Origin of the sequence: Prochlorococcus marinus str. MIT 9201, from assembly GCF_000759955.1 — a bacterium.
Lineage (GTDB): Bacteria > Cyanobacteriota > Cyanobacteriia > PCC-6307 > Cyanobiaceae > Prochlorococcus_A > Prochlorococcus_A marinus_G.
The window spans coordinates 1-57,671 of the sequence record NZ_JNAL01000015.1; the positions used below are offsets into that span (position 1 = coordinate 1).

62 protein-coding genes (1 of these 62 running past the window's edge) are annotated in these 57,671 nt (G+C 32.6%); 33 read left to right on the top strand and 29 right to left on the bottom strand.

Annotated elements, in window-relative coordinates; all coding sequences use genetic code 11:
- The 3 genes from EU95_RS0109070 to EU95_RS03065 all read right to left on the bottom strand — a co-directional run.
- On the bottom strand, positions 1-851 hold an 851-nt coding region (locus tag EU95_RS0109070; protein WP_032522569.1), incomplete at its 3' end, for a CobW family GTP-binding protein.
- Positions 852-891: 40 nt separating this feature from the next.
- Positions 892-1,182, bottom strand: a complete 291-nt coding sequence (locus EU95_RS03070; RefSeq protein ID WP_032522478.1) for a 4a-hydroxytetrahydrobiopterin dehydratase — start codon at positions 1,180-1,182, stop codon at positions 892-894.
- Positions 1,183-1,218: 36 nt separating this feature from the next.
- Complete coding sequence (locus EU95_RS03065; protein ID WP_032522479.1) at positions 1,219-1,674, bottom strand: secondary thiamine-phosphate synthase enzyme YjbQ; 456 nt, start codon at positions 1,672-1,674, stop codon at positions 1,219-1,221.
- Positions 1,675-1,782: 108 nt separating this feature from the next.
- Here EU95_RS03065 and EU95_RS03060 point away from each other — a divergent pair, with 108 nt between their 5' ends.
- The gene (locus EU95_RS03060) at positions 1,783-3,288 is read left to right on the top strand and encodes a carboxypeptidase M32 (RefSeq protein ID WP_032522480.1); all 1,506 of its coding nucleotides are present in this window, start codon (positions 1,783-1,785) and stop codon (positions 3,286-3,288) included.
- A 63-nt stretch (positions 3,289-3,351) separates the two neighbouring features.
- Entirely contained in the window at positions 3,352-3,939 is a 588-nt protein-coding gene (locus EU95_RS03055; RefSeq protein ID WP_032522481.1) for an inorganic diphosphatase, read from the top strand.
- Between the two features lie 7 nt (positions 3,940-3,946).
- On the opposite strand, the gene hemC is transcribed toward EU95_RS03055, so the two are convergent.
- Together hemC and rpoD are read right to left on the bottom strand one after the other, a co-directional pair.
- A complete protein-coding gene (hemC, locus tag EU95_RS03050; RefSeq protein ID WP_032522482.1) occupies positions 3,947-4,897 on the bottom strand; it encodes a hydroxymethylbilane synthase in 951 nt (316 codons plus the stop codon).
- A gap of 97 nt (positions 4,898-4,994) precedes the next feature.
- Entirely contained in the window at positions 4,995-6,176 is a 1,182-nt protein-coding gene (rpoD, locus tag EU95_RS03045; protein WP_032522483.1) for an RNA polymerase sigma factor RpoD, read from the bottom strand.
- Between the two features lie 325 nt (positions 6,177-6,501).
- Between rpoD and priA the strand changes: the two genes are divergently transcribed.
- On the top strand, positions 6,502-8,778 hold the full coding sequence (gene priA, locus EU95_RS03040; protein WP_032522484.1) for a replication restart helicase PriA: 2,277 nt from the start codon (positions 6,502-6,504) through the stop codon (positions 8,776-8,778).
- Here priA and EU95_RS03035 read toward each other — a convergent pair whose 3' ends face one another.
- From EU95_RS03035 to EU95_RS03025, 3 genes are all read right to left on the bottom strand, one after another.
- Positions 8,779-9,888 carry a DUF3153 domain-containing protein gene (locus EU95_RS03035; RefSeq protein WP_032522485.1) on the bottom strand — a complete coding sequence of 370 codons (1,110 nt, stop codon included), beginning with the start codon at positions 9,886-9,888 and terminating at the stop codon, positions 8,779-8,781.
- Positions 9,889-9,891: 3 nt separating this feature from the next.
- Positions 9,892-10,743, bottom strand: a complete 852-nt coding sequence (gene argB, locus EU95_RS03030) for an acetylglutamate kinase (RefSeq protein ID WP_032522486.1) — start codon at positions 10,741-10,743, stop codon at positions 9,892-9,894.
- Between the two features lie 64 nt (positions 10,744-10,807).
- Positions 10,808-11,338: a DUF2854 domain-containing protein gene (locus EU95_RS03025; RefSeq protein ID WP_032522487.1), complete on the bottom strand. Its 531-nt coding sequence runs from the start codon at positions 11,336-11,338 to the stop codon at positions 10,808-10,810.
- 42 nt (positions 11,339-11,380) lie between these two features.
- On the opposite strand from EU95_RS03025, the gene EU95_RS03020 reads away from it, so the two are divergent.
- Positions 11,381-11,563, top strand: a complete 183-nt coding sequence (locus EU95_RS03020) for a hypothetical protein (protein ID WP_032522488.1) — start codon at positions 11,381-11,383, stop codon at positions 11,561-11,563.
- Between the two features lies 1 nt (position 11,564).
- Here EU95_RS03020 and EU95_RS03015 read toward each other — a convergent pair whose 3' ends face one another.
- Complete coding sequence (locus EU95_RS03015) at positions 11,565-11,990, bottom strand: single-stranded DNA-binding protein (RefSeq protein ID WP_032522489.1); 426 nt, start codon at positions 11,988-11,990, stop codon at positions 11,565-11,567.
- Between the two features lie 28 nt (positions 11,991-12,018).
- On the opposite strand from EU95_RS03015, the gene cobK reads away from it, so the two are divergent.
- Complete coding sequence (gene cobK, locus EU95_RS03010) at positions 12,019-12,825, top strand: precorrin-6A reductase (RefSeq protein WP_052046866.1); 807 nt, start codon at positions 12,019-12,021, stop codon at positions 12,823-12,825.
- A 2-nt stretch (positions 12,826-12,827) separates the two neighbouring features.
- Positions 12,828-13,133: a divalent cation tolerance protein CutA gene (gene cutA / locus EU95_RS03005; RefSeq protein ID WP_032522491.1), complete on the top strand. Its 306-nt coding sequence runs from the start codon at positions 12,828-12,830 to the stop codon at positions 13,131-13,133.
- Here the strand turns inward: cutA and EU95_RS03000 are convergent, their stop codons facing one another.
- The 4 genes from EU95_RS03000 to EU95_RS02985 all read right to left on the bottom strand — a co-directional run bounded on the left by EU95_RS03000 (position 13,134) and on the right by EU95_RS02985 (position 17,817).
- Positions 13,134-14,144 (bottom strand): adenosine kinase, encoded by a 1,011-nt coding sequence (locus EU95_RS03000; RefSeq protein ID WP_032522492.1) that lies wholly within the window; start codon positions 14,142-14,144, stop codon positions 13,134-13,136.
- Positions 14,145-14,159: 15 nt separating this feature from the next.
- Positions 14,160-15,470 carry an adenylosuccinate synthase gene (locus EU95_RS02995; RefSeq protein WP_032522493.1) on the bottom strand — a complete coding sequence of 437 codons (1,311 nt, stop codon included), beginning with the start codon at positions 15,468-15,470 and terminating at the stop codon, positions 14,160-14,162.
- Between the two features lie 81 nt (positions 15,471-15,551).
- Positions 15,552-15,989, bottom strand: a complete 438-nt coding sequence (psb27, locus tag EU95_RS02990) for a photosystem II protein Psb27 (protein WP_032522494.1) — start codon at positions 15,987-15,989, stop codon at positions 15,552-15,554.
- 25 nt (positions 15,990-16,014) lie between these two features.
- Positions 16,015-17,817, bottom strand: coding sequence for a proline--tRNA ligase (locus EU95_RS02985; protein WP_032522495.1), 1,803 nt, complete (start codon positions 17,815-17,817; stop codon positions 16,015-16,017).
- Positions 17,818-17,991: 174 nt separating this feature from the next.
- Between EU95_RS02985 and EU95_RS02980 the strand changes: the two genes are divergently transcribed.
- The 5 genes from EU95_RS02980 (at position 17,992) to lepB (ending at position 20,280) form a co-directional block, all read left to right on the top strand.
- A complete protein-coding gene (locus tag EU95_RS02980; protein ID WP_032522496.1) occupies positions 17,992-18,342 on the top strand; it encodes a hypothetical protein in 351 nt (116 codons plus the stop codon).
- A 96-nt stretch (positions 18,343-18,438) separates the two neighbouring features.
- A complete protein-coding gene (locus tag EU95_RS02975; RefSeq protein ID WP_032522497.1) occupies positions 18,439-18,693 on the top strand; it encodes a hypothetical protein in 255 nt (84 codons plus the stop codon).
- Positions 18,683-19,237 (top strand): inorganic diphosphatase, encoded by a 555-nt coding sequence (locus EU95_RS02970; RefSeq protein ID WP_032522498.1) that lies wholly within the window; start codon positions 18,683-18,685, stop codon positions 19,235-19,237. Before EU95_RS02975 ends, EU95_RS02970 begins: the two co-directional genes overlap by 11 nt.
- The gene (locus tag EU95_RS02965; RefSeq protein ID WP_032522499.1) at positions 19,234-19,596 is read left to right on the top strand and encodes a Spx/MgsR family RNA polymerase-binding regulatory protein; all 363 of its coding nucleotides are present in this window, start codon (positions 19,234-19,236) and stop codon (positions 19,594-19,596) included. Before EU95_RS02970 ends, EU95_RS02965 begins: the two co-directional genes overlap by 4 nt.
- 24 nt (positions 19,597-19,620) lie before the next feature.
- The gene (gene lepB / locus EU95_RS02960; protein ID WP_032522500.1) at positions 19,621-20,280 is read left to right on the top strand and encodes a signal peptidase I; all 660 of its coding nucleotides are present in this window, start codon (positions 19,621-19,623) and stop codon (positions 20,278-20,280) included.
- Between the two features lie 54 nt (positions 20,281-20,334).
- Here the strand turns inward: lepB and EU95_RS02955 are convergent, their stop codons facing one another.
- Positions 20,335-21,663: a histidine phosphatase family protein gene (locus EU95_RS02955; protein ID WP_032522501.1), complete on the bottom strand. Its 1,329-nt coding sequence runs from the start codon at positions 21,661-21,663 to the stop codon at positions 20,335-20,337.
- Positions 21,664-21,779: 116 nt separating this feature from the next.
- Here EU95_RS02955 and EU95_RS02950 point away from each other — a divergent pair, with 116 nt between their 5' ends.
- From EU95_RS02950 to tal, 4 genes are all read left to right on the top strand, one after another.
- Complete coding sequence (locus tag EU95_RS02950) at positions 21,780-23,141, top strand: CPBP family intramembrane glutamic endopeptidase (protein ID WP_032522502.1); 1,362 nt, start codon at positions 21,780-21,782, stop codon at positions 23,139-23,141.
- A gap of 84 nt (positions 23,142-23,225) precedes the next feature.
- Positions 23,226-23,654: a hypothetical protein gene (locus EU95_RS02945; RefSeq protein ID WP_032522503.1), complete on the top strand. Its 429-nt coding sequence runs from the start codon at positions 23,226-23,228 to the stop codon at positions 23,652-23,654.
- The gene (locus EU95_RS02940; RefSeq protein WP_032522504.1) at positions 23,654-25,405 is read left to right on the top strand and encodes a peptidoglycan D,D-transpeptidase FtsI family protein; all 1,752 of its coding nucleotides are present in this window, start codon (positions 23,654-23,656) and stop codon (positions 25,403-25,405) included. Before EU95_RS02945 ends, EU95_RS02940 begins: the two co-directional genes overlap by 1 nt.
- 88 nt (positions 25,406-25,493) lie before the next feature.
- Positions 25,494-26,495, top strand: coding sequence for a transaldolase (tal, locus tag EU95_RS02935; RefSeq protein WP_032522505.1), 1,002 nt, complete (start codon positions 25,494-25,496; stop codon positions 26,493-26,495).
- Between the two features lie 24 nt (positions 26,496-26,519).
- Here tal and EU95_RS02930 read toward each other — a convergent pair whose 3' ends face one another.
- The 5 genes from EU95_RS02930 to EU95_RS02910 form a co-directional block, all read right to left on the bottom strand.
- Positions 26,520-27,653, bottom strand: a complete 1,134-nt coding sequence (locus tag EU95_RS02930) for an NAD(P)/FAD-dependent oxidoreductase (protein WP_032522506.1) — start codon at positions 27,651-27,653, stop codon at positions 26,520-26,522.
- Positions 27,650-28,198, bottom strand: coding sequence for a ribosome recycling factor (gene frr, locus EU95_RS02925; RefSeq protein WP_032522507.1), 549 nt, complete (start codon positions 28,196-28,198; stop codon positions 27,650-27,652). The genes EU95_RS02930 and frr overlap by 4 nt, the downstream gene beginning before the upstream one ends.
- 22 nt (positions 28,199-28,220) lie before the next feature.
- Positions 28,221-28,925: a UMP kinase gene (pyrH, locus tag EU95_RS02920; protein ID WP_032522508.1), complete on the bottom strand. Its 705-nt coding sequence runs from the start codon at positions 28,923-28,925 to the stop codon at positions 28,221-28,223.
- A gap of 125 nt (positions 28,926-29,050) precedes the next feature.
- A complete protein-coding gene (gene cobO, locus EU95_RS02915) occupies positions 29,051-29,743 on the bottom strand; it encodes a cob(I)yrinic acid a,c-diamide adenosyltransferase (RefSeq protein ID WP_032522509.1) in 693 nt (230 codons plus the stop codon).
- A gap of 33 nt (positions 29,744-29,776) precedes the next feature.
- Entirely contained in the window at positions 29,777-30,946 is a 1,170-nt protein-coding gene (locus EU95_RS02910) for a site-specific integrase (protein ID WP_032522510.1), read from the bottom strand.
- A 65-nt stretch (positions 30,947-31,011) separates the two neighbouring features.
- On the opposite strand from EU95_RS02910, the gene hemH reads away from it, so the two are divergent.
- From hemH to EU95_RS02895, 3 genes are all read left to right on the top strand, one after another.
- Positions 31,012-32,187, top strand: a complete 1,176-nt coding sequence (gene hemH, locus EU95_RS02905) for a ferrochelatase (RefSeq protein ID WP_032522511.1) — start codon at positions 31,012-31,014, stop codon at positions 32,185-32,187.
- A gap of 136 nt (positions 32,188-32,323) precedes the next feature.
- Positions 32,324-34,087 (top strand): biosynthetic-type acetolactate synthase large subunit, encoded by a 1,764-nt coding sequence (gene ilvB, locus EU95_RS02900; protein ID WP_032522512.1) that lies wholly within the window; start codon positions 32,324-32,326, stop codon positions 34,085-34,087.
- A gap of 68 nt (positions 34,088-34,155) precedes the next feature.
- Positions 34,156-34,506 (top strand): hypothetical protein, encoded by a 351-nt coding sequence (locus EU95_RS02895; protein WP_032522513.1) that lies wholly within the window; start codon positions 34,156-34,158, stop codon positions 34,504-34,506.
- A 6-nt stretch (positions 34,507-34,512) separates the two neighbouring features.
- Here EU95_RS02895 and pgeF read toward each other — a convergent pair whose 3' ends face one another.
- From pgeF to EU95_RS02880, 3 genes are read right to left on the bottom strand one after another with little or no spacing between them, the layout of a single operon-like run.
- Positions 34,513-35,295 carry a peptidoglycan editing factor PgeF gene (gene pgeF / locus EU95_RS09465; RefSeq protein WP_342665523.1) on the bottom strand — a complete coding sequence of 261 codons (783 nt, stop codon included), beginning with the start codon at positions 35,293-35,295 and terminating at the stop codon, positions 34,513-34,515.
- Between the two features lie 22 nt (positions 35,296-35,317).
- Positions 35,318-36,223: a Tab2 family RNA-binding protein gene (locus EU95_RS02885; RefSeq protein WP_032522514.1), complete on the bottom strand. Its 906-nt coding sequence runs from the start codon at positions 36,221-36,223 to the stop codon at positions 35,318-35,320.
- On the bottom strand, positions 36,220-37,422 hold the full coding sequence (locus EU95_RS02880; RefSeq protein WP_032522515.1) for a S1 RNA-binding domain-containing protein: 1,203 nt from the start codon (positions 37,420-37,422) through the stop codon (positions 36,220-36,222). The genes EU95_RS02885 and EU95_RS02880 overlap by 4 nt, the downstream gene beginning before the upstream one ends.
- Before the next feature lie 66 nt (positions 37,423-37,488).
- Here EU95_RS02880 and EU95_RS02875 point away from each other — a divergent pair, with 66 nt between their 5' ends.
- The 6 genes from EU95_RS02875 to folE all read left to right on the top strand — a co-directional run bounded on the left by EU95_RS02875 (position 37,489) and on the right by folE (position 42,884).
- A complete protein-coding gene (locus EU95_RS02875; RefSeq protein ID WP_032522516.1) occupies positions 37,489-38,283 on the top strand; it encodes a creatininase family protein in 795 nt (264 codons plus the stop codon).
- A gap of 111 nt (positions 38,284-38,394) precedes the next feature.
- A complete protein-coding gene (locus EU95_RS02870; RefSeq protein ID WP_032522571.1) occupies positions 38,395-39,126 on the top strand; it encodes an aldehyde oxygenase (deformylating) in 732 nt (243 codons plus the stop codon).
- Between the two features lie 108 nt (positions 39,127-39,234).
- Positions 39,235-40,275: a long-chain acyl-[acyl-carrier-protein] reductase gene (locus tag EU95_RS02865; protein ID WP_032522517.1), complete on the top strand. Its 1,041-nt coding sequence runs from the start codon at positions 39,235-39,237 to the stop codon at positions 40,273-40,275.
- 3 nt (positions 40,276-40,278) lie between these two features.
- Positions 40,279-41,286, top strand: a complete 1,008-nt coding sequence (locus tag EU95_RS02860; protein ID WP_032522518.1) for an acetyl-CoA carboxylase carboxyltransferase subunit alpha — start codon at positions 40,279-40,281, stop codon at positions 41,284-41,286.
- On the top strand, positions 41,261-41,995 hold the full coding sequence (locus EU95_RS02855) for an SDR family oxidoreductase (RefSeq protein WP_032522519.1): 735 nt from the start codon (positions 41,261-41,263) through the stop codon (positions 41,993-41,995). Before EU95_RS02860 ends, EU95_RS02855 begins: the two co-directional genes overlap by 26 nt.
- 142 nt (positions 41,996-42,137) lie before the next feature.
- A complete protein-coding gene (gene folE, locus EU95_RS02850; RefSeq protein WP_032522520.1) occupies positions 42,138-42,884 on the top strand; it encodes a GTP cyclohydrolase I in 747 nt (248 codons plus the stop codon).
- A 36-nt stretch (positions 42,885-42,920) separates the two neighbouring features.
- On the opposite strand, the gene EU95_RS02845 is transcribed toward folE, so the two are convergent.
- A complete protein-coding gene (locus EU95_RS02845; protein ID WP_032522572.1) occupies positions 42,921-43,574 on the bottom strand; it encodes a phosphoribosylanthranilate isomerase in 654 nt (217 codons plus the stop codon).
- A gap of 55 nt (positions 43,575-43,629) precedes the next feature.
- Here EU95_RS02845 and EU95_RS02840 point away from each other — a divergent pair, with 55 nt between their 5' ends.
- Positions 43,630-44,853, top strand: coding sequence for a site-2 protease family protein (locus EU95_RS02840; protein ID WP_032522521.1), 1,224 nt, complete (start codon positions 43,630-43,632; stop codon positions 44,851-44,853).
- A 9-nt stretch (positions 44,854-44,862) separates the two neighbouring features.
- Here the strand turns inward: EU95_RS02840 and EU95_RS02835 are convergent, their stop codons facing one another.
- On the bottom strand, positions 44,863-45,606 hold the full coding sequence (locus EU95_RS02835) for a lipoyl protein ligase domain-containing protein (protein ID WP_032522522.1): 744 nt from the start codon (positions 45,604-45,606) through the stop codon (positions 44,863-44,865).
- A gap of 101 nt (positions 45,607-45,707) precedes the next feature.
- On the opposite strand from EU95_RS02835, the gene psaM reads away from it, so the two are divergent.
- The 3 genes from psaM to EU95_RS02820 all read left to right on the top strand — a co-directional run bounded on the left by psaM (position 45,708) and on the right by EU95_RS02820 (position 47,301).
- A complete protein-coding gene (psaM, locus tag EU95_RS02830) occupies positions 45,708-45,812 on the top strand; it encodes a photosystem I reaction center subunit XII (RefSeq protein ID WP_025887817.1) in 105 nt (34 codons plus the stop codon).
- Positions 45,813-45,896: 84 nt separating this feature from the next.
- The gene (locus EU95_RS02825) at positions 45,897-46,244 is read left to right on the top strand and encodes a hypothetical protein (protein WP_032522523.1); all 348 of its coding nucleotides are present in this window, start codon (positions 45,897-45,899) and stop codon (positions 46,242-46,244) included.
- 52 nt (positions 46,245-46,296) lie between these two features.
- A complete protein-coding gene (locus tag EU95_RS02820; protein WP_032522573.1) occupies positions 46,297-47,301 on the top strand; it encodes an SDR family NAD(P)-dependent oxidoreductase in 1,005 nt (334 codons plus the stop codon).
- Positions 47,302-47,307: 6 nt separating this feature from the next.
- Here EU95_RS02820 and bchL read toward each other — a convergent pair whose 3' ends face one another.
- The 4 genes from bchL to EU95_RS02800 all read right to left on the bottom strand — a co-directional run bounded on the left by bchL (position 47,308) and on the right by EU95_RS02800 (position 51,746).
- Positions 47,308-48,195 carry a ferredoxin:protochlorophyllide reductase (ATP-dependent) iron-sulfur ATP-binding protein gene (gene bchL, locus EU95_RS02815; protein WP_032522524.1) on the bottom strand — a complete coding sequence of 296 codons (888 nt, stop codon included), beginning with the start codon at positions 48,193-48,195 and terminating at the stop codon, positions 47,308-47,310.
- A gap of 189 nt (positions 48,196-48,384) precedes the next feature.
- Entirely contained in the window at positions 48,385-49,956 is a 1,572-nt protein-coding gene (locus EU95_RS02810) for a ferredoxin:protochlorophyllide reductase (ATP-dependent) subunit B (RefSeq protein WP_032522525.1), read from the bottom strand.
- Positions 49,957-49,962: 6 nt separating this feature from the next.
- Entirely contained in the window at positions 49,963-51,219 is a 1,257-nt protein-coding gene (locus EU95_RS02805; protein ID WP_032522526.1) for a ferredoxin:protochlorophyllide reductase (ATP-dependent) subunit N, read from the bottom strand.
- A 158-nt stretch (positions 51,220-51,377) separates the two neighbouring features.
- Positions 51,378-51,746 carry a hypothetical protein gene (locus EU95_RS02800; RefSeq protein ID WP_032522527.1) on the bottom strand — a complete coding sequence of 123 codons (369 nt, stop codon included), beginning with the start codon at positions 51,744-51,746 and terminating at the stop codon, positions 51,378-51,380.
- Positions 51,747-51,843: 97 nt separating this feature from the next.
- On the opposite strand from EU95_RS02800, the gene EU95_RS0109075 reads away from it, so the two are divergent.
- A complete protein-coding gene (locus tag EU95_RS0109075) occupies positions 51,844-52,611 on the top strand; it encodes a microcompartment protein (protein ID WP_032522528.1) in 768 nt (255 codons plus the stop codon).
- A gap of 9 nt (positions 52,612-52,620) precedes the next feature.
- Here the strand turns inward: EU95_RS0109075 and rdgB are convergent, their stop codons facing one another.
- The gene (gene rdgB / locus EU95_RS02795) at positions 52,621-53,205 is read right to left on the bottom strand and encodes an RdgB/HAM1 family non-canonical purine NTP pyrophosphatase (RefSeq protein WP_032522529.1); all 585 of its coding nucleotides are present in this window, start codon (positions 53,203-53,205) and stop codon (positions 52,621-52,623) included.
- Positions 53,206-53,534: 329 nt separating this feature from the next.
- On the opposite strand from rdgB, the gene EU95_RS02790 reads away from it, so the two are divergent.
- From EU95_RS02790 to EU95_RS02775, 4 genes are all read left to right on the top strand, one after another.
- Positions 53,535-53,846, top strand: coding sequence for a BMC domain-containing protein (locus EU95_RS02790; RefSeq protein WP_002807869.1), 312 nt, complete (start codon positions 53,535-53,537; stop codon positions 53,844-53,846).
- Between the two features lie 69 nt (positions 53,847-53,915).
- Positions 53,916-55,331, top strand: coding sequence for a form I ribulose bisphosphate carboxylase large subunit (locus EU95_RS02785; protein WP_025914366.1), 1,416 nt, complete (start codon positions 53,916-53,918; stop codon positions 55,329-55,331).
- 89 nt (positions 55,332-55,420) lie between these two features.
- Entirely contained in the window at positions 55,421-55,762 is a 342-nt protein-coding gene (locus EU95_RS02780) for a ribulose bisphosphate carboxylase small subunit (protein WP_032522530.1), read from the top strand.
- An 86-nt stretch (positions 55,763-55,848) separates the two neighbouring features.
- On the top strand, positions 55,849-57,671 hold the 5' portion of the coding sequence (locus EU95_RS02775; protein WP_158462211.1) for a CsoS2 family carboxysome shell protein. 463 nt of this gene lie beyond the right edge of the window; 1,823 of the gene's 2,286 nt are visible here — the first part of the coding sequence; it begins with the start codon at positions 55,849-55,851; its stop codon lies off the right edge, out of view.

The window sequence follows — 57,671 nt, forward strand, 5'->3', positions numbered from 1 at the left end:
AATGTCTCAAAAGAAACGGATGTAAATCCTTCGATATTATTGCTCGAATCATGCGAATGAGAAGAATGATCGTGTGAATGAGAAGAATGATCGTGTGAATGAGAAGAATGATCGTGTGAATGAGAAGAATGATCGTGTGAATGAGAAGAATGATCGTGTGAATGAGAAGAATGATCGTGTGAATGAGAAGAATGATCGTGTGATTTTTTTTCTGTAATTTTATTCTTGTCGAATTGAAAAGTATCTGTCTCAAATAGACCTACACTCATTATTGTTTGTAATCCAACTTCACTATTGATTGATCTTAAGATCCTTGGTTCTTTTTTTATTTTATAAATAAACTTTTCTATTTTATTTAATTGCTCTTCACTCACTAAATCACATTTGTTTAGAAGGAGTATATCTCCGTATAAAATTTGAGAATAGGCAATACTTGTGTTAGTAATTTCAAAGTCAAAATTTTCTCCATCAATAACAGTTATTATTGAATCTAATCTTACTTTTTCTCTTAGATCACCAGCCGCAAAAGTCATTGCTACTGGTAATGGATCTGCTAACCCAGTTGTCTCAACAATTAAATAGTCTAATTTTTCAGCTCTTTCTAAAACTTTGGAAACTGTATTTAATAATTCGCCATTGATAGAACAACATATACATCCATTATTTAATTCGATCATATCTTCTGAGGCTTCTATTATTAAGTCATTATCTATTCCAATCTCTCCAAATTCGTTAACTAAAACAGCTGTTTTAATACCAACTTGATTTTTTAAAATATGATTTAGAAGTGTAGTTTTTCCAGAACCTAAAAATCCACTAATAATAGTAACTGGTAATAATTTCTTTAACATTTTGATAAATTTTTAAATGAATTAATCTAATTTTGTAATCTTATTGATGACAAATTTTATTGATTTCAGAAGCTAATGTTTGATCCAGATTTGTAATACCTCCCAAATCATGAGTATTAAATTTAATTATTACTTTTGTATAAACATTTTCCCAGTAAGGATGATGATTATATTTTTCACAGATTAAAGCGACCTTTGTCATAAAAGCGAAGGCTTCAATAAAACTAGAAAAATTAAATTCTCTTTTGATTTGTTTAGTTTTAATTTCCCAACCAGGTATTTTGACAACTAATTCATTCAATTCTTCATCTCTTAAAAGATAAGGTTCCATGAAATAATAAATCTGCTTTTTTACATTATAAATATTTTACTTTTTCTCACCAATTATATGTAAATTTATAATTCTTTCCTTTTGATCAAATCTATGCTCCCATAAATAAACTGCTTGCCATGTGCCAAGCATAATCTTCCCCTCTCTAAAACTCAAAGATAAAGAAGTATTTGTTAAGGATGTTTTAATATGTGCCGGCATATCGTCGGCCCCCTCTTGATAATGTTTATAAAATATTTCTTCTCTATCTTTTGATAAAGTTATGTAAGAATCATAGGGAACTATAGATTGCATATATTTTTTTAGGTCCTCCAGTACATTTGGATCTGCGTTCTCATTAATAGTTAAACTGCAACTGGTATGAAGTGAAGTTAAATTTAAAATGCCGGAATGAAGATTATTTTTTTCAATATATAAATTTAAATCATATGTGATGTCAATGAAACCCTGACCATGGGTTATGAATTTTAATTTTGAAAATATTTGTTCCATATAGTTAAAACTTAATTAATTAATATCCTATTGTGGACAAAAGTTGTATGTTTTTAAGCAGACATTAATTTGTTAATCTTAAAATAAATCTAATCTAAATTTAAATTTTTGACTGAAACTCAATGGAATAAGCTGGGTGCTTATCTTAAAGAAACTCAAATATTAGGTTCAATACAAAATTCACTTTATTGGGATCAGAATACTGGGATGCCTAAGAAAGGTGCTTCTTGGAGATCTGAACAACTTACGTATATTGCAAAATTATTGCATAAAAGAAACTCTTCAGAAGAATTTTCTGATCTAATACAATCTGCAAAAAATGAAATATTAGACATTGAACTCAATTCCAATAACCCACTTTTTATAAGAGATAAAGAGAGAAATATTAATCTTTTATTGAAGGAATTTAATAGAGAAAGAAATTTAGACCCTAAATTAGTTGAGTCTTTGGCAAAGGCAAAATCTAAAGGGTATGAAAGCTGGCAAGAAGCTAAAAAAAAATCAGATTTTAAAATTTTTCTTCCATTCTTTAAAGAATTAGTCAAATTGAGGATTGAAGAGGCAAAACAAATATCTGATCAATATTCACTCTGGGAGACATTAGCCCAACCCTTTGAGCCTGAACTAACTTTGAAATGGTTGAATAAAATGTTTCAACCCTTGAAAGAAACCATTCCAGACTTCGTTAGAAGAATTAATAAGTCAAAAAAAAATTATTGGGATTTAAGTACAGAATCTCAACAAAATTTATGTTCTAAATTACTTGATGAGTTTGGGAGAGATAAAGATCGCGTTGTAGTTGGTAAATCTCCACATCCTTTCTCCATTACATTAGGGCCTAATGACTTTAGGATTACCACAAGAATTGTTGAAGGTGAACCATTATCAAGTTTTTTAGCAACTGCGCATGAGTGGGGGCATTCAATTTATGAGCAGGGTTTGCCATCTCAAAGTCATCAATGGTTTGCTTGGCCTTTAGGTCAAGCAACTTCTATGGGGATTCATGAAAGTCAATCTTTATTTTGGGAAAATAGAATTGTTAAATCCAAATCTTTTTCAAAAAGATTTTTCAAAAAATTTGTTTCGGCTGGATGTTCGCTAAAAAATCCTATAGAACTCTGGAAATCTTTTAATCATTTGGAAGCAGGATTAAATAGGGTTGAAGCAGATGAATTGACTTATGGTTTACACATATTAATAAGAACTGAACTTGAAATAGATTTAATTGAAGGAGGGTTACCTGCTGAAGATATCCCAACAGAATGGAATAAAAGATATAGTGAGCTTTTAGGAATACAACCATCTAATGATTCAGAAGGTTGTCTGCAGGATGTTCATTGGAGTGAGGGAGCGTTTGGATATTTCCCCTCATATTTGTTAGGACATCTGATAAGTGCTCAAATTTCTAATCAAATGGAAAAAGACGTTGGTTTGATTGATAATTTAATTGAAAATGGTGAATATCAAAAAATCATCTTGTGGTTAAAAAATAATATACATAAATATGGAAGATCAGTTAATTCTATGGAGTTGATAAGATCCGTAACTAATGAAGAACTAACGGCAGACTATTTTATTAAACATTTAAGGTCTAAAATAGATGATTTTTGCTGAAACATTACTTTTAAAGAATTTGGTTGGGTGTGAGGATGTAAGATAAACAAAAATAATTTTTTGATGGCAAATCTTAATCAATCCCCAAGTAGGGTAACACCAAATCTATTACATATACTAAATGCTTTCACTGATAGTTCAAATTCAATAGTTAACACTATTGTCGAATTGAATTCTAATACTATTAATAAATATGAATTAATCACAGAAACGGGTCATCTTAAACTTGATAGGGTGGGTTATTCTTCACTTGCTTATCCCTTTGCATATGGCTGTATACCAAGAACTTGGGATGAAGATGGAGACCCACTTGATATAGAAATTGTTGGAGTAACTGAGCCATTGATTCCTGGATCTATTGTTGAGGCTAGGATTATTGGCGTGATGAAATTTGATGATGGTGGGGAGGTGGATGATAAGGTAATAGCAGTTCTCGCAGATGATAAAAGAATGGATCATATCTCAAGTTTCAAAGACCTTGGAGAGCATTGGCTAAAAGAAACGAAGTATTATTGGGAACATTACAAAGATCTAAAAAAACCAGGAACATGTACTGTGAATGGTTTTTTTGGGATTGAAGAAGCTGTTGAAGTAATTAAAGATTGTGAAAACAGATATAAAAAAGAAATTGATCCTAAATTAGTAGATTAACTAATTTTTATTTTTCCCTAAATTGTTCAAATATTTCGCTCAGTATTTTGTCGGCACCTTGTAGCTTTAGTTTTTGTGCGAGCTCTTTGCCTACTTCTTCAGGATCATTAATATTGCCAATATATTGATCTTTAATTAGCCTTTTCCCATCAATAGATGCAACCATACCAGTGAGGCAAAGTTGTTCATTTTGAATTTTACTATTAACACCTATTGGAACTTGGCATCCCCCTTCAAGCTCTCTTAAAAATGCCCTCTCTGCTAGACATCTTTGACTAGTGGGTTTATCTTCTAAGACATTTATAATTTCTAAAATTTTTTTATCATCAGATTTACATTCAATACCCAGTGCTCCTTGACCAACAGCATGAAGGGAAATTTCATTTGGAATAATCTGATGAATTCTTGATTCAAAGCCCAATCTCTTTAAACCAGCGGCAGCAAGAATAATACAATCAAACTCGCCAGCATCTAATTTTTCTATTCTTGTAATAACATTTCCCCTGATATCTTTAAATATAAGATGTGGATACTTATTTCTTAATTGTGCAAGTCTTCTAAGAGAGCTTGTCCCCACAATTGAACCTTTCGGTAAAGTTTCTAATTTATAACCATTATTTTTTTTGTTTACTACTAAAGCATCCGCAGGATCTTCTCTTTTTGTTATGCATCCTAATTTAAGGCCATTAGGTAAATTTGTTGGTAGATCTTTTAGAGAATGTACTGCTATGTCTGCCTGGCCTACAAGCATTTGTGCTTCAAGTTCTTTTGTAAATAAACCTTTGTCACCAATTTTTGCTAGCGCTACATCAAGGATTTTGTCACCTTGAGTTGCCATGGCCTCAATAGATACTTCTAAATTTGGAATATTCCTTTCTAGTTGATCTTTAACCCATAAAGTTTGAACCATTGCTAGTTTACTTCTTCTACTAGCTATTTTCAGCTTAAGATAAGTCATTAAATATTATTTTGAGTTTGAATTGAAAATTAAGTCGAATCTATTTTAAGATATTCTTTTGCAAGTTTCTGAAGTGGAATATTATATTTAACCTTTTTTATTTTATATATTCTTTTAAAACCCCATTTCGATTCGGATGTCTCAGCTTTCTAAGAGCTTTTGCTTCTATTTGTCTTATTCTTTCTCTAGTAACATCAAAAATTTGTCCAATTTCTTCAAGAGTTTTCATTCTTCCGTCATCAATTCCATATCTTAGCCTAAGCACATCTCTTTCTCTTGGACTAAGAGTCGCTAAAACCCCCTCTAAATCTTCTCTTAGTAAAGTTTTAGAAACATCTTGCTCGGGATTTTCTATGTCAGCCTCTATAAAATCTCCAAGTCTTGAGTCTTCTTCTTTACCTATTGGAGTTTCTAAAGAAATAGGGAGCTGGGCACTTTTAGCTATAAATCTTAATTTTTCAATTGTCATTTCCATACTCTCAGCTATTTCTTCTTCACTAGGTTTTCTCCCAAATTCTTGGCTAAGAACCTTTGTGGTTTTTTTAATTCTGGAAATTGTCTCGTATAAGTGAACTGGCAATCTAATAGTTCTGCTTTGGTCTGCTATTGCTCTAGTAATTGCTTGTCGAATCCACCAAGTAGCATAAGTAGAGAATTTGTAACCTTTTTCGTGGTCAAATTTTTCTGCTGCCCTAATCAGACCTAAACTCCCTTCTTGTATTAAATCTTGAAATGATAATCCCCTATTCATATATTTTTTTGCAATCGAAACAACTAATCTTAAATTTGATTGAACCATTTTTTCTTTAGCTCTTCTCCCTAAAAGAAGTCTTCTCCTGAATTTGGGAAGAGGCATATCTATTAATTCAGCCCATTCTCTAACAGAAGGGAAATGGCCTTTTTCTGACTCATATTGAGTAGCTAGTTCTTCTAGTTGGAGTAAGTCAGCAATTTTTCGTGCAAGTTCAATTTCTTCATCCGGTCTTAAAAGTCTAATTCTCCCAATTTCTTGAAGATAAACTCTTATTGAATCTTCAGTGTATATACCTTTAGGTCCAAGCTTTATATTTCCAAGCCCTTTGTCTTCATCTTCAGAATCACTAAATTCACCATTGGTTTCTATGCGGCTTTCACTTAAATCAGAGGAAATCTTTAAACTTTGGCTATCTATATTACTTTCTTCTTCAACTACTGTTTCTAAATTAGCATTGATTTTTTTGTTAATCTTTTTTTTCGAGCTGGGCTTAGAATTCTTTGATTCTGCTGCTACTGGACACATGATTGACTCCTTTCTACGGTGAATTTAACTAGATTAAATTTTATTTAGGGCTAATTTGTACATTTAGTAGTAAATTTCCCCTTAATTTGTAAAAGAACTTTTTCAGAAATTTTAATAAAAAAGTTTTTTTTTTAATTGTTGAAAAATTTAAATAGTGTTATAGATTAGCTAAAGTAAAAAGTCTTGGGATTTCTCAGACAGGCAGATCATTTTTTGAATTTTCACTCAATGATCAAAGCTTCATGTCTCCCTTAAGAGCAGGATACTTACAATGTGCAAAAAACACTTTGTGGAATGTTCAACAATCCAATACTAAGAAAAAGTTTTGAAGCCGGCAAGTAATCAGTTTTTAAATATCTCCTATAAATTCGAAATTTTGCTTGATATAGGTTCTGTTAATGAGAGCTTTTACTATTTAGATGGAAATAATCTTGGTGTAGAAGTTGGGGATATTGTAAGTGTGAAACTAAGAGGGAGATTTTTGAATGGGTTGGTGATCTCAAAAAAGAATGTTTCGACAATTAATAAAGTTGAATCAAATATTACTGGAGGAAAAAATATAAGATATTTGTTCGTTGAAGCTATTTTGCAGAAAAAAGTAATTGATCATTCTTGGAGGGAATGGATGGAGTCCCTTGCCTCTTTTTATATGGTTAGTAATTTAAAAATGTTTAAAACTGCATTTCCTCCTGGCTGGATTGGTAAATATAAGAAAATTCCTCAAGGTTTAAAAGATCAAATATGGATTAAAACCAAAAAAGACTTTGATATTAAGAAAAATGAATTAACCAAAAAAGAATTCTTTTTAGTAGAAACTTTGTCTGAAGAGGGTAATTGGCAAAGTGAATTAATAAAGTCTGGTTTTAATTACACTCTGATTAAATCAATGGTCAGCAAAAATTACCTGGTTAAATCTAAAAGAAAAAAAATAATCAATACCAAATTGAATTCCTTTTTAAATGATAATATTCCAGCAAAAAAACCAAATCTTACAAATGAGCAAAAAAATGCATTTCAAGAATTTCAAACAATGAAACCAGGAGATGTCTTACTTCTATGGGGCGAAACAGGTACAGGTAAAACAGAAATTTATATGAGAATTGCTGAGAATCAATTTCTTAAAAAGAAAAGTTGTTTAATACTTGCTCCAGAAATTGGACTGATTCCTCAACTTATTGATAGGTTTAGTCGGCGATTTAATAATGACGTTTACGAATATCATAGTAACTGTTCTTCTAATCATAGAACCCTAGTTTGGAAGAAAATTATTGATGCTAAGGAACCTCTAATAGTTATAGGGACAAGGTCTGCAGTTTTTCTGCCAATTAAAAATCTAGGACTAATAATAATGGATGAAGAACATGATGTTTCATATAAACAAGATAGTCCTATGCCTTGTTATGACGCAAGAGAGATTGCTATTGAAATAGTAAAAAGGAATTCTGCAAAGTTAATTTTTGGGAGTGCAACTCCATCAATGAAGACGTGGAAGAAGTGTATTTTTGAAAAGAATTTCAAATTGGTAAGAATGATTCAAAGGATATCTAAGAATGAGACTCCTGAAATAAGAATTATTGATATGAGGGATGAATTTAAGAAGGGAAATATGAAAATTTTATCCAATGAATTATTACAATTGCTTCCCCAACTACGTTTAAAAAATGAGCAGGCAATAATTTTGATACCTAGGAGGGGGCATAGTGGGTTTTTAAGTTGTAGAAATTGTGGATATTTAATAAATTGCCCCAACTGTGACGTTCCTTTATCGGTACATCTTGGTTCACAAGGGAAAAAATGGTTAAGTTGTCATTGGTGTGATCATAAATCCAGATTGATCAATCGTTGCCCAGATTGTTATTCAACTGCCTTCAAACCTTTTGGAATAGGGACACAAAGGGTAATAGAGTTTTTAAATAAAGAGTTCCCTGACTTGAGGGTACTTCGCTTTGATAGAGATACAACCTCAGGAAAGGATGGTCATAGAGATATTCTTTCAAAGTTTTCTAAAGGTTATGCTGATATTCTTGTGGGAACTCAAATGTTGGCAAAAGGGATTGACATTCCCAATATTACTCTTTCAGTAGTCATTGCAGCAGATGGCTTGCTTCATCGCCCAGATATTTCGGCAGAAGAAAAATCATTACAATTATTTCTACAATTAGCTGGCAGGGCAGGTAGACATCAGAAAAAAGGAAAAGTAATTTTTCAAACATATAAACCCAACCACCCTGTAATTTCGTATCTTCAGAAAAGAGATTATGAAAGATTTTTAATCGAAAACTCGAAATTGAGAAAAGATTCAAATTTATTTCCATTTTGTAAGATTTGTCTTCTTAAATTATCAGGTGAAGATTATGAATTAACTGAATCAACTGCAATAAATTTAGCAAAATACCTATTCAATTTTTGTGAGAAACTTAATTGGAAAATAATTGGCCCTGCGCCTAGTTTAATTGCAAAAGTCGGTAAAAAATTTAGATGGCAGATATTAATCCATGGCCCTGAAGATACAAAGATACCTTTACCTGATAGATCAAAATTATGGAAACTTATTCCAAAAAATGTTTTTTTAACAATTGATGTTAATCCAGCAGAGCTGTAATTAATTTGATGGAAGTTGAGGCAAATCTGTACCTAATTTAAACCTATAGAATCTTAATAAATAAGCTAATACAATGGTTACTAAGATAAAAGAGAGCCCAACCAAAAGTATGTTGAGGCTCCAGTAAGAAAACTCTAGACTATTAGTCTGCCCTTGATTTAAATTCCAAATTATTTGATTTTTTGTGATTTCTAAATTTGAATCATTTTTACCAGTAAGGGTGGCTTTATTAGGGTGAATAATTTTGAAAATCAGTTCTAAATTATCAATACCTTGAATAGAATTTAGATCCAAATCTATGCTGTAAAAGTATTTTTTAAAAAAAATAAAGTTTTTTTGAGTAGTATTAATTTCCATACTTGTTGATCCTCCCGCGAACTCTCCAGCGGTATTTTGGATTATTTTAAGAACTCCCTTCGCATCTTCTAGATTGAGATTTTTCTCTTTCAAAGAAAAAGTTGATTCTTCTTGTGCAATTTCTGCGCCAGGAAGAATATCTTTTATTTTTTCTTCAAATTTTAATTGCCAAGGAAATTTATTTATATATTTACTTTCTATCACTAAATCATTGGTTATTGAATCAAGTTCACTAAGATCAAGGGTATTTTCAATCTTAACGCAGCCACTTAAAAGTGGAATTAATAGTAATAGTATTAAAAAAATGATCAGTGAAAAGCCTTTCTGAAAGGGTTTTGTTTCACCAGTTGGAGTCTCAGTAACATTAATGAATTTCTTTTTCTCCAATTCTCCTCGTTTTTTTCGCAGTGAGTTAAGAGATTTTTTATTTAGTGACGGGCCACTTTCAAACTCTACATTCCAGTTTTCTGGCTTTTTAATATCGGGAGAATCTATAACTTCCATCAAATATTTTGCATTTTCTCTCGTCTTATTATCGTAAGATTTTAGAAGTTCTTTACAAAATCTTTTAGCCTCCTCCTTTTTATTGATACCACAAAGAGCAGTAATTAAAATTGTTCTTAAATTAACTCCCTCTTTGCTTGATAAAGGAAACGATTCTATTAGAGGCAAAAGAAATTCAATGCAATATTGATACTCACCTTTAGCTAAAGCAAGTTCTACTGTTTCTAAAACTTGCTCATAATTTTTCATAAGTTAGGCTACTATCATTGTACCTATTCCGGAATTTGTAAAAATCTCAAGAAGTAATGAATGTTCTATTCTTCCATCGATTATATGAGCTGCTTTGACTCCTTGTGCTAAAGCTCTTATGCAGCATTCTGTCTTTGGAATCATACCTTCAGTCACAATTTTTTTATCAATAAAATTTCTTGCTTCTTTGAGATTCGTTTTTTCAACAAGACTATTTTTGTTACCTTTTTCTTTTAAGATCCCTTGAGTATCAGTGAGAAGAATAAGTTTTTCTGCATTAATTGCAGCAGCAATTTCACCCGCGACAAAATCTGCATTAATGTTGTGGGAAATACCCTCTTTGGTTGATCCAATACTAGAAATAATTGGGATATATCCTTTAGAAATAAGAGGATCTAATATTTCAGGATTAATTTTTGTGACCTCTCCCACAAACCCATGGCTACCATCTCCTAATTCTCTAGATTGAATTAAGTTCCCATCAAGACCTGATATTCCCACCGCTAAGGATCCAGTTTTATTAATGCCTTTTACAATCTGTTTGTTAACCTTACCCATTAGAACCATCTCAACAATTTCCATTGTTTTTTGATCAGTAATTCTTAATCCATTCTCGAACTTAGGAGATATTTCTAATTTCGTTAACCAATTATTAATCTCGGGTCCACCTCCATGAATTACTATAGGACATACTCCCACGGTTGATAAAAGTGCTATGTCTCTAAAAAAAGCATTTTTTAAATCATCATCTTCCATGACAGAACCACCATACTTAATAACAATTTTTCTACCTGAGAAACTTTGTATATATGGAAGTGCTTCGCTTAATATTGATACTCTTTGAGAATCATCCATTATAAAAAATCATTAAAACTTTATTGAATTCAGAAATTAGGTTTTTACAAATATATCCCTATATTTAATAAAAGAGAATAAAATCAAATTCTTTTTTATTATCGTCGATAATAAATTCTGATTCAAGACCTTTTACGAAAAACCTGTTTAATCTTTCTTGTTTTTCAATCCATTTTTCTAGAGGGACGGCGTTTAATTCGAAACGCATTCTGAGACCATTTTTTTCTTCCTTTGTAATTTCTTCTATTTCTTTTAGTTGGGGAGGATTATCCTCGTCCCACAAATTTAAAGATTCTAATGAAGATTCAAGATGAGCTTTTATCCCATACCTCCATCTTGTGACATCTTTAACTAATGCTGTTAGTTCTTTTGGTCTATTAAATTTATTTGTCGCAAAATTTGTCTTGTCAAGCAATTCTACAGGAGGTATTTCAGAAGTCTTTAAACCTAATCCAATTAGAAAAATAGGTACTCCATAAAAAAAAGTAGGCACACTTAAATTTACTGAGTCTGTAAAATAAGCAGTCATTCCAACAAAAGCTAATATACCCCCAGCGGTTACTATGAAGTTTCCAGGCGATAAGTATTTCTTCATTTTGATTTAGTAGAATGAATTTTAAATGGGTTAACAAGTATTATGCAAGATCTTAATACTGCAAATCAAGGAGATTTAATTTTTAAACTTGATAAAGATAGAGCATGGCTACTAGAAAATCTTGATAAAGGTAAATGGCCAGAAATCAGATGCGAACTTGCCGAGCTTGAAAGAAAATTAAGCAAATTTATTATAAGTGTTCAAGAAAATAATGTTGATATTTGATTTAAAACGGTATTTCGTCAACTTCGGGAACCAAAGGTGAACTATCCCAATTAGATTTTTTGGTGCTTTCTTTTTTATCAATTGCCTCATTATTTTCGCTCTCATCAGATTTAACAGCTTCAACTGGTTCTATTTGATGAATTTTTGAAGCTGTAAGTTCTGGTTGTTTTTCTTTTGTTCCGTCTTTTCTAGTGACAGAATTCATCTTTAGACGTCCCTCAATAACAATATTTTGCCCCTCTTTTAGTTCATTTACCATTTCTTGGGCAATATTTCCCCATCCTATGATCTTGAGATCTCTGGTTGGATCTTCACTACGTAATCCTTTAAAATTAACAATCATTTCTGCAATTGGAGTTTGGTTTTCTTTGGTATACCTCATTTGTGGAGCACTGTTAATTACTCCTTGAATTAAACAATGATTCATTAGTTACTATTTAATTAAAGATATACTGATGCAGAATCAAGGAAATTGCTATAAAAATGTTTGGATCCTATCAGGAACTTTTGATGGGCCTCCAATAGCTAATAGACTTCTTGAACTTAATTATTCAGTTTTTGCAAGTGTTTTAACATATAAAGCAGGGCAAGCTTATATTGAAAATCCAAAGTTACATATCATTACGGGCAAATTAAATAATAAAGATGAAATAATTAATTTCATAAAAAAAAATAAAATCAAATTCGTTATCGATGCTACTCATCCGTTTGCGGTGATAATTTCTAAAAATCTTAATAATGCATGCAAAGAGATTAATACACCTCTCTTACTATTTGAAAGGAGATCTCTTATTAATACCGATAATAATTTTTTTTATATTGATGATTTAAAGGATATAAATAACGTTGATCTAGAAAATAAGAACATTCTTCTCGCAATAGGATCAAGATTCCTTAACGATACAGCAAATTATTACATGAATACTAAAGCGAATGTGTTTACAAGGGTACTTCCGACCTATGAGAGTATAACTAAAGCTTTTGGATCATGTATTAAAAATTCAAATATTGCGATACTCGAGCCGAGTAAAAATAATGAAAATACTTTAGAAAAAAAACTTTGTGATTTTTGGGAGATAGATTATGTTCTATGCAGAGAATCTGGAAGTTATTCTCAGAAAAACTGGGAGAGTATAGTTTCTGGAAGTAAAATGAAGTTGTTTTTGGTTAAAAGGCCGAAAGTTAAAAATGATTATTGTTACTCTTTCAATGAATACCAGAATTTGATAGATCACATAATTAAAACAAATATTGATAATTAATTATGGAAGTATTAGTTATGATCACAACTGAATCAAGTAGAACAAATGCTATTCGAATGGCTAAATTACTGATACAAAATAAACTTGCAGCTTGTGTTTCGATAAAACAAATTTTTTCAATTTATGAGTGGGGTGATGATGTTGAAGAAACTAATGAATTTGAAATTACGATAAAAAGTAAAATAGAATTTAAAGAGTGCTTAATTGATTTTTTAAATAAAATTTCTACATATGATGTTCCACAAATTATTTACAAAAAATATTATTCTGAGATGAAATATTATGATTGGATAGATAAGACTATTTGATTAAAGTTCTTTTAATAACTCTTTAAGATCCATATTAGATCTAGATCCTAATTGTGTAATTATATGCCCAGCACAAATTGAACCTAACTCTCCGCATTTTTTTAGGGAATAATTATTTATTAATCCATGAATAAATCCTCCCGCATAAATATCTCCTGCCCCTGTAGTATCAATAACTTTTCCTTTATTGATTGACGTAATTACTTCGATTTGATTTTTATTAATTATAAGAGAACCATTGCTACCAAGAGTTACCACGACTAATTCACATAGTGAAGAGAGGTCTCCCTGGCAGTTTGCTAATTTATCCTCTCTAAGTAAACTTAAAACCTCTGATTCATTACAAAAAACAATATCTACATATTCATCAATTAATTCCAAGAAACTATTTCGATGCCTATCTACACAAAATGAATCAGACAATGAAAGGATTATTTTTGTATTGGATTGTTTTGCAATTTCAGCGGCTTTAAGAAAGGCATTTTTAGCCAATTGGCTGTCCCATAAATAGCCTTCTAAATATAAGTATTTACTTTCCTTAAGTTTACTAAAATCAATGTCTTTGGCTTCAAACTCTATAGATGCTCCCAGGTAAGTGCACATTGTTCTTTGAGCATCAGGTGTAATCAAAATAATTGAATGAGCTGTTGAGGCTCCTGCATTAGTTGGTGGAGTATTAAATATAGTTTTACTTTTTTTTATATCAGAAGAGAAGAAATCCCCAAGTTGATCATTCTTCACCCTTCCAATAAACTGAACATCATTTCCTAATTCTGCTAAACATACAACAGTATTTGCTGAAGACCCCCCTGATATTTTTTTGATCACGTTGCAATTTTCTAACAATCTCTGAGATTCATCAGCATTAATGAGATTCATTGATCCTTTATCAAGATTATTTATCTCAAGAAACTCATCTTTAATATTTACAATAATATCTACTATTGCGTTGCCTAGACCAATGAGATCAACCTTTTTATTCTGTTCAAAATGTCTAAAGGATTCCTTCATTAATTTGGAACTAAATTACCTTAGAAGTGCTCTTTTAGGCCCATGAATTGGGTCCTCAATTACTATGGTTTGATCTCTATTCGCCCCCAACGATACAATGGCAATTGGAACCTCCATTAATTCAGCTAAAAATCTTAGATAATTCATAGCATTTTCAGGGAGATCAGATAGTTTTCTGCAATCTGCAGTTGAACATTGCCAACCTTTTAACTTTTTGAAGATTGGCTTACATTTTTTTAAGTCATCTGAATTTGTAGGGAAGTAGTCTATTTCCTCTCCATCGAGATCATATGCAATACAAACTTGAATCTCATCTAATTCATCTAATACATCTAGTTTAGTAACGGCTAAACAATCAAGACCATTGACAGATACAGCATATTTACCAATGACTCCATCAAACCAACCACATCGTCTCCTTCTCCCAGTGGTGGTTCCAAATTCACTGCCTCTATCACAGAGTTGATCATTAATACTCCCCTGCAATTCCGTTGGGAATGGTCCTTCACCTACTCTTGTGGTATAGGCTTTTGCGACACCTATCACTCTATCAATTAATGTGGGACCCACTCCAGCCCCAATACATGCCCCTCCTGATATTGGGTTTGATGAGGTAACAAAAGGATAAGTCCCATGATCTAAGTCTAGTAGAGTTCCTTGGGCACCCTCGAAAAGAATATTCTTCTTGTTTTTTGAGGCTGCATGAATAGTCCTCGTACAGTCAACTACATGCTTTGATAATCTTTTCCCATAGTCAAAATATTCTTCAACAATGTCTTTTAATTTAAGTGGTTTAATGCCATAGATTTTTTCTAGTAGACCGTTTTTTTCCCTTAATGGAATTTCGATTACGTCACTTAGCCTTTCCTTATTGAGCAAATCTCTTATTCTAATGCCATTTCTTTGTGACTTATCCGCATACGTTGGACCAATCCCGCGACCTGTTGTCCCTATTTTGTTTGAACCTCTATCAGACTCCATCGCTTCATCTAATATTCGGTGGTAGGGCATTGTTACATGTGATGTTGATGAAATTTTTAATCCTGAGATATCAATTCCATTATCAATTAACATGTCAATTTCTTTCAGCAAAATTTTTGGATCTACAACGGTTCCCGACCCAATTAGACAAGAAGTATTTTTATAAAGTATCCCTGAGGGAATTAAATGTAATTTTAAGACTTTATCATCTACGACTATAGTATGTCCTGCATTTACTCCCCCTTGGTAGCGAACGACGACATCTGCCGAACGACTAAGTAAATCCGTTATTTTACCTTTTCCTTCGTCACCCCATTGGGCGCCGATTACAACAACATTGGCCAATTTTAGAAGAGCATTATTTTTGTGCGAATATTTAATATATTCAAAAATCTTGTTTTACTTTTAAAAAGTAAATGAATTGTATCAACTTTCTCTTAAAACCATTTTTTCAGCAAGAGAAAATTCTTTGGTTAAACGCTCCCTAAGTTTATCTGGTAAAGGCCTACTTGCAAAGTTTTTGTAATGACCTGCCATGGCATTTAATGCTGTTTGCATTGTGGTAAATGATTGCGTTTTATTCACCATCCCTCTATTTCTGTATCTGGAGATGTAGTCGGTTATGAGTGTGAGAGCCTCGCTTCTTACTTCATCTTTATTTGGAGAATCTTTTGGAGTATCAACAGCTGTTTGCAATGTTTTAACAACTGAAATTGTGTCTTTTGTATAATCACCTGTCATCGAGGTTTTTGCAGCTATAGAAGGAGAACTAAATAGTGTAAAAACAACAATTAAGGATATTGAATAAGATATAACTTTGGTAAGATTTTTAAAAAATAATTTTGATGTCCTTTTAAATAACATAACTGAGCTCCCAAAAAAATAAGCCTTAAGACTTTTTATTGTACATTATTTCTGATTCGGAAATAAATGTTTCCAATAATTTATCAGTACTTATTTTGGACTTAGTATTATTAGTCCTGCATAAAAGTTCTACTTCGTTGTTTACAGATTCTCTTCCTATAATTATCTGAAAAGGAATACCAATTAATTCTGCATCTTTAAATTTCACCCCAGCTCTATCGTTTCTATCATCAAGGAGGACATCAATTTTATTAATTAAAAAGTTGTTATAGATTTGCTCAGTAAGGTCACTTTGAATAGGATCTTTTAGGTTTGTTGGAATAATAATAACTTCAAAAGGAGAAATCTGGATAGGCCAACAAATTCCCTTTTGATCATGATTCTGTTCGATAGCAGCTTGAGCTATCCTTGTAACTCCAATACCATAACAACCCATCCATAAATTTTTTAATTGTCCATCCTTATCAGAGAACTTTGCATTTAATTTTTCACTATATTTTTGACCCAGTTGGAAAATATGCCCAATCTCGATGCCTTTTTTTTCTAAAAGTTCTTCATTATTATCAATACTTATTTTATCTCCTTTTTTAGCATTCCTGATATCCCCAATTAGATAATCTTTCGGAGCAAAAGAAAATTTTTGAAAAAATTTATGGAAATTAACTTTATTTCCACCACTAATAAAGTTAGAGAGGCTACTTGCAGAATAATCAATTATTCTTGTCCATTTCTTATCCCAATTAGAACTAGCTTTAATAGTTTTGTTATCTAAATCTGGTCCGATAAAACCTAAGGGAAAATTGTATAAATTTTTTTCGATAGTATTTTGATCTTCAATTTTTTTAAGATTAAGAAGATTGCAATCATGAAGTTTATTTATTATGTTAAAAAGCTTGACTTCATTAATGTGTTGATCGCCTCTTACGCATGCAAGAATTGGGACCTCAAAGTTACTTTCGAACTGTGCTAGGAATAAGACAACTTTAATTATCTGACTAGGGTCTAAATTATTATTTTCGCAAACCTCGAGGATTGTTTTTTGTTGAGGTGTTTCTAACCAATCTGCAATATTATCTTTTAGTGGAATAGGTTGAGAGGGTAGAGAAACAGCTTTTTCAATATTTGCAGCATAAGAACCACTTTGAGTAAACAAAATGGAATCTTCCCCAGCATCAGCGGTGACCATAAATTCTTTAGAGGAAGCACCACCAATTGCTCCACTATCGGCTTCAACCCCTACTGTCTGCAGTCCACAAGATTTAAAAATATTTTCATATGCATTTCCAACCTTTTCATAGAAAGAAGCCAGATCGTTTTCTGAAGAATGGAAAGAATAACCATCTTTCATTATAAATTCCCTACTTCTCATCAATCCAAATCTTGGCCTTATTTCATCTCTAAATTTTGTCTGAATTTGATAAAAACATTGAGGTAATTGTTTATAGGAGTTTATGGTCTCTGATGCAATACTCGTGATCACCTCTTCATGAGTTGGAGCTAAACCAAACTCTTTACCTTGTCTATCTTTGAGATTGAACATTATTCCTTCACCGGCAGTATATCCTTCCCACCTTTCACTTTTTTTCCACAAATCCGCTGGATGAAGTTGGGGTAATAGTAATTTTGTACAACCAATACTATTAAGTTCTCTCTCTATTATTTTGGATATTTTTTCAATAACTCTAAGCATTATTGGCATGTATGCATAAATACCGCTATTAACTCTGCGAATATAACCAGCTTTTAAAAGTAATTGATGTGAAATAATCTCAGCTTCAGAAGGTGTGTCACGAAGTGTCCCCAGAGGAAATGAGGTTGTCACGCGCATACAAAAAAATCCTTAATAATATTTAATTTTATCAATTAAGGTGAAAAAAGAATTTAAAGTGTCTTGAGTCCCTCAACGCGGCTAGTCTAAAAATATGCTTTCTGCTAACTTCTTCAGTAATGAAGTTCAAAATCTTTAAACAGTTCATTATTACTAAAACATTTTCTTAAGTTTATGGAAAATATAGATTCCAATATTTCTAGCGAAGAGGAATTAGTAGGTATTGATGAAGTTCAAAAATTCCTAAATAGATCAAGAGCTTCTGTCTATAGGTATACAAATACAGATTTAAGAAATCTAAACCCCACCTTTAATCCAAGGAAATTAAATCCCGAATTTAGAACTGATCAAAAAGACCCTTTAAAATTCCATCCTAATGAAGTAGCAAGATTTGCAAAAGATATTTTAAGAATTAAGGAAGTTACTGTAGAGGTTTTTAATACGCCTTCCTCTGCTTCTCAAAATATACTGACACAAATATTAGACGAACTAAAATCTATTAGGTCTTTGCTAGAGAAAAAGTAATTTAAAAGTTACCAATCAATGTTTTGATTTATTGACATTTTGAATGTAGGATAATGATGTTTAATTATCTCCTTAATCTTTCCCAATTAAGAGTTCTTGAGTTACACGAAATCAAAGCAGTCTATTCAAAGTAAATCAAGCGAGGAATCTTCTCTTGGTTCTGCTCAAAGTGATTTTGAAAGAGATGATGATGACCCCTTAAGTATAAGGAGTTTATCAATAACATCTTTAGGTGTTATTTTTGCCTTTTTGACAATTTTATTACCTTCAATAAGCATTTTAATTGGTAGACCTTTATCTCAAGGAAGCGAGATAATTCATAATCACGATTTTAAAAAAGATGGACCTTAGTTCAATACCTCCATCTCCAATGAAGGGAATAGTAAATATTGTTGTTGAAATACCTGCTGGGAGTAGGAATAAATATGAATATTGCTCTGATGCAGGAATAATGGCCTTAGACAGAGTATTGCATTCTTCAGTGAGGTACCCTTTTGATTATGGCTTTATCCCAAATACCCTTGCTGATGATGGAGCTCCTCTTGATGCGATGGTGATAATGGATGAGCCTACTTTTGCTGGATGTCTAATAAAAGCAAGACCTATTGGGGTTTTGGATATGCATGATTGTGGTGCATATGATGGAAAACTCTTATGTGTCCCTATTGCTAATCCTAGGCAGACTAATATAGTAAGTATTAATCAAATTGCTCCTAATCAGCTTGAGGACGTAGCTGAATTTTTTAGAACAAGTAAAGGACTTGACGGAAGAACAGTACAAATTGATGGTTGGAGGGATTTTGATGCGGTTGAAAATTTATTGAAAAGTTGTATACTCCCAAAAAAGAAAAAATTTAATGTACTTAAGAAATCAAAAATTAGTAAATTAAATTGAAAAAAATAATTTTTTATAGTTATTTAAAATGCTCTACTTGCCGAAAAGCTGCAAAGTGGCTTGAAAGCAAAGATTTTGTATTCCAATTAATTGATATTGCAAAAGAACCACCCCTTGTTAATTATTTAAATCTAGCCTTAGAACAATACTCTGATGATAAAAAAAGGATTTTTAATATAAGAGGTAAAGCTTTTAAAACTCTTAATCTTGATATTTATGGTTTATCAAGAGAAGAAATTATTAAACTTCTTTTAAGTGACGGCAAATTAATAAAAAGACCATTTTTGGTTTACGAAGAGGAAAAAGTTATATTAGGGTTTAATGAAATTGAATATGCCAAACAGTTTTGTAAGGTTTAAAGAAATTTATCCTTTATAAAGTTTATGCCTATTTTTATTAAAAGTTTTTTAAAAGAATGGGGTTTTCTAATTCTATTAACTTTTTTTGTTTCTTCCTGTAGATCATATTTCGCAGAACCTCGATATATTCCCTCCGGGTCTATGCTCCCAGAATTACAAATTAACGATAGGTTAATAATTGAAAAATTCTCACTTAGAAACTCTTTACCCAAAAGAGGAGATATTATCGTTTTTAATTCTCCTTACTCATTTGATGAAAAACTAATTTCAGTGAGATCTAAGCCTTTACCAAAAAAAAGATATTGTTTTTTTATGAGTTTTCCACCAATGTCTTTTATTCCTGGCTTGAGAGACCAATCATGCGATGCATATATCAAGAGAGTAGTAGCAATACCTGGTGAAATTGTGAGCGTAAATAGTAAAGGTGAAGTTGCAATTAATAATAAATTAATTCCTGAACCTTATGTAACTTATAAATGCTCATCATCTCTGTTTAAAAAATGTGGAGCATTTGAAAATATAAAAGTTCCCGAAGACCATTTTTTGGTTTTAGGAGATAATAGGTCTAATAGCTGGGATGGAAGATATTGGCCTGGAAGTAAATTTCTTCATAAAAAGGAGATAATTGGTAAAGCATATTTCAGATTTTGGCCTCTTAGTCAAGTTGGCTTTTTCAATAAATAAAGACTTTTTCTGACTCTGAATTTATCAAAATAAATTTTTTAAAAGAGCTTTAATTTAAAGTGCTCCGGAAGCAGTTGAATCAAGTATTCCACCTAGATGTGTTGTAATGTTTAGAGCGCTTATCACAGGGGTCTTATTGGGATCGTTAAAAAGGTCGATTATAGTAATGCCGCCATTACCTTGTTTTATCATCCAAATATTTGAATAATTAATCCCAAGTATATTGCAAATTAGAGTTTTATTAACTGCGTCATGAGCAACCAGAAGGCTTAGATCATTATCCTTTTGAGATAAACAAATTTTTTCAAAAGCTTCTACGGATCTTTCTGATACATCTTTTATAGATTCACCTTCGGGCATAATTACTTCTTCGGGTTTATTATGCCAATTTTTTAGTAATGTGGGCCACTGTTCTCTGATTTCTGCTTCCAATTTACCCTCCCATAATCCGTGACTAATCTCTACAAGTGAATCTAATCTTTTTATTTTTAGATCTTTGTTATTTTGAATAATTATTTGTGCAGTCTCATAAGGCCTATGCATTGAACTTGAAAATGCCTTATTGAAAGAAATATTTCTCAAATATTCAAAAGTCTTTCTAGCTTGATCTTTTCCGTTTTCATTTAAAGGGATATCAATTTGGCCTTGGAATCTACCTTCTTTGTTCCAGTTAGTTTCACCATGCCTTATTAGAAATATTCTGGAATCTCCAATTTGATTTGGAATATTTTTATTTAAATGGGAAGTTTGATTTAAGCATTCAATTTGGGTCTTAAAAGAGTTATCTTTCCTCGAAATATTGATTATCGATAAAGAAGCATTTTCTAATCTTATTTTCCTAAAACCTTGCTTTGGCTTTCCTAATAACAAGAGGATTAAACATCTTAGAATCGCATTATGTCCTACAACTAAAATATTTACATCATCTTTGTCTAAATAAATTTTTAAAATGCCTTCCACAAAATTTGTTGCTTGGGTAAATAACTCTTGAATTGGTTTATAAGTTTTATTGTCATTTCTTTTTAAGATTAGATTTTCTGGATCATTTTTCCATATAGGATAAATTTCTGGAAATTTCTTTTTTATTTCATCAATTTTCAGACCAGACCATTCACTAAGATCTACCTCAAGCAAATTATCATCAAATAAAATATTTTGTTCCTTATTAAAGGCCTTTTCAATTGTTTTTGCAGTCTCTGCAGCTCTCACAAGTGGGGACGAATAAATTTTTTCAAAGTTTATTTTTGATAATGCTTTTCCTGCTTTTCGGGATTGTTCGTATCCCTCATCAGTTAATAATGAATCATCTGTTCTTCCTTGAATTAATCCTTTTGCATTGAAACTGCTTAGTCCATGCCTAACTAAAACTAATCGAATCGTCATTATATAAATTTGAAAATTAAGATAATTTAATCATCTCATGGCGTGATTAAAATAGATACATAAATATTAGGAACTTCAATGATAACTAAGTCAAATTTTCAGCAATATAATAAGTTATGAACCTTAAAAATATTTCTAAGTCAAAACTCTCTTTAGCTTTTATTTCCATAGTCATAACTTTTTTTGTATGGCAACAAGGTTTAAGAGATAGTTTAAATAGACCATCTGTTTCATTTGATATAAGTCAAAAAGAGCAAGAAATTGCTGAATTATCGATCCAATCAATACCTATAAATCTTAAAAAATTTTTTATTAAAAATGATCCTGTTGATCAAATAAATAAATTACTTTCTGAGGTCTCATTTGATGAATTAACAGAAAGAAATAAATTAATTCGAATAATTTCTTCAGAATCAAATGATCCTATGATCTATAAAGCTATATCCAAAGATTTTGAAAATAAGAAATTTAAATTAGTGATTGATGAGTTAGGAAGAAAATTAAATAATAATTCGTATAAACCAAATTCTGAAAAATTTGATTTATTTAAAGGGGATAGATTTTTATATCACCTTTTAAGCCAGAAATTTGATTTTGACGATGGGTCATTAATAACAAAATCATTTTCAAGCAAAATGTTTTTAAAAATATTAGCAATAAGATTGATACCACTTTTAACAATACTTCTTGGCTCAATTTTGGCTTTAAAAATGTTATGGTCTACTATATCTTTGAAAAAGTTTGGTTGGCAAGAAATTAAATCTTTAGATTTAGAATTAATAGATATGGTTTTATTAATTTCAGGTGGATTTGTTGTTTTAGGAGAAGTTGTTTCCCCCTTATTTTCTATAAGTTTAGTTGAACTTTTTTCTAAAAATATCTCTAATGAATTGTCTCAATCTTTAAAAATATTCTTTGGATATCTTTTTATGGCTATTCCGCCATTAGGGATAGTTTATTATCAAATTAAATCTTTGAATGGTGAATTTACTTTTAAGAAGGATTATTTACAGTTCAATTTCTTGCCAATAAAATATGCAATTATTCAGGGAATTAAAGGTTGGTTAACAATAGTTCCTTTTGTTTTATTGATTTCTCTAATTATGAATAGTCTGATCGATAATCAGAATGGTAGTAACCCTTTGCTCGAAATTGTTCTTAATAATAATAGTTACTTATCATTTTTTCTATTATTTATAACAACAACTATATTAGCTCCTCTATTTGAGGAGATTATATTTCGAGGTATTTTACTACCAACTCTTTCAAGAGATTTTGGTGTAATTTTGGGCATCATAGTCTCAGCTTTTATCTTTGCTTTGGCTCATTTAAGTTTGGGAGAAATGCCTCCATTATTTGTTTTGGGAATAGGGCTTGGGATTACAAGAGTTGCTTCAGGAAGTTTGTTTTCTTCAATAATTATGCACTCTTTATGGAATGGGTTGACCTTCTTAAATTTGTTCTTATTGAGGACATAAAGAATTTAATTTTTCACTTGCGAATCAAACTAAAAGATGTTTATTTAATTAGTAATACTTCTCTCATTTATTAAAAAATCATAAATGAAACCTTATGGTAAACAACCTAATTTTAAAAAAAAAGTTTCATATGAAAGTAAAAAAAATTCCGAAAAAATATCCATTCTTGATATCAAATTAATACATCAAATTTTCGACACTATTAATAGTTCTCTTATGGTATTAATTTTTGCCTTATTTTTCTTATCTTTTGATAGCCAAAGAAAATGGTCAAATACATATAAAACCTTATCTAAAACAAGAGCTATTAATAATAATCTCATTGATTATATTTCTAAAATTGAGGAATTTTATATTAGTGAACTTGAGTCTCTCAATATTTATAGAACAACTAAACCTGAAGATTTAATTTATTTAGATAAACTTGCAGAAAAAAAAGAAAGTTTATTTAAGAAAAACTTAAGTGGTTTCATTAAAGGTTTTAGTGATAGCAAATATCAGAAGGGATATTGATGAAAAAATACAAAAAAATTGTTCGTCTAATACCCCTTGATCAAAGAAGATTTAAATTCATATATATTTTTAGCTTACTATTAATATTTTGTTTGTTTGGGAGGTTAGTTAAATTGCAAGTTTTTAACGCCTCTGATTTGCAAAGGAAAGCTAGATTAATTCAGTCTTCTAAAACTAACTCCTTAAAAAAAAGGAGATCAATTGTTGATAGAAATAATAGACTAATTGCTTATGATAAACCGCTTTATAAATTATGGGCTCATCCAAAACATTTTAATTTTCCTGGTGATTCAATTAATAAAGTTCGCAGTATTGAGGAAGTTATAGAAAAATTGTCGCCTATTTTGGATATTAATGATGAAATACTCTTGGGGAAATTTAATAATAAAATGAGTGGTATAAAGGTTTTGGATGAAATTCCTGAAGAAAAAGCAGAAAAGATTAAGAACCTTCAAATAAGCGGACTTGATTTGTTTAAATATTCGCAGAGATATTATCCACAAGGGGAGCTTTACTCCAATCTCGTCGGTTTTGTCAATGATGAGAATAAAGGTTCAGCAGGTTTAGAACTTCATTTAGAGAATCAAATTAAAGTTTTTAATAAAATTAATTTTATAAAAAGAGGAGGAGACGGAACTCCTCTGCCGGATAATTCAGCGCCAAGTGATTTTATTTATGATTACAAAACTTTAGGCCTAACTATAGATTCAAAATTACAGAAAGCATCATTCAATGCATTATCAAAGCAAGTAAGCAAATGGAAGGCAAAAAAGGGATTTGCAATAGTTATGGATGTTACTAATGGTCGGATTCTATCCTTGGTTACAGTCCCGTCATATGATCCAAATAAATTTTGGCAGTATGATTCTGAACTCTTTAGGGGTTGGTATTCTCAAGACTTATTTGAGCCTGGTTCAACTTTTAAACCTATTAATCTTGCCTTAGCGTTAGAAGAAAAAGTAATCCAGAAAGATGGATTGGTTGAGGATGTTGGAAAGATTAATGTGGGAGGATGGACACTTTATAATTGGGATAAAAAAGGTAATGGATACATTGACTATCCAAAAGTATTACAGGTTTCAAGTAATGTTGCGATGATAAAAATAATGCAAAATTTAGACCCCCCAATTTATTGGGATTGGCTTAAAAAATTAGGCATAAATAAAAATTTAGAGACTGACTTATTTGAATCAACTGCTGGACAACTAAAGAGAAAAGATTTATTTGTAAATCAATCAATTGAACCTGCCGTAACTTCTTTTGGTAAAGGGTTTTCAATCTCGCCACTTAAATTGGTTCAACTTCATGCGGCTCTAGCAAATGGGGGTTTTGAAGTTACTCCTCATGTAACCTCAACTTTCGAAGAAAGAGTTAATAAAAATTCAAAAAAACAATTTTTTTCACAAGAGGTTTCTAAAACTGTTCTTGAATGGATGGAGAGCGTAGTTGATGAAGGTAGTGGATCTGGAGCAAAAATCGAGGGTTACAGGATAGCAGGGAAAACGGGCACTTCTCAAAAAGCCTTAAATGGTTCGTATACAAGTAAAAAAGTTTGTAGTTTTGTCGCGACCTTACCAGTTAACGATCCGAAATATGCTGTCCTTGTAGTCGTTGATGAGCCATCTAAATCATATGCATATGGTTCGACTGTTGCAGTACCAGTTGCAAGGGAAATTATTGAGAGTTTGATAGTAATTGAAAAAATACCTCCTAATATTAAAGACCATGGAATGATTGTTAAAAAACCATAAAATTTTCCAATTTTTTAAATATTTAGTTCATCATCTGATGATTTCATAAGGAATAGAAGCTAGTTTATATATATATGATCATCTAGATATGAAATCAATTTTAGAACAATTGGCCTCAATGACTGTTGTTGTTGCTGATACTGGCGATTTAGATTCGATAAAGAAATTTCAACCAAGGGACGCTACTACCAATCCATCACTTATACTTGCTGCTGCTAAGAAACCTGAATATGTCAAATTAATTGATAAGGCTTTGGAAAGTTCAGAAAATGCATTGCCCCAAGGATTCTCTGAGATTGAATTAATTAAAGAAACTATTGACCAAGTTTCAGTATTTTTTGGAAAAGAAATAGTGAAAATTATTTCAGGGAGAGTATCTACAGAAGTAGATGCAAGACTAAGTTTTGACACTGAAGCCACTGTAAAAAAAGCAAGAAAATTAATTAATCTCTACAAAAATTTTGGAATTGAAAAGGAAAGAATTTTGATTAAGATAGCTGCAACTTGGGAGGGAATTAAGGCAGCTGAAATTTTGGAAAAAGAGGGTATTAAGTGCAACCTAACTTTACTTTTTAACTTCTGCCAAGCGGTTACTTGCGCTAATGCAAATATAACTCTAATTTCTCCGTTTGTTGGCCGTATATTGGATTGGCATAAAGCAAAAACTGGCAAAACTAGTTTTGTTGGTGCTGAAGACCCTGGTGTTATTTCGGTTACACAAATCTACAAGTACTTTAAAGAAAAGGGATTCAAGACAGAAGTGATGGGAGCGAGTTTTAGAAATCTTGATGAAATAAAAGAATTAGCAGGTTGCGATCTTTTGACAATCGCTCCAAAATTTCTTGAAGAACTGAAAAAAGAAAAAGGAGAGTTAATTAGAAAATTAGATGTAAGTACCCAAATAAATAATTCTATTGACTACGAATTTGAAGAAAAAGATTTCAGGTTAAGTATGTTAGAAGATCAGATGGCGAGTGAGAAGCTTAGTGAGGGTATCACTGGATTCAGTAAAGCTATAGAAGAATTGGAAGAACTTCTTCTAAAGAGATATTCAGAAATTAAAAATCAAAAATTAATTTCTGCTAACTAAATTTAAGTTTGAATTGAAAAATAATTATGTTCCACTTTTTGTTAAAAGTCTCCTGATAACTCTTTTTGCAATATCCTCATAACTCATTTCTCCTGATAATATTTGAGCAATACGTTTTGGTGCTGTTTTTCTTTTGACACCTAATTGGTATCCAGTTCTAGGAAATCTATAAAATACCTGGGCTATTCTCCTCCCCCAAGCCATTGATTTGCCCCAAATGTTATTAATTTTTTTCGTATAAATATTTAAATCATCTGTTTTTCCTGAAAGACACTGATCTATGTATTCTGCAGCATAAAAACTGCTAATTAAAGATGGTCTAATCCCTTCAGCTAAAAATGGATCACATAGAGATGCTGCATCTCCAACCGCTAAAACTTTGTCACCATTAATTGAGTGGAAGCCATTCCATATTCTCAGTTTCTTACTAATCGTTTTATTAGGAAAGTCATCAAATCCGAAGCTTCTGATTACCTGTTTATTTACAGACTGGTTTTTTAAAAGACCATTATTTATAAAAGTACCTAAACCAATATTTAAGCTTTCTTTTAGGGGGAATGCCCATGCAAAACCATATTTTATAAATCCAAACTCAAATCTAACTACATCTCTCGGTATTTCACCTAATCCCTTCAATCTTAATGAGATAGTGTTTGCAAATTTTGGTTTTCTTGGACCTAAATTGAAATATCCTGCCCATTTGGATTGAGACCCATCTGCAATAACAAGAAATTCCGAAATGTATTTTATTTTGTTTTCGCAAATAATTTCCCATTTATCATTTTTTTTTATAATTTTTTCTATCAATAATGGTCTCATTATTTGAACTCCATTATTCAAGGATTCATCAAGTAATAATTGATCAAGTTTCTCTCTTTTAATAATCCAAAATGGAGATTCACCAGTCAGATCAGCAGTCACATTATCTGCAGCCTTCCATCTGAATTCAACATTTTTAATTTTAGATTCTATGACATTTTCTATATCTAAAGGAAGAAATCTTTGCATTGAAGATGCCATCCCTCCTGCACATGGTTTGTAATTTTGGAATTTTTCTTTTTCAATAATTAAAACAGAATATCCTTTCTTTGATAGGTTAAGAGCGGTGGAAGACCCTGATAAACCTCCACCAATTATTACAACGTCGAATGCTATCAAACTTTTAGAATTTCTTTCTCTTTATCAGACAATTTAGTTTCTATTAAAGAAATATATTTATCAGTAATTTTCTGAATTTCAGATTGATTATCTCTCGATTCGTCAATAGAAATAAGACCATCTTTTTCGTCTTTTTTTTCTTTATCAACAGCATCTCTTCTAATATTTCTTAAAGCTACTTTCCCTTCCTCTGCATATTTAGATGCTAATTTACAAAATTCTTTTCTTCTTTCCTCTGTTAAAGGAGGAACATTTATTCTTATTACTTTCCCATCATTATTTGGAGTAATACCTAAATCACTCATAGAAATAGATTTCTCTATCGCTTGTAAACATGAGATATCAAAAGGTTGTATTGAAATTGTTTGTGAATCAACAGTGCTTATAGTTGCAAGAGATTTGATTGGTGTTTCTGCTCCGTAGTACTCAACACTTACTCTGTCTAACAAGGAAGCATTAGCTCTCCCTGTCCTAATTGTATTAAAGTTTCTTTGAGTAGCTTCAATACTTTTGTTCATATTTTCTTGAATTTCTTTTTCTTTCATAATTAAAAAAATTAGATGATCTTTAACTAATTAAAGAGCCTATTGGCTCTCCAGCAACAGCTTTAGAAATATTCCCTTTTTTGAATATATCAAAAACCATGATTGGGATATTATTATCTTTGCAAAGTGCAATCGCAGTACTATCCATTACTGCAATCTCATCACTAAGAACTTGTTGATAACTGAGAGAGGAATATTTTTTTGCATCTTTAAATTGATTAGGATCACGATCGTATACTCCATCAACTTTAGTAGCCTTCATAACAACTTCAGCGTTTATCTCTGCTGCCCTCAAAGCTGCTGTAGTATCAGTGGTAAAAAATGGATTTCCGCAACCACCTCCGAAAACTACAACCCTACCTTTTTCAAGGTGTCTCATAGCTCTTCTTCTGATATAGGGTTCAGCAATTTCCTGCATTTCTATTGCAGTTTGAACTCTGGTTGCTACTCCTACTCTCTCTAAACCATCTTGAAGTGAAATCGCGTTCATTACTGTTGCGAGCATCCCTACATAATCAGCCGTAGCTCTATCCATGCCATCTGCAGAGCCTTTAAGTCCCCTAAAAATATTCCCACCCCCAACAACAATTGCAAGTTCTACATGATTTTCGACTACTTTTGAAACATCCTCTGCAATTGATTGAACTATAGCAGGATCAATACCATAAGGTTTTTCACCCATTAGTGCTTCACCACTAAGCTTTAAGAGAACTCTTTTGTAATTCATTCAATAATTGTACTTTTAAGACCTTAGCAAGTAAATGCACCAAATTTATTTTTTGTTCAGATTTTGCTTGCGTCTTTAAACATTTCTAAACCCTTCTAAAATAATAAAACAATAATTTGCTCAGACTAAAACTCGACACACCTTTGTGCTTTTATTCCTTGTTCTTTAAATGGATGTCTGATCAGTTTCATTTCTGTAACTAAATCTGCGTAATTGATAATAGAATCTGATGCTCCTCTTCCAGTTAAAACAATATGATTTTTTCTATTATTTAAACTTTTTAAAAAAGTAATTATTTCTTGTGAATCAAGATAGCCAAGTTTTGTAGCGATATTAATTTCATCAAGGATTATGAGTTTATAAGATTCATTTTTTATATATCCTTTGGCTAGTTGCCATGCCCCTTTAACTAATTGTTCATCCCTAATTCTATCTTGTGTTTCCCAAGTAAATCCTTCGCCTAATGCATGCCAAGATATATTTGAAGAGAAATTTTTTAATGCTTTTTCTTCTCCAGTGGTCCAGCTCCCTTTAATAAATTGAATAATTGCTACCTTATAACCGTGACCTATTGTCCTTAAGGCCATTCCTAAAGCTGCAGTTGTTTTACCCTTACCATTTCCTGTAAAAACCATCAATAAACCTTTTTTGGTTTTTCTCATTTTTAATCTTTCAGTTTGAATATCTTTTCTTTGCTGCATCCTTTTTTTATATGAGCTCTCATTGCTCTCTGGCGATATTTTTCCTCCAATACCGATTTCTTTAGCTTGATTATCGAGGTTGAATATTTTCTCGGAAGATAAAGGTTCTTCTTGCATGTAAATATAGTTTTATTAAGTGATTATAAATCTTTAAATACTTTTAGTTCTCTTCACTTTTAAGAGTGCATTATTAACTGCCTGTTGTTGATCTCTTTTGGTAATCCAATGGTGATAAGTTTCAGTATGTAGGCTAACTGAATGTCCCATCATTCTGGCAGCAACTGTATCTGGTAAATCATAAAAAATTGTTCTTACTGCCCAAGCATGTCTAAGATCATAAGGTTTTATTTGTAAAGAGTAACGCTTAAACTGGTCTGTAACCTTTTTGCCAATATTTTGCAGGGTTGTGATTTTAAGGTCTCTATTAATATTTGGCAGTAGTTCTGGATTCTCACCAAGTTTTGATAATTCGAACTTTTCTACCCATTCCGGATGGAAAGGCCACACTTGATGCTCCCCTGTTTTCGTCGTAGGTAGAACTCTAATAATTTTGTCTCCCAAATTCACTAAAGAACTTAAATCGCAAAAAAATACTTCATGATTTCTTAATCCATATGTTGCCATTAAACCAAAAACAAATTTCCAAGATTTATTTGGGATTCTCTCCCAAAGCTTGACTATTAACTCGTCTTTTGGGAGATCCCTAAATCCTGCTTTGTTAAGACCATATCCTCTAGAATTTAATTTCCAATCTTCTGGAAGTTGAATATCCAAGTATTTAGCCAAAACATTTAGAGAAGTGGCGCATTGTTTCCTACTTCTGCTACCTTTTTTGTAGCTTTCAAGTGTTTTTTGAAAAATTTTATCTAAAGCTTCATTCTTAGAACAATTATAAATATCAAGAATTCTTTTCAGATAAGGCTTATAAGAACTCTTCCAAGTTGTTTTTCTGGTGCTGGTTAGATATTCACTCTTGCTTTCTTTAAAAAAAAATTCTTCAAATTGATTTAATTTATTGGGAAATTCAAAATCATTTCTTATTCGCCTTTTATTAGGGTTGCCTTTCCAATTAATCCAATCAAATTGATTTAATTCCAGTTGCAAATTGATTAGTTGTAATTTTTTTTTAGCCTCTTCCAATCCATATATATCAGCTTTTATACCAAGAGATATTCTTTGAATTTTAAAGTTGTTTTTATCTTCTTTAGAAGGAAGTGAACCTCTAATATTTAATTTCTCTCCCCTTTTTTCAATTCTAAGCTTGCTGCCCTTAGTAGCAAATTTATCATTGATATTATTAATTTCCTGAATTACGTTCATTTACTTCTATAATTGACTCTATAATGACGTTTTTAATGTTGATTTTCAATCTCCATAAATTTTAAATGGATAAAATAGGCGTCTTACTAATGAATTTAGGAGGGCCCGAACGCATTACAGATGTTGGTCCATTCTTATATAATCTTTTTTCTGATCCAGAGATAATCAGGACACCATTTCCTGCTTTTCAAAAGCCTCTAGCTTGGTTAATTAGTACTCTAAGAAGTACTACTTCACAACAGGCCTACCTCTCTATAGGAGGAGGTTCTCCCATTAGAAGGATAACTGAACAACAAGCAAGAGAATTACAATCTAATTTAAGGGATAAAGGGTTGAATGCTACAACCTATATTGCTATGAGGTATTGGCATCCTTTTACTGAATCAGCGATTGCTGATATGAAAGCAGATGGGATAGATCAAGTTGTTGTTTTGCCTTTGTATCCACATTTTTCAATAAGTACTAGTGGTTCAAGTTTTAGGGAATTAAAAAAATTGCGTGACTCTGACGATGACTTTAAGAAAATCCCGATGAGATGTGTAAGAAGTTGGTTCAGTCAATCAGGTTATTTAAGATCAATGGTCGAACTAATTTCCGAACAAATTTCACTTTGTGAATCACCTTCAAATGCGCATATATTTTTTACTGCTCATGGAGTTCCTAAGAGTTATGTGGAGGAAGCTGGAGACCCATACAAGCAACAAATTGAAGATTGTTCTTTATTGATAATAAATGAGCTGGAAAAATATTTAGGGCATACTAACCCGTATACACTTTCTTATCAAAGTAGAGTTGGTCCAGTTGAATGGTTAAAACCGTATACAGAAGAAGTATTGGCTGACCTTGGAAGTTCAAATGTTGAAGATCTTATTGTTGTTCCCATAAGTTTTGTTGGAGAGCATATTGAAACATTGCAAGAAATTGATATTGAATATAAAGAAATTGCTGAAAAAGCTGGTATTAAAAATTTTCGTAGAGTAAAAGCACTTAATACTCATCCGACTTTTATTGAGGGCCTTAGTGATCTTGTGTTTTCTTGCTTGGAAGGACCTCTTGTTAATATCGAAGAAGCTTCTCAGTTGCCTGAAAAAGTGAAACTTTATCCCCAAGAAAAATGGCAATGGGGTTGGAATAATAGCTCAGAGGTTTGGAATGGAAGGGTTGCCATGATTGTTTTTCTGATACTTTTTATTGAGCTTATTTCAGGCTCTGGACCTTTACATAAGCTAGGAATTTTATAGAGATTTATTTATAGTTTTTCAAGATATTTAAATTTATTGAAAGATTTTTATTAATTCATTTCTGACATTACATTTCTAAATAAGGCAAAAGTATTTAATTGAGTTTAAAATTTATAGTAAATATTGAATTTCTTTAGTGACTCTTACTTCGAGATCTTTTTCAAAGGATAGTTCAAAACGTGACAATCCAGTTTGGATAACTGGTGCAGATGCATTAATGGATTCTTTAAAAATTCATGGGGTAAAAGTTATATTTGGATATCCTGGAGGCGCAATATTACCAATATATGATGCTGTTCATAAGGCAGAACAAGAAGGTTGGTTAAAGCATTATATGGTTAGGCATGAACAAGGAGGCTCTCATGCGGCAGATGGATATGCAAGATCTACTGGTGAAGTAGGAGTATGTTTTGGGACCTCAGGTCCAGGGGCAACAAATTTAGTAACTGGAATTGCCACTGCTCAAATGGATTCAGTCCCCTTAGTTGTAGTTACAGGTCAAGTCCCAAGACCTGCTATAGGGACAGACGCTTTTCAAGAAACTGATATTTTTGGTATAACCCTCCCAATAGTGAAACATTCATGGGTAATAAGAGATCCCTCAGACATAGCGAAAGTAGTTTCTGAAGCTTTTTTTATAGCCTCTTCTGGGAGACCTGGCCCCGTTTTAATTGATATACCCAAAGATGTAGGTCAGGAGTTCTTTAATTACCAAAGAGTTTTGCCTGGTGAGATTGTTCCTAAAGGATTTAAAAGGAATGGGGATATTAATGATTTCGATGTTAATAAAGCAATTAAATTAATAGAAGATTCTGAAAGACCTCTCCTATACGTAGGAGGTGGGGCAATATCTTCAGGGGCTCATGATGAAATAAGAACTTTGGCAAAGAATTATCAAATACCGGTTACTACAACCTTAATGGGGAAAGGCGCATTTGATGAAAAAGATAATTTATCAGTAGGGATGTTAGGAATGCACGGCACTGCTTATGCAAACTTTGCTGTTACAGAATGTGATCTTTTAATTGCTATTGGAGCTAGATTCGATGATAGGGTAACAGGAAAATTAGATACTTTTGCATCTAATGCAAAGGTAATTCATATAGATATTGACCCAGCAGAAGTTAATAAAAATAGACGTGTAGATGTTGCAATTGTTGCTGATGTTTCAAAAGCTGTTCTGAAAATTAATGAACAATCTCTAAAAAACAAAATTACTTGTCGTACGAAAAACTGGTTAGAAAAAATTGATTTTTGGAAACATAAACACCCTTTATATGACCCGCCTAAAGAAGGAGAAATTTATCCTCAGGAAGTTCTTTTAAAAGTAAGGGAACTTTCACCAGAAGCTTATATAACTACAGATGTAGGACAACACCAGATGTGGGCTGCTCAATATCTTAGGAATTCTCCTAGAAAATGGATTAGTAGTGCAGGCTTAGGAACCATGGGTTTTGGATTGCCAGCGGCAATTGGAGTAAAAGCAGCCTTACCTAATTCAGATGTAATTTGTATTGCAGGAGATGCAAGTGTCTTAATGAATATTCAAGAATTAGGAACCTTATCTCAATATGGTCTAAAGGTGAAATTGATTATTATCAATAATCGCTGGCAAGGGATGGTAAGACAATGGCAGGAAAGTTTCTATGATGAAAGATATTCCTCATCTGATATGAGTTGTGGTGAACCTGATTTTGTAAAACTTGCTGAGTCTTTTGGAGTTAAAGGGTATTTAATTTCTGATAGAAAACAATTACAGAATGAATTAAAAAATGCGCTTGATCATGACGGCCCTGCCTTGATTAATATCCTTGTCAGAAGAGGTGAAAATTGTTATCCAATGGTCCCTCCTGGTAAAAGTAATGCTCAAATGGTTGGATATGTTAATTGTGAAGACTAATTTTATTAAAATTCCTCATTTTAAAAAATTAACTTTAAAGTAATTTTAAAAACTTAGATATTTTTAAATTGGAAAAATTATCAAAAATCTTAATTATAATCTGTTTGATTGTCTTTAATCCTGTAATAGTAAACTCGGCCGAAATTCTTCAAATTAAAAGTTCAGATACTATTTTGGTGGGGGATCAAAATAGAAATTTAACTATCGGATTATTTTGCGTAGATGTAAATCAAAATGATGAGAGTCAAGCAACTAATCTACTTAAGAGTGAATTCCCAAGGGGGAGCAAAGTGAAAATAAAGCCTTTTGGTTTCAAAGAGAATGTTTTGATTGCCAAAGTTTTTAATATTAAAGGTACTAAGGAGATGACGGAATTATTAGTCGCTAATAACTTAAGTAGTGAAATTTGTCCAAGTTAATTATCTTTATGAGCAAATAAGATTCCATTGTCTTGAGATTGTTTTGCTCCTTCTCCAAGAATAAAATTCATTATTGAATTTGTATGTACATAAATTTGAGATGTCTATATTTGTATGAGGTATTTTCTCATTTAAAAGTTGTCTATAGGCAAATCTTTTTAGATCAAGTTGATTTAAGTTTTGCTCTCTGAATTGATTTGAATCATTAAAACAAAAATCTTTTTTAGTTTTAGTCAATTTGATAGTTATGTTTTTGTTTTCGGCCTTTCTATAAAATTCTTTGAGGGTAATTTTATCAACTAGATAATTTTCCTTGGAAATGGCTGGTCCTATTGCAACAAGTAAGTCATCTCTAGATGTCCCAAAAGTATCGAAAATTTTTACCAGATTTTTTATTATTTTTTTTTCTAAACCTTTTCTTCCACAATGTAAGTTTGCTACATTTCTTGTCCTTTTATCTGCAAAAAATATTGGCATACAATCAGCAGTATAAACCCATAAGTTTTGACTGCATTTATTGCCAACAAGACCATCTGCATCAGTCTTAGTTCCTTTTTGCGAATGAGATCCAAACACTATCACATTACTGTGAATTTGATTGGAAACACAATTTATAGAATTTTCATTAAAGTGATTCCCTAATAATTGAAGAAATTTCTCAGAGCAAGACTTCGTGAAGTATGCATGTTTGAAATTATTTTGACTAAGAATGGGTGATGAATAATACTCAAATTTTTTGTTTTGAATATAAATTTCATCTTTTGAGAAATATATTTCTTTGTAAGGAATAGTTCTTTCTCCTAAACTGAATTTATGTAATTAATTCAATATCTCTTAAGATCCAGAATCCTGCAAATTTTTCGATATATGGTGTTGACTGTATGGAAATAAATTGATAACCAAAAGAATTTTTTTTATTCTTTAAAAACTTTGTATTCAAAATGTTTGCATCTTTTTCTGGTAAATCAGTTACCAGCCACTTATCGTCTTCTGAAGCTTCAAGTATGAGTTGGTTCTTATTAATGACTAATTTAATAGGTTCTAAACAACTGAACCATGCAGAAAGTGCTAAAGATCTATCTTTGCTAAAAAGTCTTAATCCTGGAACTAAGTAATTATCATCTAAATCTTGCTGAATTGGGAAAATATCTCCAAATTCTATAGGCCAATTTTCTGCTGATTTTAATTCGCCAATTGATATTTCAGAGATAGTTAAAGCATCACCCCTTACTGCTTCTGGTAGAGGTTGAGGAGCGTTTTCCGTTTTAGAAGAAAAAGTAGGGGCTAATACACCTCTTACATAACCTTTTTCCTTTGGATAAATCTCTCTCTCGAGAAATTCGATTCTATCTAATAAATCGTAAGTTCTCCTACTTACAATAGCCTCAATACTAAGGGCCTCAAGAGATTTTTTAATGATCGATTTCATTGAAGACCTCCAGAATCGTACTATTGAAGGTTTCTCCCACCCTTGTTTTTTTGCTTCACTTATTGCTTCATTAAGTGCTTTTGTAAGCCATACTGAGTTAACTTCATTGGCAGGGCATTTTTTATTCCAAAGAAAAATATCTTCTGTCTTATAACTTCTTGTAGAGCAAATAATTAACTCCCACCTTTTTTTCCCGCTTGCTTCAATAATTGGTCTTGAGTAAAAGTCTAATTCCCAATCTGAAATTTTTAATTTAAGACTTGACTCTATTTTTTTGTTGATGTTCATTTATCTTGTTCTTTTTTATTAAAGAGTGCTTTAGTTTTTAATGCTCTCTCTGTAGCTTCTTGCATAACTTTTTGCTTATCAATAATTAATTCTCCCGCAGAGTTTTCCAGGAGTGCTGTATTGAGACCAATGCGCCCTTTTTCGAGGTCAATTTCAGATATCAAAGCTTTTATAATTTCCCCTTCTCTAAAAACTTCTCGTAAAGAACGAATCGATCCATTTGTTAATGAGGATTGATGAAGAAGTCCACTGGCTCCCCCTAAATCAATAAAAAAGCCATATGGTTTTACAGCTAAAACTTCTCCTTCAATTAATTGACCTAATTCTAGACTTGTAAGTTTAGACACTAATGAAGCTTTCTTCTCAGAGAGAACTAATTTTCTGGATTCTGGATTAACCTCAAGAAACGCCACTTTTAGATTTTTGCCAACAAAAGATTGATAATCTTGACCATCTTCAAGTTGGGATCTGGGGATAAATCCTCTTAATCCATCTACATCGCAAGTAAGCCCACCTCTGTTAAATCCATTAATTAAAACGTTAATTAAATCTCCATTTTTTGCGGAACTTGATACTTTCTCCCAACTTTGCCTGAGAATTAATGCCCGAGCACTCACTGTTACCATTCCATCAGCATTTTGTTCTTTGATAACCAAAACTTTCATTTCAAGTCCTATAGAAAACTTTTCTTTAAAGTTAGTTATGACACCCAAACCACATTCTTTTTTGGGCATATAACCAGGTGCCTTTCCACCAATGTCAACATATAATCCATCACTTTCGATTGCTATAACCTTACCTGAAATTGTTTCTCCAGTAGCCCCAATTGGCTCATTTGCATTTAAAGCCTCTAAAAAAGCACTTTCATCAAAATCGAATTCATCAACTGTTCTTTCTAATTGAAAATCTGCATTTTGCTCAGAAAAATTAAGCGGTCTATTTAAGTCTTGTTGCGTTAAATCTTGTTGAGAAATATCAAAATCCTTAGTCTTTTCATTACTGTCCTCAATTTCTTTTACAGAATTATCTTTGATGATTTGAGGTTTGATTGCAATATTTTTTTTTATATCTTTTTGCGAATTGTTTTGCTCATTATTTATTTCTTGAGAATCTTTCTTGCTTATGTGAAGTACCTGAATAGGTTTTTTATTGCCCTTTGGTTGGATATTATCTTGGGCATTTTTATTACTTGCTCCCATCGTAGGTAAAATAAGAATAATTAATTATTAACATACTCTAAATGTTAGTACTCAAAATTAAAATTAATGAACTTTAAACCAATATCTAATAAATTTGAATATTTAAATTGGCAAGAAATAGAGAGTATTGCAAAAGAAAAAAGATCAACAGTGATTTGGCCATTTGGTGCTGTTGAGCAACATGGACCTCATTTGCCTCTTGCTACAGATAGTATTTTTGTTGATGACATCGTAAGCGAAGTTTTTAAATTATTACCTGACGGTATTCCATTAAAAAAACTTCCAACTCAATATATTGGGTTTTCGCCAGAACATAAAGGTTTTGCTGGGACAATTTCACTTTCCTCAAATTTAATAACCTCAATGATCAAGGAAGTCGGAGGTCAATTATCTGAAATGGGTTTTAAAAGATTGATATTAATAAATGGACATGGAGGTCAAATCTCACTACTAAATACAGCGGCAAGAGAGCTAAGAAGTTTCTCACCAGGGATTGCAGTTTTTCCTTGTTTTCTATGGAGTGGTGTTAATGGATTAAGTGAATTGTTAACAAAAACTGAGATCGAGGATGGGCTTCATGCCTCTTTAGCTGAAACAAGTTTGATGCTCGCTTTGAAACCAGAATTAGTAGGTGATGAACGCCCAAATGAGGGCATTAAAGGACAAATCCCAGAAGGCTGGAGTCTAGAGGGGAATGCGCCTACTGCTTGGTTTACTGACGACTTCAGTAAATCAGGTGTTATTGGAGATAGTAGAGGAGCAAATGAGTCTTTAGGAAAAAATTTAAAGGAATTATTGATTAATCATTGGTACAAATTGATTATGAATCTGATGCAATCAGATTGGCCAAACAATTATTAAATAAGTTTAAGTAAAAAATGTGACTTAACAATTGAAACTATTTTCATGATATTTAAATAAACTCTCTATAATCGTGTAATATTCATGCATAATGAACTAAAGATTACTGACATGCAAACTCTAGAATCAAATAAAAACACGACTTCCGAAGAATCTGCTGATTCTATTTCTTTAAACTTACCTGACTTCACAACTGATTCTTACAAAGATGCATATAGCAGAATAAATGCAATTGTTATAGAGGGAGAGCAAGAGGCTCATGATAATTACATTTCAATAGCAACTTTAATACCAAATGAGTTAGAGGAATTAACTAAATTGGCAAGAATGGAAATGAAGCATAAAAAAGGCTTTACTGCATGTGGAAGAAATTTAGGTGTAGTAGCTGATATGGAATTTGCTAAAAAATTCTTTTCTAAATTGCATGGTAATTTTCAAGTCGCTCTTGAAAAAGGAAATTTAACAACATGTCTTTTAATACAAGCCATCTTAATTGAAGCATTTGCTATCTCCGCATATCATGTCTACATACGAGTTGCAGATCCTTTTGCAAAAAAAATAACAGAGGGTGTGGTTAAAGATGAATATCTCCATTTAAATTACGGTCAAGAGTGGCTCAAAGAGAATTTATCTACTTGTAAAGCAGAATTAATGGAAGCTAACAAGGTTAACCTTCCCTTGATCAAAAAGATGTTAGATGAAGTAGCAGAAGACGCTTCAGTTTTAGCTATGGATAAAGAAGAATTAATGGAAGAATTTATGATCGCTTATCAAGATACCCTTATGGAAATAGGTCTTGATAATAGAGAAATTGCCAGAATGGCGATGGCAGCAATTGTTTGATTTTATTTCTACTTAATTAAGCATTTTAATAATTAATCATTCCTATTTAAGTACTTACCTCTGTGCTATTGTTCATAACATTGTATAGAAAACATTAATAAATTTTAAATGTTTGGGTTAATAGGCCACTCAACCAGTTTTGAAGATGCAAAAAGAAAAGCTTCGATGCTAGGCTTTGATCATATTGCTGATGGAGACTTGGATGTTTGGTGTACAGCTCCTCCTCAGTTGGTTGAAAATGTAGAAGTTAAGAGTGCTACTGGAATATCTATTGAAGGTTCTTATATAGATTCGTGCTTTGTCCCTGAAATGCTTTCTAGGTTTAAAACGGCAAGAAGAAAAGTATTAAATGCTATGGAACTAGCTCAGAAAAAAGGAATTAATATTACAGCTTTAGGGGGATTTACTTCTATTATTTTTGAGAATTTTAATCTTCTTCAGCATAAACAAATCAGAAATACTTCATTAGAATGGGAAAGATTTACTACTGGCAATACTCATACCGCCTGGGTAATTTGTAGACAACTGGAAATAAATGCACCTCGCATTGGGATAGACCTTAAAAAAGCAACTGTTGCTGTAATTGGTGCTACAGGGGACATAGGAAGTGCTGTTTGTAGATGGCTTATAAATAAAACCGGCATTTCTGAACTTCTTATGGTCGCAAGACAACAAGAACCACTAGCTTTATTACAAAAAGAATTAGATGGTGGCACCATAACAACTTTAGATGAGGCATTACCTCAAGCGGATATTGTTGTATGGGTTGCAAGTATGCCCAAAACTATTGAGATTGATACTAATAACTTAAAAAAACCATGTTTAATGATTGATGGTGGATACCCCAAAAATCTTGATGAGAAATTTCAGGGCGAAAATATTCATGTTTTAAAAGGGGGTATAGTAGAGTTTTTCAACGATATTGGTTGGAATATGATGGAACTTGCAGAAATGCAAAACCCACAGAGAGAGATGTTTGCTTGCTTTGCAGAAGCTATGATTTTAGAATTTGAGAAGTGTCATACCAACTTTAGTTGGGGAAGAAATAACATTTCTCTTGAAAAGATGGAATTTATTGGAGCAGCTTCTTTAAAACATGGCTTTTCTGCGATTGGACTTGATAAGTACCCTAAAGTATTAACTGTCTAAATTATGGCTAAACGCTACCTCCTTGACTTTGAAAAGCCTCTTGTTGAACTTGAGAAGCAGATAGAGCAAATTAAAGAATTAGCTCGAGACTCAGAGGTAGATGTTAGTCAACAGCTTTTGCAGCTTGAAACCTTAGCTGCTAGGAGAAGAGAAGAAATATTTAAATCCCTCACCCCTGCTCAAAAGATACAGGTAGCTAGACATCCTCAAAGACCAAGTACTTTGGACTTTGTTCAAATGTTTTGTGATGACTGGATCGAATTACATGGAGATAGAAATGGTGGCGATGATATGGCCCTAATTGGGGGGATAGGTTCGATAAATAATAGGCCAGTGTTGATGTTAGGGCATCAGAAAGGAAGGGACACAAAAGAAAATGTAGTAAGAAACTTTGGGATGGCGAAACCAGGAGGTTACAGAAAAGCTCTTAGATTAATGCAGCATGCAAATAGATTCTCTTTGCCAATTCTTACATTTATTGATACTCCTGGAGCTTATGCTGGTTTAAAAGCTGAAGAACAGGGTCAAGGGGAAGCGATTGCAAGAAACCTTAGAGAGATGTTTGGATTGAAAGTCCCAATTGTGGCTACTGTCATTGGAGAAGGAGGTTCAGGAGGTGCACTTGGAATAGGTGTTGCCGATAGGTTACTAATGTTTGAACATAGTGTTTATACAGTTGCTAGTCCGGAAGCATGTGCATCAATTTTGTGGAGAGATGCTGCGAAGGCACCAGAGGCTGCATCAGCACTTAAAATTACAGGAAAGGATTTACTTAAATTGGGGATAATTGATGAGGTATTACCTGAACCTTCTGGGGGCAATAACTGGGCTCCTTTAGATGCTGGCAATACATTAAAAGAGGCTATTGAAAAACACCTTAACGCGTTACTGCAAATGCCTGAAGAAGAATTAATTGAGGAAAGATACAAAAAATTTAGGGTTTTAGGAAAATTTATCGAAGCAAATAATATTGAAGAGATTTATAGTGAAATCCCCCAAAAAACTGAATAAATTGAAACTAGCTTTTATAACAGGTGCTACTAAAGGTATTGGCAGATCTACTGCAATTACTTTTGCTAATGCTGGCTGGGATCTAATTTTACTCTCCAGGAATATGGATTTAATGGAGAAACTTAAGAGAGAACTGTTGACTACCAAATCAAAAATTAACCTTGTTAAATGCGATTTATCTAATCCTTTAGAGATAGAGCATTGTGTTAAAGAAGCAATTGAGAAGTATGGGTGCCCCTCAGTTGTGATAAATAATGCCGGTTGCGCATTTAATGGACCCTTAGTTGAAATGGACTTGGGCCAATGGGACCAAATTTTGCAAATAAACCTCACAAGTGTTTTCCAAATTTGTAGCTCAATTGTTCCTCAAATGAGAAAAAATGGTGGATTAGTAATTAACGTTAGCAGCCATGCTTCTTATAATGCTTTCCCCCAATGGGGAGCATATTGCATTTCAAAGTCTGCACTAGCAATGTTTACTAAATGTTTGAGGGAAGAAGAAAGATCTAATTCAATCAGAGCCTGCACGATAACTTTAGGTTCAGTTGATACTCCCCTTTGGGATTCAGAATCTATTAATGCTGATTTTGATAGAAATTCTATGCTCTCCTCAAGTGAAGTATCAGAAACTATTCTTTATATGGCTCAAAAACCTGAATCACAACTGATTGAAGATTTAACTTTGATGCCTTCTAGAGGGGCTTTTTAATTTTTTAAATTTATTCAGGAGTGAATTTTCAAGCTTTTCTTCTCTCTAATGAACATTAGTATGTGATATAGTGTATAGGCAAAATAGCACTTGAAAATATAAAGTAATTAAGTTTGCAGATTATTTCTCTGATAACAATTCTATGACTTCTACATTACCCAACGATAATATTAAGAAGACTTTTGGTGATCAAATTAGTAATAAACTCATCTCTGAAATAATAAGAGATAGAATAAAGTTAAATAAGAAAAGATTTCATGCTAATGATAATATTTCTGATTTTATAAATCCAGGTGAACTAGAAATTCTTCAAAGAGAGGTAGCGGAGAAAGTAAAAGATTTACTTAAATCACTAGTTATTGATATTGATAACGACCATAACTCCCAGGAGACTGCTCAGAGGGTTGCAAAAATGTATTTGCAAGAAGTATTTAAAGGAAGATATCACAAAAGACCAAATGTTACCGATTTTCCTAATGCAAAGAAATTAGATGAAATATATACTCTTGGGCCCATAAGTGTTCGTTCAGCTTGCTCTCATCATATGGTCCCAATCATTGGTGATTGCTGGATTGGAATTAAGCCTGGAAACAAGGTAATAGGAATCTCTAAGTTTGCAAGAGTAGCTGATTGGGTCTTTTCTAGGCCTCATATACAGGAGGAGGCTGTAATGATTCTTGCAGATGAAATAGAGAAATTATGCGAACCAAAAGGTCTTGCAATTTTAGTTAAAGCTAAGCACTATTGTATGTGCTGGAGAGGGGTTAAAGAGCCTAATACCAGTATGATAAATTCCATAGTAAGAGGAGATTTCAGACATGATACTAGCCTCAAACAGGAATTCTTTGAATTAGTTAAACAGCAGCCTAATGGATTGTCTTGTTATTGAAGCTTATTGAACGTAAATTCCTTTAGTAAGTAGCTTTTAATTTTTGATTTTATATATAAGATCTTTTGTTGCGTCAAGATTTTTTTTACCAGGATAAATTTCAATACTACTGGAAATATCTAAACCATCAGGTCTTATATCACTTAAAATTTCATCAATCCATTTAATTGATATCCCACCTGCTAACCACCAAGGTTTGCTAAATTGTAAATTCTTTAGATAAGTAGATTTGATTTTTTTCCCTGAGCCTCCATAAGTTTTTTCATTCCAAGAATCAAGTAGTATCGCATCAACAAAATCCTCATAAGGTTTAATTTTATCTATATCCTTTTCCGTTTTTATCCTGAAAGCCTTCCATAGGCCAATATTGGGAATTTTTTCCCTTATTTTTTTGCAGTAATCAATATCTTCATCTCCATGTAATTGAATGATAGTTTCACTTGGGTTTCCTAAGAAATTTTTAATAATTAAGTCTATTGGACAATTTTGTACAACTGATACCCTCTCGATTTTTGGATAAAAATTTTCCAGGGTTTTAAATATTTTTTTCTTAATTTCAGCTGATACATACCTTGGAGACTCTTCAACCGAAATAATGCCAATAGCATTTGCTCCTAATTTAGCGACTTGAAGAGCTTGTTCTTCAGAAGTTAGGCCACAAATTTTAACTAAAGGATTAGCCTTGGGCATATCATTATCCTGCATGTAAGATTAATATTATTGCTCAATATAGCGGAGATTATTTTTGAGAAGTTGGCAAATTTTTAAAATATGGGGAATTCCCTTTAAAGTTCATCCTTATTGGTTTGTTATTCTCTTTTTATTCTCATGGAGCATAAGTAATCAGGTCAATTTATCTTCTGGCGATATCTTCAATAATAAAGAAGCTTGGATTATAGGGTTTTTAACTTCTTTTTTCTTATTATCTTCAATTATTTTTCATGAGGTTTTTCATACTTTTGTTTCACTTAATCAGGGTGTAAAAATAAAAAAAATTACCTTTTATTTTTTAGGAGCAATTTTACAAATAGATAAATATTGTCAAACTGCTTTAGGTAATATAAAAATTGCAATTGTTAGACCTCTTTTATGTTTCGCTACAGCATCTATCCTGCTTTTAATTAGTAATAACAGTCCATCTCAAGAACAAATAGCAGTTAATGTAATTTCAAGAGTAGGTGTATTTAATTTATTCTTGGGCTTCTTAAATTTGATTCCAATTGGTTCTTTAGATGGGGGGAATTTATTAAAAAGTATTATTTGGCATTTTTCAGGTAGTAAAAATAAAGGGAGAAATTTTCTAAATAAAGTAAATTTATCTTTATCTTTTTTAGTTCTAATATTTGGGATAATTTGTTTATTTAGATTTAACTTTTATTATGGTTTTATTCTTTCTTTTTTAGGATTGTTCGGAGTTAATTCTTCAAAATCTGAAAGTCAATTTTTTAAAATTGAAAATATACTTAAATTTAGCAAAGTTTCTGAGATTAAATTAAAGCCGTTGAGGAAAATTGAATATGATTCAAATTTCTCAGAATTTAATAAATTAATAAAAAATAAAAAAGATACCCTAGATAAATATTTTTTTGTTACTAATAATGGTAGATGGACTGGTTTTGTTGATGAAGATATTTTAAAAACTGTTTCTTTAAAAAAATGGGAAAGAAACTTTGTTGGAGACTTTAAGAAACCAATGGATAGTTTTATAAGTGTATCTTGTAACGATAAATTATGGAAAACTATAGAGAGACTAGAAGCAACAAGCGAAGGTTTTTTATTGGTTCTTAATGCTGCAGAAATACCTTTGGGGATAATAGATAGGTCAAAAATTGGAAACTTTGTATTGAATAAATTAGGGTTTAATTTGCCTTCAGAGATTGCTAACAAATTAAACTTTAAAAATCATTATCCCTTAGGAATTGAATTGCCAAGAATAATTAATTCAATGAAGCAGAGAGGAGACCTTTAAATATTAGTTTTATAAAAATTTTCTAATATTTTTATTATCTATCTCAACATTTTTGAAATTTATATTTGAATTATTATTTAGGAATGAATTTCTTAAATGTTGAACTATTTCATCATTTGTTAGACCTAAATTTACTTTTGGTGGAGCTTCTTCTTTAAATAATTTGTACCACAAATCTTTTGAAGGATTTGTTTGAATCTCTCCATGTTGAAGGAATGCACCTTTTTTACGAAATTGGGCACTTCCTATTCTCTTAAACCCATCTTGATCGACTAAATCAGAAACTAACGAAGTCCCAAAACAATTTGTTTTAATAAGTGATTTTCGTAAATTACCATATCCTAACTTTAGACCTAATTTCCCAAAACTTTTAATTAACCAATTATTAACCATCTGATAACTTAAGACTTTATAGTATGTTTTTTTAAATGTTAATGCATATGTTATGCCTCCTGAATGCAAAACAGCTCCGCCTCCAGAGGGACGCCTAACAATATTAATTTCCCCATTTGATAATAAATCTTCCCAATGAATAGGAATTTCCTTTTGGTGATAACCAATTGAAAGCCAATCCCCAGTCCAATAGTAGAATCTTAATGTGAGAATTATTTCAGGATTCGAAATTGTCTGATCTAAAGAATTTAAGTCCAAAGCCATTTGATCAAATCCAGGTAAATTATTTGTCGAAAAGATTAAAGCCTGATTTTCTATTCCCAAAATTAACTTTGTAGATTTATTTATGATAATTTTCAATAATTTATTTCTTTAAATTTGTTAATTACGTAACATCATTTTGTAATAGTGTTTCAAATCTCCTCTTTTCGGTGGAGAATATAGAAAATAATTTTTTTACCATGGAGCCAACACAAACAATAAATCTTATTGCATTAAGCCTCATAGTAGTTATGCATGCAGGAGTTCTAGCACTAAGACTAGGGATTAGTTTAGGTAGGAATTAAAATCTATTAGAAAATTTAAATTTATAAGGTAATAATATAATTAGACTGAATTGATTGATTCAGTAAAAATATCAATTGCTAAATTTGTCAAATTCTTCTTCTAAAAATGCTAATTTTTACAAAAAACATCTTGGATCCGTATTTGTAAAAAGACAACAAAAACAGGATGATTTTGTATCTTTGATTTTTTTAATTATAAAAATATGCTTTTCCCTTTTAGCAATAATAAGTCTTTTCAAACTTGGTTATAGCTCCAAAGTAAGGTTGTCTAGATTAAGGGAAATTCAAGACTCATTTTCATACGAAAAATATAGATTTAATATTTTAACAAATAAGTTTGATGATTTATTTTCTTCTGAAGGCGAGCAAAGATTTATGAAGGATCAGGATCAAATAATTTCTAGAGACATTATCAGAGTAATATGGCGTTGACGAGGATGATCCAGAATCATTCTACTTTCATTTTTCTATTAACTTTTTGCTAGTGAGTAAGAACATTAAGGGTTTAGTCCTAATAACAGGCACAACTTCAGGAGTTGGATTAAATACTCTAAAACCTCTATTAAGATTTGGATGGGAAGTTATAGCTGTTAATCGATCAAATAAAAGAGCTATAAAAATAGCTGAGGAATTCTTGACAAAAGAGGAACTTATAAATGTTCACTTTATAGAAATAGATCTTTCTAACTTGGATGATGTTAGAAAAGGGTGCGATGAAATATTACAACGATTTAAAAAACCAATAAATTCTCTTATTTGTAATGCAGCAGTTTATAAACCGAGACTAAAGAGACCTGAAAGGTCTGCTCAGGGGTTTGAAAACTCCATGGCAGTAAATCATTTTGGACATTTTCTGATGATAAACCTTCTTCTAGAAAATATTATATCTTCTGAAAGAGATATTATTTTAAATGGAAAATCTACTGTATTCAAGCCAAGAATTACAGTATTAGGCACTGTTACGGCTAATTATTCAGAACTTGGAGGAAGGATTCCTATACCTGCCCCAGCTGATTTGGGAGATTTATCTGGATTCAAAAAAGGTTTTTTATCTCCAATAAGTATGGCAAATGGAAAGAAATTTAAACCTGGCAAGGCTTATAAAGATAGTAAGCTTTGCAATATGGTGACCGTTCAAGAATTATCGAAAAGATATCCTGCAGAGAAAATTATTGTTAATTCTCTATATCCTGGATGTGTTGCTGATACAAAACTTTTTAGAGATACACCTTGGTTATTTAGATTCCTTTTCCCTATATTTCAAAAATTCATAACAAAAGGATATGTTTCACAAAGATTGGCAGGAGAAAGGGTCGCTCAAGTTGCCACTTATAAAGAATTTGCTAAACCATCAGTCCATTGGAGCTGGGGAAATCGTCAAAAAACTGGTAGAAGAGCTTTTTCTCAAAAGTTGTCAAAAAGAATAATTAATGCGAATATCTCTGAACAAACTTATGATTTAACAAGCCAATTGGTTGGATTAGATTAGTTTAGACTAATCAAATCCTAATAAATCAAAAATTTCTCTATCTTTAAGTGGATTGCCCTCCAAAGGTTCCACGTTTTCAAGCATATTTTTGGCAAGAGATAAATATTCATTTTGAACTTCAATAACATCTTCAGTTGGTTCCATTTCAAAAATGGTGCATTTTTTTAGTCTCGATCTTCTGATGGCGTCGACATCTCTAAAATGTGCCATAGTTTTTAAACCTGTTCTTTCATTGAATTTATCAATTTGGTCGGTATCTTTTGATCTATTTGCGACTACCCCACCTAATCTGACTTTATAATTTTTTGCTTTTGCTTTGATTGCAGAGACTATTCTATTCATAGCGAATATTGAATCGAAGTCATTAGCAGTAACAATCAGACAGTAATTTGCATGTTGCAATGGAGCTGCAAATCCCCCGCAAACGACGTCTCCAAGGACATCAAAAATAACAACGTCAGTATCTTCTAATAAGTGATGTTCTTTTAAAAGTTTAACTGTCTGGCCGGTTACATATCCCCCGCACCCTGTCCCAGCAGGAGGACCTCCGCTTTCAACGCACATTACGCCATTAAAACCTTCAAACATGAAATCGGTTGGCCTCAATTCTTCGCTATGAAAATCTACCTCTTCGAGAATATCGATAACGGTAGGAACCATTTTGTGGGTCAAAGTGAAAGTGCTATCGTGTTTTGGATCACATCCAATTTGAAGAACCTTTTTACCTAATTTCGAGAATGCCGCAGAAAGGTTTGATGACGTAGTTGATTTTCCAATGCCCCCCTTCCCATACACAGCAATAACTAAAGCCCCTTCTTCAATATTTATTTTCGGATCTTGCTTTACTTGAACACTTCCTTCCCCATCAAGAGGTTTATTTATTGTAGTTGTCATTTAAAGCTTAAAACACATTATTATTTATATTCTTGCAGCGTAAATACACATGAAATATGTTTCTAAAGAAATATGTATTTATTTGTATTAAAAGTGGAAAATATGTTCTTATAACTGAATTTTAAGTATTAAATATGTTTAATTATAAGTGAAAATACTCATGGCTTAATTGTAGTTTATTAGTAAAGATTAACTGAAATATGCTTTAGCATCATATAGAGTCTCATCGCTTATCTCTGGAATTCCTCTCAAGATTGCGTATTTTTCAGTATTTGTTTTAACTTTACCTCTTACAAAAAATGGAACTTTTGTTAATTCAGCTTTACCAGATTCAGTCCAGATAATTCCTTCTTTAATATTGTGTTCTTTTTTTTCATATGACTTTGAAAAGTCTTCTGTGCTTGTTGCAGTATGCCCTAAATGGCTTTGATGGCCATCAACGAACTCAAAGTCATGTTTAAACATATCAATAAGATGCTCTTCTAAGCCCATCATTAGGGGATGTACCCAGTCATCAAAAATTACATTTGCTCCTTCCCATCCCATTTGAGGGCTGTATCTTGCAGGAACATCTTGAACATGCATTGGAGTACTAATTACTGAGCATGGAATACCGAGTCTTTTTGCACTATGCCTCTCCATTTGAGTCCCTAAGACTAGTTCAGGGGAGGCTTTTTTCATGGCATCTTCTACTTCTAGATAATTGTTGGTTATCAGTGCTTCTACATTAAGATCTTTTGCAGTGGCTCTTACTTGCCTCGCCATCTCCCTACTGTATGTGCCAAGACCTACTACTTCAAAACCTAATTCCTCTTTGGCAATTTTTGCAGCCGCGATTGCATGTGTTCCATCTCCAAAAATAAAAACCCTTTTGCCAGTTAAATAATTAGAGTCAACTGATTTTGAGTACCAAGGAAGTTTTGACTTATGTTCTAATTCTTCTTTATTAGTCAAAGGGAGATCCAACTTATTATGAACTTCATTGATAAATTCAATTGTATTTTTTATTCCAATTGGAATAGTACTTGTATATTCCATTCCAAAGTTTCGTTTAAGCCATTCACATGATGCTTCAGCAATTTCTTGATAAAGACAAATATTTATTTCAGCATCAATTAATCTTTCAATATCTTCTGGACTAGAACCCAATGGAGCAACAACGTTTGTATCTATTCCTTGTTCTGAGAGTATTCGTTGGATTTCAATAACATCATCCCTGCATCTAAATCCTAGTAATGAAGGCCCCAGTATATTGACTTTTGGTCTACGACCTAATTCCTTCCACCTTAGAGGACTTATTTTTTCTGAGGAACTTACTTTCTCTTTTAAAAGAGTTCTTGTTAATTGATAAAAAGTTTCTGAAGCCCCCCAATTTTCTTTCTTACTATAAGCAGGTAATTCAAGATTAACAATTGGCATATCAAACCCCATTCCTTTTGCAAGAGCTCCAGGTTGGTCTTGGATAAGCTCTGCTGTACAACTCTCTCCAACTAAAAGAGTTTTTGGTTTAAATCGTTCTACAGCTTCCTTAATATTTTTCTTTACTAATTCAGCAGTATCGCCTCCGAGGTCTCTAGCCTGGAAAGTTGTATAAGTCACTGGAGGCCTTTGCCCCCTCCTCTCAATCATTGTAAAAAGAAGATCTGCATATGTATCTCCTTGAGGTGCATGAAGTACATAATGTATATCTTTCATTGAAGAAGCAATTCTCATTGCACCAACATGTGGTGGTCCTTCATATGTCCAAAGAGTTAATTCCATATTCTTTTAATGTGTTACTAAAGTTTTTGAAGTTAGTATTTGATTCCTTCTTAAAGGTTTAGAGAAGAGACCTGCCAAATCTGCGGCTTGATCAATACCATGAATTGGACTAAATACCATTTCTATCGACCATTTAGTACTAATTCCTTCTGCCTCAAGTGGGTTAGCCAAACCCATCCCACAAACTACTAAGTCTGGATTAGATTCCCTTACTCGATCTAATTGTTTTTCTACATGTTGTCCTTCGACAATTTTTGTATTATCAGGTAATAAATTAATCTCCTCTTTGATTAAATCCTTATTTAGGTAAGGAGTCCCTACTTCTATAAGATCCATTTCGCATTCATTATGCAAAAATCTTGCTAAAGATATTTCCAATTGAGATTCAGGAAGAAGAAATAATCTTTTCCCCTTAAGTATTTCCTTATGAGATTTAAGAGCAAGTTTTGCTCTATTGATTAAAGGAGAAATAATTTCATGAACTTTAAGTTCACTAATTTTGAAAGCTTTGGCAGCAGCTAAAAACCATTTAGTACTTCCTTCGATACCTAGAGGAAATGGAGCCGAAATTATTTCGCAACCGCGATGTTTAAGATCTCGAACCGTATCACTTAAATAAGGCTGAGTTAGTAAAACTTTTGTGTTTTTGCCAATCTTTGGTAATTCTGTGGATTGCCTTGGTGGAAAGCTCTCAACATTTGAAATTCCTAAATTTCTAAAAATCTTTTTAAACCTATCCTCTACATTATTTGCAAGAGTCCCTGCTAATAATAATTTCTCCTCATTTGATGATTCCATTAATGGAATTAAAGCTTTTAAAGCGCTATCCTCTCCTTGGGTAAAAGTTGTTTCTATCCCACTGCCAGAGTAATTAACGAATCTTACTTTACCTAAAAATCTTTTATTTAATTTTTCTGCGACAGTGGCAAGATCTAGTTTGATTACTTCACTCGGACAAGATCCAACTAGAAAAAGAGTTTTTATTTCTGGTCTTCTTGTAATAAGATCATTAACTACTCTATCTAATTCTTCATGAGCGTCAGCAAGACCAGCAAGATCTTTTTCTTCAAGGATAGCCGTCCCAAATCTTGGCTCAGCAAAAATCATGACTCCAGCAGCGCTTTGAATTAAATGAGCACATGTCCTTGAGCCTACTACCAGAAAAAATGCATCCGGCATTCTTCTATGAAGCCAGACTATTGAAGTTAAACCACAAAAAACTTCCCTTGGCCCAGTTTCCTTATTAAATTCAACTTTACTCATTAAAAATTTAGAAAGAGCTTATTATTCAAGCTTGCATAAACTTTTTAATTAAAGAAAGTAATTAATAAGTTCTCTTACAAAATGCACACATTTAAAATACTTATATGAATGTTTAAATACTTAAATGAGATTTATGAAAATAATTTTCAGGGCGCATTTTAATTTCTGTAGAAGGAATTTACTTGACTTATTTTTGATATCTTCCACACATTTCTAGCTATTTTCGTTGCTAATAATCCTGCTCTTTCTAACTTAGATTTCCCTGGCTTTGCGCCAATTAAAGCTGTCACTTCTGAAGTGGTTAAAGGTGCTCCAGTATTTATAGCTAATTGCGTTAACTCTAATCTATCTCTAAGGTTCTTAAGATTTACCTTCTCAATTTTATCTTCTTCTAACCAACTAAAAGATGGGTCTTTCTGAGATAGTTTTTGCATCAAGCTTAGACTAACTAATCCAAGAGTTTGATCAGGAGTTAATTCTTTTTCAAGACTAGAAACATTTGGTTCTTTTTTTTGAGAAGTTCCCATAAAAATGCATATCTTTTACTTGAAGTTATCGTTTTGTGGAAAGCATGCAAGTAAATTTAATAGAAAAAATGAACCATTATCCGTTATAGTCTCCTGAATGGAACCAACTTCTAGCTTAAATAGAGGGAAACGAAAGAATAAAAGTTCTCTCATAACAGGCTCTGAGATTCAATCTCAGAGTGGTGGGGCTAGTTTTATTACAACAGATTCAGAGAAATCTTTAGTCTCAAGACAGGCAAGTCAAGTTGGCCAAATTGAATTAAGAACCTATGTTTTCTTGGATTCATTGCAGCCCCAATTAGCAGCTTATATGGGAACTGTTAGTAGAGGTTTTCTTCCCATACCAGGAGATTCATGTTTATGGATGGAAGTTTCTCCAGGAATGGCAATTCATAGAGTTACAGATATTGCTCTAAAGGCGAGCAATGTAAGGCTAGGCCAAATGATCGTTGAAAGAGAATTTGGTTCATTTGCCCTCTACCATAAAGATCAAAGCACTGTTTTACATTCAGGAGATGTAGTTTTAGATGCAATTGGGAGCGAGATTAATCAAAGAACACAACCATCTACAAGTTGGACTGAAATTATTCGCGCTATAACCCCTGATCATTCAGTCTTAATAAATAGACAAAATAGAAGCGGTTCTATGATTCAGGCTGGTATGAGTATGTTTATTCTCGAAACTGAACCTGCTGGGTATGTTTTAAAAGCAGCTAATGAAGCCGAAAAAGCATCTAATATAACCGTTGTTGATGTTAAAGCGGTTGGAGCTTTTGGTAGATTAACTCTCGCTGGGAAAGAAGGAGATGTAGAAGAAGCCGCAGCAGCGTCAATTAATGCTATTGAACAAATATCAAATTACTGATTTAAATTATTAATCTAATCCAATTTCTTTTTTTAAAAAAGGTGACATAATTTTTGCAGCTTTACCTCTACTTCCTAATTTATTTAATTGTGATTGTGAGAGTTCACCGTAAACGCAATTAGCTTCTTTAACCCAAAAAATAGATTCGAATCCCCCATTTGGGTATTTAGGATTTTTAAGAATTTCTCCCCAGCATATTCCTGTTGTATCTTTAACTAAGTTTCCTGAGGGATCGCACAAAACCATACAACTTATAAATCTTGCACTCCTATAAGGACTATCAGAGAGCTCATTAATTAATTTTTTAATTTTCTCATCATTATTTTCAGCATATCGAGCAGAATAAATTCCTGGTCGACCATCTAAAACATCTACTTCAAGACCCGAATCATCAGCCAATGCCCAAGTTTTTGTCTCTAGAGAGGCTGCCTTGGCTTTAAGTAGTGCATTCTCAAAATATGTTCCCCCTGTTTCTTCGACATTTAGAAATTCTGGTTGCTTCTCAACCTTTAAAGACAAAACATCCAGCATTTCTGAAATTTCAGATACCTTTATTTGATTGCCACTCGCAATAGTTAGAACTGGAAGGTTCAAAATAACGAAAAATTATTAATTAAGAATATTATCTTACTTTAAAGCTTGATACAGAGACAGGAAAGGTTGAACATTCCACACCTGTGTAGACAGGGCCTGTCTCGTACGGAAATAACATAATGTAAATTTTTTCTTAACACAACAGTATGTTTTGATGCACTAACCAATTTGCATAAGTATTGACATATCAATAGTACCAAGGGTGATAAGTTAAACTTATGAATGATAGAAAAAACATTAATGGAGATTTTGTAGAAAACGCTTGACTTATAAGTACCTAATGAAGCATTCTTCGAAATGAACATTCCACATTTAGTATTTAGTAGACAATGGCTACAGAAACAATGGGTATCGCACTCGGCATGATCGAGACACGCGGACTTGTACCTGCAATCGAAGCAGCAGACGCAATGACAAAGGCAGCAGAAGTTCGCCTTATTGGTCGTGAATTCGTTGGCGGCGGTTATGTCACAGTATTAGTTAGAGGCGAAACAGGTGCAGTAAACGCAGCTGTAAGAGCTGGTGCTGATGCTTGTGAAAGAGTTGGTGACGGTTTAGTTGCAGCTCACATTATTGCTCGTCCTCATAGAGAAGTTGAACCTGCTCTAGGTAACGGTGAATTTCTTGGTCAAAAGGACTAATTAAGTAAAGCAAGATTTATAAATTTTGCACAATAATTATTTTCCCTACACAGACCTAAATTTATCCTTATGAGTAAGAAGTATGATGCAGGGGTAAAGGAGTACAGAGATACCTACTGGACTCCAGAATATGTACCCCTAGACACCGATTTACTAGCCTGTTTCAAATGTACTGGTCAGGAAGGTGTTCCAAAAGAAGAAGTCGCAGCAGCTGTTGCCGCAGAATCTTCAACAGGTACTTGGTCAACAGTTTGGTCCGAGTTACTTACAGACTTAGAATTTTATAAAGGACGTTGTTATCGAATAGAAGACGTTCCTGGAGATCCTGAAGCTTTTTATGCTTTTATTGCATATCCTTTAGATCTTTTTGAAGAAGGCTCAATTACAAACGTATTAACATCATTAGTAGGAAACGTTTTTGGATTTAAAGCTCTAAGACATTTACGTCTAGAAGATATAAGATTCCCAATTGCTTTCATTAAAACTTGCGGTGGTCCACCAAACGGAATTGTAGTTGAAAGAGATCGACTTAACAAATACGGAAGACCTCTACTTGGTTGTACCATCAAACCTAAATTAGGATTATCTGGTAAAAACTATGGTCGAGTTGTATATGAATGTCTTAGAGGCGGTCTTGATTTAACTAAGGATGATGAGAATATTAATTCTCAACCATTCCAACGTTGGAGAGAAAGATTTGAGTTTGTTGCAGAAGCAGTTAAACTTGCTCAGCGAGAAACTGGAGAAGTTAAAGGTCACTACCTTAATTGTACTGCTAACACTCCTGAAGAACTTTATGAAAGAGCTGAATTTGCAAAAGAGCTAGATATGCCAATCATCATGCATGATTATATAACTGGTGGTTTTACTGCAAATACTGGATTAGCTAATTGGTGTCGTAAAAATGGCATGCTTCTGCATATTCACAGAGCTATGCATGCTGTTATTGATAGACATCCAAAACATGGTATTCACTTCAGAGTTCTTGCAAAATGTTTGAGACTATCCGGCGGAGACCAATTACATACTGGAACCGTTGTTGGAAAACTAGAAGGTGATCGTCAAACAACTCTTGGTTATATTGACAACTTAAGAGAGTCATTTGTTCCTGAAGATAGATCAAGAGGTAACTTCTTTGATCAAGATTGGGGTTCAATGCCTGGAGTATTCGCAGTCGCATCAGGTGGTATCCATGTTTGGCATATGCCGGCACTTTTAGCGATCTTTGGGGATGATTCCTGTCTTCAATTCGGTGGAGGAACACATGGTCATCCATGGGGTTCAGCTGCTGGAGCTGCAGCTAACAGAGTTGCTTTAGAAGCTTGTGTAAAAGCCCGTAATGCTGGTCGCGAAATCGAAAAAGAGAGTAGAGACATTCTTATGGAAGCTGCTAAGCATAGTCCTGAATTAGCTATTGCTCTTGAAACTTGGAAGGAAATTAAATTCGAGTTTGACACTGTCGACAAGCTTGATGTTCAGGGTTAACTCAAGTTTCGAAATTGAGGAGATTTATTCTCCTCAAACTTCTTAAAATCTCGTTTTTACGAGTAATTACATTCACATTTTGATTAATTATGCCTTTCCAGAGCACAGTAAGCGACTATCAAACAGTTGCAACCCTGGAAACATTCGGTTTTTTACCACCGATGACCCAGGAAGAAATATATGACCAAATTGCCTACATAATTGCTCAAGGTTGGAGTCCAGTTATTGAGCATGTTCATCCAACTGGATGTATGCAAACTTATTGGTCTTATTGGAAGCTCCCATTCTTTGGGGAAAAAGATCTTAACTTGATCGTAAGCGAATTAGAGGCATGCCATAGAGCATACCCTGATCATCATGTAAGAATCATCGGATACGATGCTTACACTCAAAGTCAAGGAACAGCTTTTGTAGTTTTCCAAGGACGTTAAAGCTACTTATCGTAGTAAATAACTTTCTCCATAAGAATTTAATTTTTTGGAGAAAGTCTTTTTAAAAAGTTTCACAATTGAAAGTTATCCCAATGAAAACTAGTAGAGAAATTGCATTAGATAGAAGAAAAGCCATGAGTGATAGTGGAAAAAAAGCTGTTGCCAATTCTTCTACTACCAAAGACAGGGTTCGCACCTCTGATGATATTCAAATTTCTGGGATAAAATCTTCAATTGATACAAATAGTACAAACACTTCGAAAAAACATATTCCAACAGTAAAAGTGAATAAAAAATCCTTTTCTAAAAATTTATCCAGCAAAGAACTTGTAATTGAAAGAAGGAAAGCAATGTCAACTCATGGTAAATCAGCCATAAGTTCATCTGACAGAACTCGTACAGAAGCTAATAAAAAGATCCAAGTAAATGAAATTAAAATAAATTCAGATAAAAATCCTGACTTATCAAATTCTGGTAATTCCGAGAATAAAGTTCCCAATACCAAAATTAAAAGAAGGGTAGCTCAAAAAAGAAAACCTATCACCAATACAAGCAGAGATATTGTTTTGGCAAGAAGAGAAGCACAATCTAAACATGGCAAATCAGCTTCTAAACAAAATAATAGTGCAGCATCTTTGGCTAGAAGAGGAGATCCAGATTTATCAAGCAGAGAAATATCTCAAAGAGTAAGAGAATTAAGAAGTAAAACTGGAGCAACCTCAAAAAAAGGAAATGGTAAATGTAGACCATGTGGTCCAAATAAAAATGGATCAAAAATGAATATTGCTGATGCAAGTTGGAAAGTTGGTAAAAGTGAAACTAATTCTGGGCAAACAGTAACTGGAACACAGGCTAATAGATCGTTAAAAACTACTGGTAATGAAGCTAGTACATGTAGAAGCGTCACAGGCACACAATATTTGGGATCCGAAGTACTTAATCAATTTTGCCAAAATCAACCTGAATATAAACAGCCAACTAGATCCTCAGTAACTTCAACATCAGCTGGAAATAAAGTCACAGGTAATGAGGTTGGAAGATCTGAGAAGGTTACTGGCGATGAACCTGGAACTTGCAAAAATGTAACTGGTACTGAATATAGTTCTGCAAATCAGTCAAAAGAATATTGTGGGGAAGTTCCCAAAAATCCTTCAAAGGTTAAACATAGTAGTACAGCTGAGGGATTAAAAGTATCTGGGTCTTTACCTGGGAGATCTGCACTTGTAACTGGAGATGAGTCAGGATCTGGTCATCAATTAACAGGCGATCAATATCTTGGTTCAGAAACTAATCCTAAAGGGAGATCTCATGAAAAAGTTGGGAAATACAATACATTAAACGGCAATGCATTAACTGGTACAGGAGTAGGTAGGTCTGAGTACGTTACTGGTAATGAACCAGGAAGCTGTAAAAATGTCACTGGCGATGAATATATTGGTTCCCAACAATACGAGTCATTCTGTAAATCCAAACCAAAAGCTGAGGCAATGAAGGTTGGAGTTAGTCTCTCAAATAACGCTAATGAGATTAGTGGCACCTTAACTGGAAGATCTGAGAAAGTTACTGGCGATGAACCTGGAACTTGCAAAAATGTAACTGGGACACCATATGCTGGATTAGATCAAGTTGAGGAAAATTGTAATTCTGAATTAATAACTGAATTAAAAGATAAAGGAAAGATATATTTAGGAGGTAGCTCAAATGCACGTCTTACTGGTATACAACCGGGTATCGGAGGAAGTATGACTGGAGCAGGCAAAGGTGCGTGTCTAAATCCAACAGGCACCCCTTATGTTGGAGGAGATCAGTTAGGCAATAATTGTTCCAATCATTCATCTGAAAAAAATTACGCCAATAGTGAAAGAAAAAATTCAAGCTCATGGGAAGAATTTTCTGTAAATTCTCCCTC

Bases quoted from the DNA above. Each gene is read 5' to 3' on its own strand.
- EU95_RS03070 (WP_032522478.1), bottom strand. From the start codon at position 1,182: ATGGAACCTTATCTTTTAAGAGATGAAGAATTGAATGAATTAGTTGTC.
- EU95_RS03065 (WP_032522479.1), bottom strand. From the start codon at position 1,674: ATGGAACAAATATTTTCAAAATTAAAATTCATAACCCATGGTCAGGGT.
- EU95_RS03055 (WP_032522481.1), top strand. From the start codon at position 3,352: ATGGCAAATCTTAATCAATCCCCAAGTAGGGTAACACCAAATCTATTA.
- hemC (WP_032522482.1), bottom strand. From the start codon at position 4,897: ATGACTTATCTTAAGCTGAAAATAGCTAGTAGAAGAAGTAAACTAGCA.
- rpoD (WP_032522483.1), bottom strand. From the start codon at position 6,176: ATGTGTCCAGTAGCAGCAGAATCAAAGAATTCTAAGCCCAGCTCGAAA.
- EU95_RS03035 (WP_032522485.1), bottom strand. From the start codon at position 9,888: ATGAAAAATTATGAGCAAGTTTTAGAAACAGTAGAACTTGCTTTAGCT.
- argB (WP_032522486.1), bottom strand. From the start codon at position 10,743: ATGGATGATTCTCAAAGAGTATCAATATTAAGCGAAGCACTTCCATAT.
- EU95_RS03025 (WP_032522487.1), bottom strand. From the start codon at position 11,338: ATGAAGAAATACTTATCGCCTGGAAACTTCATAGTAACCGCTGGGGGT.
- EU95_RS03020 (WP_032522488.1), top strand. From the start codon at position 11,381: ATGCAAGATCTTAATACTGCAAATCAAGGAGATTTAATTTTTAAACTT.
- EU95_RS03015 (WP_032522489.1), bottom strand. From the start codon at position 11,990: ATGAATCATTGTTTAATTCAAGGAGTAATTAACAGTGCTCCACAAATG.
- cobK (WP_052046866.1), top strand. From the start codon at position 12,019: ATGCAGAATCAAGGAAATTGCTATAAAAATGTTTGGATCCTATCAGGA.
- cutA (WP_032522491.1), top strand. From the start codon at position 12,828: ATGGAAGTATTAGTTATGATCACAACTGAATCAAGTAGAACAAATGCT.
- EU95_RS03000 (WP_032522492.1), bottom strand. From the start codon at position 14,144: ATGAAGGAATCCTTTAGACATTTTGAACAGAATAAAAAGGTTGATCTC.
- psb27 (WP_032522494.1), bottom strand. From the start codon at position 15,989: ATGTTATTTAAAAGGACATCAAAATTATTTTTTAAAAATCTTACCAAA.
- EU95_RS02985 (WP_032522495.1), bottom strand. From the start codon at position 17,817: ATGCGCGTGACAACCTCATTTCCTCTGGGGACACTTCGTGACACACCT.
- EU95_RS02980 (WP_032522496.1), top strand. From the start codon at position 17,992: ATGGAAAATATAGATTCCAATATTTCTAGCGAAGAGGAATTAGTAGGT.
- EU95_RS02970 (WP_032522498.1), top strand. From the start codon at position 18,683: ATGGACCTTAGTTCAATACCTCCATCTCCAATGAAGGGAATAGTAAAT.
- lepB (WP_032522500.1), top strand. From the start codon at position 19,621: ATGCCTATTTTTATTAAAAGTTTTTTAAAAGAATGGGGTTTTCTAATT.
- EU95_RS02955 (WP_032522501.1), bottom strand. From the start codon at position 21,663: ATGACGATTCGATTAGTTTTAGTTAGGCATGGACTAAGCAGTTTCAAT.
- EU95_RS02950 (WP_032522502.1), top strand. From the start codon at position 21,780: ATGAACCTTAAAAATATTTCTAAGTCAAAACTCTCTTTAGCTTTTATT.
- EU95_RS02945 (WP_032522503.1), top strand. From the start codon at position 23,226: ATGAAACCTTATGGTAAACAACCTAATTTTAAAAAAAAAGTTTCATAT.
- EU95_RS02940 (WP_032522504.1), top strand. From the start codon at position 23,654: ATGAAAAAATACAAAAAAATTGTTCGTCTAATACCCCTTGATCAAAGA.
- tal (WP_032522505.1), top strand. From the start codon at position 25,494: ATGAAATCAATTTTAGAACAATTGGCCTCAATGACTGTTGTTGTTGCT.
- frr (WP_032522507.1), bottom strand. From the start codon at position 28,198: ATGAAAGAAAAAGAAATTCAAGAAAATATGAACAAAAGTATTGAAGCT.
- pyrH (WP_032522508.1), bottom strand. From the start codon at position 28,925: ATGAATTACAAAAGAGTTCTCTTAAAGCTTAGTGGTGAAGCACTAATG.
- cobO (WP_032522509.1), bottom strand. From the start codon at position 29,743: ATGCAAGAAGAACCTTTATCTTCCGAGAAAATATTCAACCTCGATAAT.
- EU95_RS02910 (WP_032522510.1), bottom strand. From the start codon at position 30,946: ATGAACGTAATTCAGGAAATTAATAATATCAATGATAAATTTGCTACT.
- hemH (WP_032522511.1), top strand. From the start codon at position 31,012: ATGGATAAAATAGGCGTCTTACTAATGAATTTAGGAGGGCCCGAACGC.
- EU95_RS02885 (WP_032522514.1), bottom strand. From the start codon at position 36,223: ATGAACATCAACAAAAAAATAGAGTCAAGTCTTAAATTAAAAATTTCA.
- EU95_RS02880 (WP_032522515.1), bottom strand. From the start codon at position 37,422: ATGGGAGCAAGTAATAAAAATGCCCAAGATAATATCCAACCAAAGGGC.
- EU95_RS02875 (WP_032522516.1), top strand. From the start codon at position 37,489: ATGAACTTTAAACCAATATCTAATAAATTTGAATATTTAAATTGGCAA.
- EU95_RS02870 (WP_032522571.1), top strand. From the start codon at position 38,395: ATGCAAACTCTAGAATCAAATAAAAACACGACTTCCGAAGAATCTGCT.
- EU95_RS02865 (WP_032522517.1), top strand. From the start codon at position 39,235: ATGTTTGGGTTAATAGGCCACTCAACCAGTTTTGAAGATGCAAAAAGA.
- EU95_RS02860 (WP_032522518.1), top strand. From the start codon at position 40,279: ATGGCTAAACGCTACCTCCTTGACTTTGAAAAGCCTCTTGTTGAACTT.
- folE (WP_032522520.1), top strand. From the start codon at position 42,138: ATGACTTCTACATTACCCAACGATAATATTAAGAAGACTTTTGGTGAT.
- EU95_RS02845 (WP_032522572.1), bottom strand. From the start codon at position 43,574: ATGCCCAAGGCTAATCCTTTAGTTAAAATTTGTGGCCTAACTTCTGAA.
- psaM (WP_025887817.1), top strand. From the start codon at position 45,708: ATGGAGCCAACACAAACAATAAATCTTATTGCATTAAGCCTCATAGTA.
- bchL (WP_032522524.1), bottom strand. From the start codon at position 48,195: ATGACAACTACAATAAATAAACCTCTTGATGGGGAAGGAAGTGTTCAA.
- EU95_RS02810 (WP_032522525.1), bottom strand. From the start codon at position 49,956: ATGGAATTAACTCTTTGGACATATGAAGGACCACCACATGTTGGTGCA.
- EU95_RS02805 (WP_032522526.1), bottom strand. From the start codon at position 51,219: ATGAGTAAAGTTGAATTTAATAAGGAAACTGGGCCAAGGGAAGTTTTT.
- EU95_RS02800 (WP_032522527.1), bottom strand. From the start codon at position 51,746: ATGGGAACTTCTCAAAAAAAAGAACCAAATGTTTCTAGTCTTGAAAAA.
- EU95_RS0109075 (WP_032522528.1), top strand. From the start codon at position 51,844: ATGGAACCAACTTCTAGCTTAAATAGAGGGAAACGAAAGAATAAAAGT.
- EU95_RS02790 (WP_002807869.1), top strand. From the start codon at position 53,535: ATGGCTACAGAAACAATGGGTATCGCACTCGGCATGATCGAGACACGC.
- EU95_RS02785 (WP_025914366.1), top strand. From the start codon at position 53,916: ATGAGTAAGAAGTATGATGCAGGGGTAAAGGAGTACAGAGATACCTAC.
- EU95_RS02780 (WP_032522530.1), top strand. From the start codon at position 55,421: ATGCCTTTCCAGAGCACAGTAAGCGACTATCAAACAGTTGCAACCCTG.